Annotated in this window: 44 protein-coding genes and 1 pseudogene (1 of these 45 running past the window's edge); 16 read left to right on the forward strand and 29 right to left on the reverse strand. The window is 59.6% G+C overall.

The genetic code is table 11. The annotated features are described in order from the left end of the window. Window positions 1-1,269 carry the 3' portion of a citrate synthase gene (gltA, locus tag EEQ99_RS31540; protein ID WP_047614976.1) on the forward strand. Its footprint begins 21 nt before the window's first position, so only the last 1,269 of its 1,290 coding nucleotides appear in the window; the start codon falls outside the window, past its left edge; the stop codon is at window positions 1,267-1,269. A gap of 28 nt (window positions 1,270-1,297) precedes the next feature. Here gltA and lpxB read toward each other — a convergent pair whose 3' ends face one another. The 14 genes from lpxB to EEQ99_RS31615 form a co-directional block, all read right to left on the reverse strand. After that, window positions 1,298-2,467, reverse strand: a complete 1,170-nt coding sequence (gene lpxB / locus EEQ99_RS31545; RefSeq protein ID WP_063475509.1) for a lipid-A-disaccharide synthase — start codon at window positions 2,465-2,467, stop codon at window positions 1,298-1,300. Then, complete coding sequence (locus EEQ99_RS31550) at window positions 2,464-3,345, reverse strand: LpxI family protein (protein ID WP_127431753.1); 882 nt, start codon at window positions 3,343-3,345, stop codon at window positions 2,464-2,466. Before EEQ99_RS31550 ends, lpxB begins: the two co-directional genes overlap by 4 nt. A 3-nt stretch (window positions 3,346-3,348) precedes the next feature. Beyond that, window positions 3,349-4,167 (reverse strand): acyl-ACP--UDP-N-acetylglucosamine O-acyltransferase, encoded by an 819-nt coding sequence (gene lpxA, locus EEQ99_RS31555; RefSeq protein ID WP_047614971.1) that lies wholly within the window; start codon window positions 4,165-4,167, stop codon window positions 3,349-3,351. Continuing rightward, complete coding sequence (gene fabZ / locus EEQ99_RS31560; protein WP_047614969.1) at window positions 4,164-4,631, reverse strand: 3-hydroxyacyl-ACP dehydratase FabZ; 468 nt, start codon at window positions 4,629-4,631, stop codon at window positions 4,164-4,166. The genes lpxA and fabZ overlap by 4 nt, the downstream gene beginning before the upstream one ends. After that, window positions 4,624-5,688 (reverse strand): UDP-3-O-(3-hydroxymyristoyl)glucosamine N-acyltransferase, encoded by a 1,065-nt coding sequence (gene lpxD, locus EEQ99_RS31565; protein ID WP_097544384.1) that lies wholly within the window; start codon window positions 5,686-5,688, stop codon window positions 4,624-4,626. The genes fabZ and lpxD overlap by 8 nt, the downstream gene beginning before the upstream one ends. A 50-nt stretch (window positions 5,689-5,738) precedes the next feature. Continuing rightward, window positions 5,739-8,072 (reverse strand): outer membrane protein assembly factor BamA, encoded by a 2,334-nt coding sequence (gene bamA / locus EEQ99_RS31570; RefSeq protein WP_047614966.1) that lies wholly within the window; start codon window positions 8,070-8,072, stop codon window positions 5,739-5,741. 197 nt (window positions 8,073-8,269) lie between these two features. Then, complete coding sequence (rseP, locus tag EEQ99_RS31575) at window positions 8,270-9,403, reverse strand: RIP metalloprotease RseP (protein ID WP_047614964.1); 1,134 nt, start codon at window positions 9,401-9,403, stop codon at window positions 8,270-8,272. A gap of 28 nt (window positions 9,404-9,431) precedes the next feature. Continuing rightward, entirely contained in the window at window positions 9,432-10,262 is an 831-nt protein-coding gene (locus tag EEQ99_RS31580) for a phosphatidate cytidylyltransferase (RefSeq protein WP_097623115.1), read from the reverse strand. After that, complete coding sequence (locus EEQ99_RS31585) at window positions 10,262-11,005, reverse strand: isoprenyl transferase (protein ID WP_028757646.1); 744 nt, start codon at window positions 11,003-11,005, stop codon at window positions 10,262-10,264. The genes EEQ99_RS31580 and EEQ99_RS31585 overlap by 1 nt, the downstream gene beginning before the upstream one ends. A gap of 37 nt (window positions 11,006-11,042) precedes the next feature. Next, window positions 11,043-11,603, reverse strand: coding sequence for a ribosome recycling factor (gene frr / locus EEQ99_RS31590; protein ID WP_028757647.1), 561 nt, complete (start codon window positions 11,601-11,603; stop codon window positions 11,043-11,045). Window positions 11,604-11,871: 268 nt separating this feature from the next. Continuing rightward, window positions 11,872-12,594: a UMP kinase gene (gene pyrH, locus EEQ99_RS31600; protein ID WP_047614960.1), complete on the reverse strand. Its 723-nt coding sequence runs from the start codon at window positions 12,592-12,594 to the stop codon at window positions 11,872-11,874. A 95-nt stretch (window positions 12,595-12,689) separates the two neighbouring features. Continuing rightward, window positions 12,690-13,616, reverse strand: coding sequence for a translation elongation factor Ts (tsf, locus tag EEQ99_RS31605; RefSeq protein ID WP_047614958.1), 927 nt, complete (start codon window positions 13,614-13,616; stop codon window positions 12,690-12,692). 241 nt (window positions 13,617-13,857) lie between these two features. Then, entirely contained in the window at window positions 13,858-14,625 is a 768-nt protein-coding gene (rpsB, locus tag EEQ99_RS31610) for a 30S ribosomal protein S2 (protein ID WP_003573382.1), read from the reverse strand. A gap of 410 nt (window positions 14,626-15,035) precedes the next feature. Then, window positions 15,036-15,872: a cell envelope integrity EipB family protein gene (locus EEQ99_RS31615; protein WP_047614955.1), complete on the reverse strand. Its 837-nt coding sequence runs from the start codon at window positions 15,870-15,872 to the stop codon at window positions 15,036-15,038. Window positions 15,873-16,008: 136 nt separating this feature from the next. Here EEQ99_RS31615 and EEQ99_RS31620 point away from each other — a divergent pair, with 136 nt between their 5' ends. The 4 genes from EEQ99_RS31620 to EEQ99_RS31635 all read left to right on the forward strand — a co-directional run bounded on the left by EEQ99_RS31620 (window position 16,009) and on the right by EEQ99_RS31635 (window position 19,154). Then, entirely contained in the window at window positions 16,009-16,479 is a 471-nt protein-coding gene (locus EEQ99_RS31620; RefSeq protein ID WP_063475507.1) for a RidA family protein, read from the forward strand. Continuing rightward, window positions 16,476-17,198 (forward strand): glycerophosphodiester phosphodiesterase, encoded by a 723-nt coding sequence (locus EEQ99_RS31625; RefSeq protein WP_047614952.1) that lies wholly within the window; start codon window positions 16,476-16,478, stop codon window positions 17,196-17,198. Before EEQ99_RS31620 ends, EEQ99_RS31625 begins: the two co-directional genes overlap by 4 nt. A gap of 180 nt (window positions 17,199-17,378) precedes the next feature. Beyond that, window positions 17,379-18,569, forward strand: coding sequence for a GNAT family N-acetyltransferase (locus EEQ99_RS31630; protein WP_097630860.1), 1,191 nt, complete (start codon window positions 17,379-17,381; stop codon window positions 18,567-18,569). A gap of 153 nt (window positions 18,570-18,722) precedes the next feature. Then, a complete protein-coding gene (locus tag EEQ99_RS31635; protein ID WP_127431754.1) occupies window positions 18,723-19,154 on the forward strand; it encodes an HIT family protein in 432 nt (143 codons plus the stop codon). Window positions 19,155-19,232: 78 nt separating this feature from the next. Here the strand turns inward: EEQ99_RS31635 and clpA are convergent, their stop codons facing one another. From clpA to EEQ99_RS31665, 6 genes are all read right to left on the reverse strand, one after another. Then, window positions 19,233-21,725, reverse strand: a complete 2,493-nt coding sequence (clpA, locus tag EEQ99_RS31640) for an ATP-dependent Clp protease ATP-binding subunit ClpA (RefSeq protein WP_097594576.1) — start codon at window positions 21,723-21,725, stop codon at window positions 19,233-19,235. Between the two features lie 10 nt (window positions 21,726-21,735). Further along, window positions 21,736-22,086, reverse strand: coding sequence for an ATP-dependent Clp protease adapter ClpS (gene clpS / locus EEQ99_RS31645; protein ID WP_063475503.1), 351 nt, complete (start codon window positions 22,084-22,086; stop codon window positions 21,736-21,738). A gap of 379 nt (window positions 22,087-22,465) precedes the next feature. Next, window positions 22,466-22,837, reverse strand: coding sequence for a phasin family protein (locus EEQ99_RS31650; RefSeq protein ID WP_047614944.1), 372 nt, complete (start codon window positions 22,835-22,837; stop codon window positions 22,466-22,468). Between the two features lie 272 nt (window positions 22,838-23,109). Continuing rightward, window positions 23,110-23,313, reverse strand: coding sequence for a DUF3126 family protein (locus EEQ99_RS31655; protein WP_010021897.1), 204 nt, complete (start codon window positions 23,311-23,313; stop codon window positions 23,110-23,112). 139 nt (window positions 23,314-23,452) lie between these two features. Next, window positions 23,453-24,286: a serine O-acetyltransferase gene (gene cysE, locus EEQ99_RS31660; RefSeq protein ID WP_047614921.1), complete on the reverse strand. Its 834-nt coding sequence runs from the start codon at window positions 24,284-24,286 to the stop codon at window positions 23,453-23,455. 128 nt (window positions 24,287-24,414) lie between these two features. After that, window positions 24,415-25,200 (reverse strand): alpha/beta fold hydrolase, encoded by a 786-nt coding sequence (locus tag EEQ99_RS31665; protein ID WP_047614918.1) that lies wholly within the window; start codon window positions 25,198-25,200, stop codon window positions 24,415-24,417. A 170-nt stretch (window positions 25,201-25,370) separates the two neighbouring features. On the opposite strand from EEQ99_RS31665, the gene EEQ99_RS31670 reads away from it, so the two are divergent. After that, on the forward strand, window positions 25,371-25,616 hold the full coding sequence (locus tag EEQ99_RS31670; protein ID WP_003539274.1) for a zinc-finger domain-containing protein: 246 nt from the start codon (window positions 25,371-25,373) through the stop codon (window positions 25,614-25,616). A gap of 27 nt (window positions 25,617-25,643) precedes the next feature. After that, a complete protein-coding gene (locus EEQ99_RS31675; protein WP_063475502.1) occupies window positions 25,644-26,798 on the forward strand; it encodes an FAD-dependent monooxygenase in 1,155 nt (384 codons plus the stop codon). Between the two features lie 36 nt (window positions 26,799-26,834). On the opposite strand, the gene EEQ99_RS31680 is transcribed toward EEQ99_RS31675, so the two are convergent. Further along, entirely contained in the window at window positions 26,835-28,025 is a 1,191-nt protein-coding gene (locus EEQ99_RS31680; RefSeq protein WP_127431755.1) for a cystathionine beta-lyase, read from the reverse strand. 360 nt (window positions 28,026-28,385) lie between these two features. On the opposite strand from EEQ99_RS31680, the gene EEQ99_RS31685 reads away from it, so the two are divergent. From EEQ99_RS31685 to EEQ99_RS31700, 4 genes are all read left to right on the forward strand, one after another. Then, complete coding sequence (locus EEQ99_RS31685; RefSeq protein WP_047614893.1) at window positions 28,386-29,411, forward strand: amino acid ABC transporter substrate-binding protein; 1,026 nt, start codon at window positions 28,386-28,388, stop codon at window positions 29,409-29,411. Window positions 29,412-29,513: 102 nt separating this feature from the next. Then, on the forward strand, window positions 29,514-30,716 hold the full coding sequence (locus EEQ99_RS31690; protein ID WP_047614891.1) for an amino acid ABC transporter permease: 1,203 nt from the start codon (window positions 29,514-29,516) through the stop codon (window positions 30,714-30,716). 1 nt (window position 30,717) lies between these two features. After that, window positions 30,718-31,872, forward strand: a complete 1,155-nt coding sequence (locus EEQ99_RS31695; protein WP_047614889.1) for an amino acid ABC transporter permease — start codon at window positions 30,718-30,720, stop codon at window positions 31,870-31,872. A 35-nt stretch (window positions 31,873-31,907) separates the two neighbouring features. Beyond that, window positions 31,908-32,681: an amino acid ABC transporter ATP-binding protein gene (locus EEQ99_RS31700; RefSeq protein WP_063475500.1), complete on the forward strand. Its 774-nt coding sequence runs from the start codon at window positions 31,908-31,910 to the stop codon at window positions 32,679-32,681. Window positions 32,682-32,745: 64 nt separating this feature from the next. On the opposite strand, the gene EEQ99_RS31705 is transcribed toward EEQ99_RS31700, so the two are convergent. After that, the gene (locus EEQ99_RS31705) at window positions 32,746-33,423 is read right to left on the reverse strand and encodes a hypothetical protein (protein ID WP_174824521.1); all 678 of its coding nucleotides are present in this window, start codon (window positions 33,421-33,423) and stop codon (window positions 32,746-32,748) included. A gap of 293 nt (window positions 33,424-33,716) precedes the next feature. Further along, window positions 33,717-33,956, reverse strand: coding sequence for a hypothetical protein (locus EEQ99_RS31710; protein ID WP_125853751.1), 240 nt, complete (start codon window positions 33,954-33,956; stop codon window positions 33,717-33,719). Between EEQ99_RS31710 and EEQ99_RS31715 the strand changes: the two genes are divergently transcribed. Together EEQ99_RS31715 and EEQ99_RS31720 are read left to right on the forward strand one after the other, a co-directional pair. After that, complete coding sequence (locus EEQ99_RS31715; RefSeq protein ID WP_127431757.1) at window positions 33,930-34,358, forward strand: DUF3597 domain-containing protein; 429 nt, start codon at window positions 33,930-33,932, stop codon at window positions 34,356-34,358. The two genes, EEQ99_RS31710 and EEQ99_RS31715, sit on opposite strands and share 27 nt — an antisense overlap. Window positions 34,359-34,522: 164 nt before the next feature. Then, window positions 34,523-34,834, forward strand: coding sequence for a hypothetical protein (locus EEQ99_RS31720; RefSeq protein ID WP_082849734.1), 312 nt, complete (start codon window positions 34,523-34,525; stop codon window positions 34,832-34,834). 95 nt (window positions 34,835-34,929) lie between these two features. Here EEQ99_RS31720 and EEQ99_RS31725 read toward each other — a convergent pair whose 3' ends face one another. From EEQ99_RS31725 to EEQ99_RS31735, 3 genes are all read right to left on the reverse strand, one after another. Next, window positions 34,930-35,109, reverse strand: coding sequence for a hypothetical protein (locus EEQ99_RS31725; protein WP_063475497.1), 180 nt, complete (start codon window positions 35,107-35,109; stop codon window positions 34,930-34,932). Between the two features lie 75 nt (window positions 35,110-35,184). After that, window positions 35,185-35,394 (reverse strand): cold-shock protein, encoded by a 210-nt coding sequence (locus EEQ99_RS31730; protein ID WP_047614884.1) that lies wholly within the window; start codon window positions 35,392-35,394, stop codon window positions 35,185-35,187. A gap of 245 nt (window positions 35,395-35,639) precedes the next feature. Continuing rightward, a complete protein-coding gene (locus EEQ99_RS31735) occupies window positions 35,640-36,248 on the reverse strand; it encodes a DUF2026 family protein (protein WP_047614883.1) in 609 nt (202 codons plus the stop codon). Window positions 36,249-36,645: 397 nt separating this feature from the next. Here EEQ99_RS31735 and EEQ99_RS31740 point away from each other — a divergent pair, with 397 nt between their 5' ends. Then, a complete protein-coding gene (locus EEQ99_RS31740) occupies window positions 36,646-36,987 on the forward strand; it encodes an NIPSNAP family protein (protein WP_047614882.1) in 342 nt (113 codons plus the stop codon). A gap of 68 nt (window positions 36,988-37,055) precedes the next feature. On the opposite strand, the gene EEQ99_RS31745 is transcribed toward EEQ99_RS31740, so the two are convergent. Next, the gene (locus tag EEQ99_RS31745; protein WP_174824522.1) at window positions 37,056-37,613 is read right to left on the reverse strand and encodes a dihydrofolate reductase family protein; all 558 of its coding nucleotides are present in this window, start codon (window positions 37,611-37,613) and stop codon (window positions 37,056-37,058) included. A gap of 192 nt (window positions 37,614-37,805) precedes the next feature. Next, a pseudogene (locus tag EEQ99_RS35295) lies at window positions 37,806-37,912 on the reverse strand (CopG family transcriptional regulator); the annotation flags it as partial. A gap of 52 nt (window positions 37,913-37,964) precedes the next feature. Between EEQ99_RS35295 and EEQ99_RS31755 the strand changes: the two are divergent. Then, window positions 37,965-38,579 carry a tyrosine-type recombinase/integrase gene (locus EEQ99_RS31755; protein WP_280178106.1) on the forward strand — a complete coding sequence of 205 codons (615 nt, stop codon included), beginning with the start codon at window positions 37,965-37,967 and terminating at the stop codon, window positions 38,577-38,579. 156 nt (window positions 38,580-38,735) lie between these two features. Here the strand turns inward: EEQ99_RS31755 and EEQ99_RS31760 are convergent, their stop codons facing one another. After that, on the reverse strand, window positions 38,736-39,167 hold the full coding sequence (locus EEQ99_RS31760; protein ID WP_244604879.1) for a hypothetical protein: 432 nt from the start codon (window positions 39,165-39,167) through the stop codon (window positions 38,736-38,738). Window positions 39,168-40,146: 979 nt separating this feature from the next. Between EEQ99_RS31760 and EEQ99_RS31765 the strand changes: the two genes are divergently transcribed. Then, on the forward strand, window positions 40,147-40,557 hold the full coding sequence (locus EEQ99_RS31765; protein WP_127431758.1) for a hypothetical protein: 411 nt from the start codon (window positions 40,147-40,149) through the stop codon (window positions 40,555-40,557). Window positions 40,558-40,681: the final 124 nt, after the last annotated feature.

Below are 40,681 nucleotides of genomic sequence, written 5' to 3' on the forward strand. Positions count from 1 at the left end.
ATAAAAATCGGTGACAAATCTGTCGACCTTGCCGTCAAGAGCGGCACGATCGGCCCGAGCGTCATCGATATCGGTGCCCTCTACAAGAACACGGCTTCCTTCACGTACGATCCGGGTTTTACCTCGACCGCATCCTGTGAATCGAAAATCACCTACATCGACGGCGACGAAGGTGTTCTGCTGCATCGCGGCTATCCGATCGAGCAGCTCGCCGAGCATGGCGACTTCCTGGAAGTCTGCTACCTGCTTCTCTACGGCGAACTGCCGACCACCGCGCAGAAGAAGGATTTCGATTATCGCGTCACGCACCACACCATGGTGCATGAGCAGATGAGCCGCTTCTTCACCGGCTTCCGCCGCGATGCGCATCCGATGGCCGTCATGTGCGGCTGCGTCGGCGCGCTGTCAGCCTTCTATCACGACTCCACAGACATCACCGATCCGCACCAGCGCATGGTCGCCAGCCTGCGTATGATCGCCAAGATGCCGACGCTCGCCGCCATGGCCTACAAATACCATATCGGCCAGCCCTTCGTTTATCCGAAGAACGACCTCGACTATGCGTCGAACTTCCTGCGCATGTGCTTTGCCGTGCCTTGCGAGGAATATGTGGTCAATCCGGTGCTTGCTCGCGCCATGGACCGCATTTTCATCCTGCATGCCGATCACGAGCAGAACGCTTCGACCTCGACCGTCCGTCTCGCCGGTTCGTCGGGCGCCAACCCGTTCGCCTGCATCGCGGCCGGCATCGCCTGCCTCTGGGGGCCTGCACATGGCGGCGCCAACGAAGCAGCGCTCAACATGCTGAACGAAATCGGCACAGTCGACCACATCCCGGAATATATCGCCCGCGCCAAGGACAAGAACGACCCGTTCCGCCTGATGGGCTTCGGCCACCGCGTCTACAAGAACTATGATCCGCGCGCCAAGATCATGCAGAAGACGACGCATGAAGTGCTGGGCGAACTCGGCATCAAGGACGATCCGTTGCTCGAAGTGGCGATGGAGCTGGAGCGCATCGCGCTCACCGACGAATATTTCATCGAGAAGAAGCTCTATCCGAATATCGACTTCTATTCCGGCATCACGCTGAAGGCGCTCGGCTTCCCCACGACCATGTTCACCGTGCTCTTCGCGCTCGCCCGCACCGTCGGCTGGATCGCGCAGTGGAACGAGATGATCGAGGATCCGGAACAGCGCATCGGCCGTCCGCGCCAGCTCTATGTCGGCGAACCCAAGCGCGACTATATCCCGGTTTCGAAGCGCTGATCGCTTCAAAGCCTAAAAGAAAACCCGGTCAGAAACGGCCGGGTTTTTTCTTTTTCAGGACATCGAGAAGGATCTTGGCGGCATGCTCGCCGGGCGGCTTTTCGGTCTGCATGCGCTGCCAGATAAGGTCATAGCCTTCCTTCATCGCCTTCAGCTGGTAGGTGTCGGCCGACAGCCTTTCCATCCAGCGGGCGAGACTGGCGCCGCGAACGATATCGTTGAGATATTCCGGCACGACCGCGTAATCGGCGATCAGGTTTGGCAGCGCGCCTGTCCAGGTCTTGATGGTTGATGTCAGCAACCGCATGATCCAGTCGACCTTGTAGGCGGAGACGACGGGCACATCGGCAAGCGCCAGCTCAAGAATGACAGTTCCGGACGCCGCCATGGCTGCATCGGCTTCGGAGAAGGCTTTCCATTTCGCTTCCGCGCCGACGACGATCTCCGGTTTTACCGCCCACCCCGCCGTCATTTCGCGGACAAGCGCCTCCTTGTGCGTCACCGTCGGCAGAATGAAGCGCATCGGCCCATTGCGGGCAACAAGCTCCTTCGCTGCGGCCTCGAAATAGGGCACGAGATTCTTGATCTCGGATGAACGCGAACCGGGAAGAAGAAGGATCGGGCCGTTGCCGGGCTGCCTGCCGGCGCGCAGCCGCCGCGCCTCGAGCAATGCCGGATCGGCAATCAGGCGATGGCCGACATAAGTCGTCTCCGGGCCGCCGAGCGTGCGCATCACTTCCGGCTCGAAGGGCAGGACGGCGAGCACATGATCGACATAGCCGAGCATGCGCGTGGCGCGATATTCCTTCCAGGCCCAAACGCTCGGACAGACATAATTGACAACAGGCAGATCGGGCAGCGCGGTGCGGACGCGCTTTGCAACGCGATGGGTGAAATCCGGGCTGTCGATGATGAGAAGAATGTCCGGCCTTGCGGCGATGATTTCAGCCGTCGTCCGGCGGATCAGGGTATAGAGTTTTGGCAGCCGGCTCAGCACCTGGGTGATGCCCATGATCGACAACTCGGAGAAATCGAACAGCGATCTCAGGCCTTCTGCTTGCAGCGCCTCGCCGCCGACGCCGACCAGTTCCACCGGTCCGCTATGAATCCGTTTCAGGGCGGCGATGAGATCGGCGCCGAGCAGATCCCCCGACACCTCACCGGCAATGACGGCGATCTTCAGCGGCGCCCCGTTCATACAAGCCCCCATGCCGGCAGGCCGCGATCGATGCCGCAGACGAAAAGCCCGGCCTCGTCGGCGGCCTTGATGACGGCGGCGCGATCGAGCACCAGTGAACGGCCGGCCTCAACGGCGACACCGGCAAGGCCGGCTTTCCTCGCGTTCAGCACCGTGGATACGCCGATCGCCGGCAGATCGGCGCGGATATCCTGCTGCGGCTTGCAGAGCTTGACGAGTGCGCCGCGGCGGCGTGGCGAGATGCGTCCGGCGGCTCTGAGACCCGTCACGCGGTCCAGCATCTCATCCGTGCCTTCAAGACCCTCCAGCGCGACGACACGCCCGCCGATGCTGACGGCGCCCTGCCCGACATCGAGCCGGCCGAGCATTTCGGCGGCTTCGCCAGCACGGCTGATATCACGCCGGTCGTCCTCGCCGGGCGCCACAGCACCAAGCGGGCCGACGGAGGCAAGCAGGTCGGGGGCGATTTCATGGGCGCCAACGACGCGGCGGCCGTTTCCCTCGATCAGGCGGATCACCATCTGCAGAACCGTATCGTCGCCGCCGGACAGCAAGGTGCGGATGGCGGCCGGCACTTTCATCAGGATGCGCAGCGTCGGGCGCACCTCGCGCCATTCCGGGCGGCGGCGCACACTGCCCGACATCACGACACGGCTAATGCCATACCGGTTGAGCAACCCATCGAGGGCGGCGAAATCACCAATGCCGATGACGGCGTGATCATAGCCTTCCCAGCGCCGGTCGCTTTCATCCTTCAGCGCGACGATGACCGGATTTTCGCCGGCGGCGCGCGCGGCTTCGGCAACATAGGAAGGCAGAAGACCGCCGCCGGCGATAATCGCCAGCCGGCCCGCAGCGGTTTCGCCGGAAAATGTCACGGGCTAGCCCTTCTGCCCCCGGGTCGGCGAGGACAAGGCGCGGTCGCTATCGGCGGCGATGAAGTCGAGAATGTGGACCACCTGCTCGCAATCGGCATATTCGTCGCGGATGGCGGCAGCGTTTTCGCGGACGGAGCCCGTTCCTTCGAAGATCGCCTTGTAGGCGCGACGCACCCGGTGAATGACGGCGCGGTCGATGCCGGCGCGCGTCATGCCGACGACGTTGAGGCCGCTCAGCAGCCCGGGATTGCCGTTCAGCATGCCGTAGGGAATGACGTCGTAACTGACCGCCGAGAGCCCGCCGACGAAGGCCTGACGGCCGACACGGGTGAACTGGTGAACGGCAGAACCGCCGCCCAGGATGACACGATCCTCGATGACGACGTGGCCGGCGAGCATGACGTTGTTCGACATGATCACGTGATTGCCGACGCGGCAGTCATGCGCAACGTGGGAATTGGCGAGGAAGAGGTTGTTGTCGCCGACGATCGTCTGGCCACCGAAGTCGGAGGTGCCGGTATTCATCGTCACGCCTTCGCGGATCGTGCAGTTGGCGCCGACCGTCAGCGTCGTCTCCTCACCGCCGTGATGCACGCTCTGCGGATCGCCGCCGATGACGGCCATCGGGAAGATGCGCGTGCCCTTGCCGATCACGGTGCGGCCGGTAACGACCGCATGCGACAAAAGCTCGACATTCGCATGCAGGACGACGTGCGACCCGACATGGCAGAAGGGACCGATCTTGACGCCCTCACCGATAACGGCACCGTCTTCGACGGCGGCCATCGGATGAATAAGGGCGCTTTCGGCGATATTGCTCATGCCTGATCCTTACGAACGATCATCGCGCCGATATCGGCCTCGGCGACAAGCGCGCCGTCAACCTTGGCGTCGCAATGGAATTTCCAGATATTGCCGCGCTGCTTGTGTTTCTTGACATGGAATTCAACGCGATCGCCGGGCACGACGGGCTTGCGGAAGCGCGCATTCTCGATGGTCATGAAATAGACGAGGTTGCCCGGCTGGCCTTCCTTCTTGGCACAGATCGCGCCCGCAGTCTGAGCCATGCCTTCGATCAGGAGAACGCCCGGCATGATCGGAGCTTCCGGAAAATGGCCGGTGAAATGCGGTTCATTCGCCGTGACGTTCTTGATGCCAATCGCGCTGTTGTCGCCGTCGATCTCGATGATCTTGTCGACCAAGAGGAAGGGGTAACGATGCGGCAGCAGCTTCATGATCTCGATGATGTCAGCCGAAGAAAGCGTTGTCGTGGCTTCCTCAGTCATTTTGCTTGCCTCCAGGTTTACTCTCGCGCTGCTTGGTCTTGGACATCAGCTGCGCAGCCTCTCTCAGATAGTCTTTTAGCGGGCGCGCGGGTACGCCGCCATATTGCCCGCCGGCGGCAAGGTCGGTCATGATACCGCTTTTGGCGGCGATCTGCACGCCGTCACCGATCGTCACATGCCCCTTGATGCCGACCTGGCCGCCGATCTGCACGCCATTGCCGATCTTTGTGCTGCCGGCGATGCCGACCTGGGCGACGACGGCACAGTGGCGGCCGATCTGAACGTTGTGGCCGATCTGGACCTGGTTGTCGATTTTGGTGCCTTCGCCGATCACCGTATCGTCCATGGCGCCGCGATCGATCGTGGTGTTGGCGCCAATCTCGACATTGTCCTGGATGATCACCCGGCCGATCTGGACGATCTTGATCATACCGCGCGGGCCCGGGGCATAGCCGAAACCATCCTGGCCGATGCGGGCGCCGTTGTGAATGATGACGCCATTGCCGATCAGCGCGCAGAGAATGCTCGCGCCGGCCGCAATCGAACAATCCCGGCCGATCTTGACGCCCGGGCCGATGATGCTGTGCGCACCGATGCGCGTCCCCTCGCCGATCTCGGCATGCGCACCGATGACGGCCATCGGCTCGACGATCACACCTTTTTCGAGCTTGGCGCTCGGATCGATCACAGCACTTGGCGCGATCTCGCTTTCACTGGAAAAGACGACCGGGCGCAAGGCCGCGGGATAAAACAGACCGCCCGCCATCGCAAAGGCTGCGTGCGGATTGGACGACAGAATGACCGGAATGTGCTCGGGGATGAGATCGACGAGCGCCTTGTCGCAGATCACCGCCGAGGCTTCGCATGTCACCAGCTCATCGCGGCTGCGGCGCGACAGGATATAGCAGACATCGCCTGCCCGGGCCCGGTTGAGGGGAGCCACGGATCTGACGATGACATCGGCATGATCGGGATTGGCGAGTTCTGCCCCAAGAAACTCTGCCAGCTCAGCGAGCTTCAGACCTTCATGGGGCAGAAAAAAAACGTTTTGCTCCATCGGCAATGCTCCAGAACGGAATTGAGTCTTACAGTTCCGGACTGCCGATATCAGAATTGGTTGTTGATGCCAAACTTGAAGTTCTGCGTCTTGTCGAAGTCTTCCTTGAGGACCGGGATTGCGTAATCCAGACGCAATGCACCGAAGGGAGACTGCCAGACAACACCGACACCGACGGAAGCGCGCAGCGAAGCACTGGTGCCCTCCGCTTGATCGGAGCCGAGAAGCTCGACATCATTGCCAAACAGCGTGCCGGCATCGGCAAAGACGGCGCCGCGCAGGTTGAAGTCACGCGGGAAGCCAGGCATCGGGAAGGTCGCTTCCGCCGACGCCGTGAAATAGGTCGTGCCGCCGAGCGGGTCATCATTATCCCCGCTGATGCGTGGGCCGATCCCCTTGTTCTCGAAGCCACGAATATCGCCGTTGGTCAGGGTGAACTGATCGAAGACATTCAGGTGGTCGCCGAGGGGGACGACATAACCCGCCGAAGCCGAGACCGAGCCGATGATGTCGGCATCGTCGGCGAGCAGATGGTAGTAACGGGCCTTGCCGTAGATCTTGTAGAACTGCGAGTCGCCGCCGAGGCCGGCAAGTTCCTGCGTCGCCGTCGCATAGATGCCTTCACGCGGCAGGACGGTGTCATCAAGCGTGTTGTAGGTCAGCGTCTGCGAGACGGAAGAGCGCGTCCACGGGCTCTCATCGACCAGATTGGCATAGGTCGCCGAAAGATCGGAGGTATCGCCGTCATACTTCATCTGCTTGTAGTTATAGCGGAAGGTCGTCGCCAGATCTTCGGTGATCGGTGCGGTCACACGCAGAACGACGCTGGTTTCCTCGTAGTCATAGTCGTCGTTGCTCGACGTTTCGCTGCGGTTGACGTCGAAGCCTGCCGCCAGGCGATAGCCGAGGAAATAGGGTTCGGTGAAGCTGACGCCGTAGGCGCGCGAGCCTTCCTGACCGCCGCCGGCCGAAATGCGGATATACTGGCCGCGGCCGAGGAAGTTCTTTTCCTCGATCGATGCTTCGAGCAGCAGACCGTCGCCGCCGGCGGCATAACCCGCGCCGACACCGAACGAACCAGTCGACTGATCCTGCACGTCGACGACCACCACGACACGGTCGGGCGAGCTGCCCGGCTGGGTGGAGATATTGACGGAAGAGAAGTAACCCAGCGCTTCGAGGCGACGCTTGGCCTTGGTGATCATCTGCTGATTGAAGGCGTCGCCTTCGCTCATGTCGAATTCGCGGCGGATCACGTAGTCGCGCGTGCGGCTGTTGCCGCGGATCTCGATACGCTCGACATAGGCGCGTTCGCCTTGGTCGACCAGATATTCGACGCCGATCGTATTGTTGTTGAGGTCGCGGTTGCCGCGCGGCGTGACGCGCGCAAAGGGATAACCGGCAGACGCCACCTGATCGGAGATCGCCTCGATCGACTTCTGCACGTCCTTGGCGCTGTAGACACGACCTTCATGGGTGCGCACGAGCGGCAGCAACTGATCGGAACCGACGCCTTCGACGGTCGACTGGACGGTCACCGGTCCGAAATCGTAGCGCTGGCCTTCCTCGATGTTGAAGGTGAGCGTGTATTTGTTGGTCGCGTCGTCGAAGGTGGCATCGGAAGAGACGATGCGCATGTCGGCGTAGCCGCGATTGTAATAGAACTGGCGCAGCGCTTCTTCGTCGGCGTGGAGCTTGTCTTCGTTATAGACGTCCTTGCGGGTCAGGAACGAAAGGAAGTTCGAACGCTTGGTATTGATGACGGCAGCCAGGCGGCCGGCACTGTAGGCATTGTTGCCGACGAAGTTGATCGAATCGATCTTGGTGCGATCACCTTCGTTGATGACGAAGGCAAGGTTGACGCGGCCTTCGCCGAGCGGCACCACCTGCGTCGTCACTTCGACCTCGCTGCGGCCGGTGGCAGCGTAGGCATCCTTGATCGACTGAATGTCGGACTGGATCTGGGTGTCGCTGTAGGGACCGGCGGCATGGGTCTGGACGATGGTCGCGAGCTTGTCGTCCTTGATCTTGCGGTTGCCGTTGAAGACGACCTGATTGACGAGCTGAGCTTCCTGAACGTTGACGACGAGCGTGCTTCCCGAGACCGAGATCTTCACGTCGGAGAAGTAACCCGTACCGTAAAGCTGCTTGACCGAAGCATCGATATCGCTGTTGGAAAAACTCTTCCCGGGAGAGATGGTGAGGTTCGACCGGACGGCTTCCGCGCCGACGCGGCTTGCGCCGCGCACATCGATACGCTGGATGACGGCGGCCTCAGCAGCCGTAGCGGAAACGAACGTCAAAGCACCTGCGCCCGAAGCAACAACACTAGCAGACAGCGCAACCGCCGATACTGCGTTCAAAAACTTTGAACCAGCCTTCATTTCACCTATTACCTTTGTTTCCCTCGTCCCCGGCTCCGGGAGAACCCGATTCCGGTCACGTGTGTCGTTTTACCCGCTTTTGACATACAAGCAAGCGAGGTCGTTAATTTCTGTTTACTTCATTTGCAAGCGTGACCCATTCGCCACTACAGCCTTGAAACATCGTAAATAAACAGTAATTCCCTCGCCTTGCCCGTTTACCCTCTGATCGAGCCGATGTCGTTCCAGGTCGTGAAAACCATTAATGTCAATATCATTGCCAAGCCGATGCGAAATGCAATTTCCTGAGCCGTGGAGCCCAGCGGCTTCCCCCTCACCGCTTCCACCGCATAGAACATCAGGTGGCCGCCATCAAGTACCGGAACCGGCATCAGGTTAAGCAATCCTATCGAAACCGAAAGCATTGCCGCAAGCTGCAGCACCGCGCCTATGCCAAGCGTAGCCATCTGGCCCGAAGCTTGCGCCACGCGGATCGGCCCACCCAGTTGGTCGGCCCGCATCGTTCCGGCGAAGATGTTGCCGATATATTTGAAAGTGCCGGTGACGATGTCGCGAGTCTGGATCACGCCCTCCTGCAGCGCCTCGAGAGGCGTATAGGTCTTCAGGCGGAAGTTGCCGGCCTGCTGATTGGTGACGATGCCGATCTGGCCCAGCTCGATCTTGTTGCCGAACTGGTCGGTCTGGTCGGTGCGTTGCGGCACCATCGGCAGATCGAGCTTCTCGCCGCCACGCTCGATCGTCACGACGATCTTCTGGCTCGGGCGGATGCTGACATAGCGGCGCACATCGTCGAAGGTCTCGACCTTGTTGCCGTCGATGGCGACCAGCAGGTCGCCGGGAAGGATGCCGGCGGCAGCAGCGGCGCCATCCGGCTTGACCTCGGCAACGACAGGATCGGCGATCATGCGGCCATAGACAGAAAAAAGAACGGTGAAGATGGCGATCGCCAGCAGAAAATTGGCGATCGGGCCGGCTGCGACGGTGGCTGCGCGCTTCCACAGCTTGGCGCCGGCAAAGGAGCGTGCCCTGTCTTCCTCGGACATGGCGGCGAGTTTGTCGGCGTCTGGCTTGCTCGAGGCGTCTTCGTCGCCGAAGAACCGGACATAACCGCCCAGCGGGATCACCGAAATCTTCCAGCGTGTTCCGTGGCGGTCGGTGAAGCCGAAGATCTCCGGACCGAAGCCGACGGAAAAGGCAAGGATGCGAATGCCGCTCCAGCGCCCGACGAGATAGTGGCCCATCTCATGCACGAAGACGAGCAGCGAGAGCACGAGGATGAAGGTGACGATATTCCCCATCAAGAATCCGTATATGCCGGTCACCGTTTCCATGAGTCCCTTCCGTCAAGCTGCCGCGTCATCAGAGGCCGAACAATGCCGCGCCGAGCGAGGTCATCTCAGCCCCCTTTATCAGGGAAAAAAGCCCAGCTAGCAAGAACGCCGAAAAACAGGCAAAAATCAGTCCGTCGACACGGTCCATGACGCCGCCATGGCCCGGAATGAGATGGCTTGAATCCTTGACGCCGAATTTCCGTTTGATGAAAGATTCGAAAAGATCGCCCGACTGGCTGCAAACCGACAGAACCAGCGCTACGCCGGCGGCGATGATTTCAGCGCCCGGAAGGAGAAAATGGACGAGAACGACGCCGGCAGCGACGGCTGAAACGGCGCCGCCGATTGCGCCCGACCACGTCTTTCCAGGCGAGATCGAAGGGGCAAGCTTCGGTCCGCCGAGCGCCCTGCCGACGAAATAGGCGAGGATATCGGTTGCCCAGACGACGGCAAAGACGAAGAGCATGGCATAAAGGCCAGGCCGGTCATCGCTTCTGATCGCGGCGAGCGCCAGGCCGGTGGCGCCGGCATAAAACAGGCCAGCCGGAAACCAGCGGCTCGTGCCGTGCAGGATGATCAGGGCGATGCCGACGGCGGTGACGCCGGCCAGCATCCCGGCGGCGAATTCGAAATTGCCGACAAGCACGAGAAAGGCGACTGCCGCCTCGCCGATCCAGCCGACGGCATTGGCGACCCAATCACGCGCGATGCCTGTTATTTTCGACCATTCATAATAGATCAGCAGGCCGATCGCGGCCGCCAGGATACGGAAGGCAAGACCGCCATACCAGGTGGCGGCAAGAACGATGACCGCAAGAATCAGTCCTGAAACGATGCGGAGCTTCAATTCCCTCTGCATCAGGTGCCGACCGCGGCTGCCTGCGACGACAGGCCGCCGAAGCGCCGGTCACGAGAGGCGAATTTCTCGAGCGCCTGGCGGAAGATCTCGGGGCTGAAATCCGGCCAGTATTCCGGAAGGAAGATGAATTCAGAATAGGCGGCCTGCCAGAGCAGGAAGTTGGAAAGCCGCTCCTCGCCGCTGGTGCGGATGATGAGATCCGGATCGGGGATGCCTGCCGTGTCGAGACGGGCGTTGATGAGCGCGGGGGTGATGTCCTGCGCCCTCAGGCAGCCGGCCTCGACATCCCGGGCCAAACTCACCACGGCGCGGGCGATCTCGTCGCGCGAGCCATAGTTGAAAGCGATGACCAGCGTCAGCGCCGTGTTGTCCTTGGTCGTTTCCTCCGCCTCGAGCAGCAGACCGAGAATGTCGCTGCGCAGGCTGTGGCGGTCGCCGATCACCTTGATGCGCACATTCTGGCGATGAAGCTCGGCGAGGTCGCGCCGAATGAAAGCCTTGAGCAGGCCGAGCAGATCGGAAACCTCGGCCTCGGGCCGGCGCCAGTTCTCCGAGGAGAAGGCAAAGAGGGTCAGATATTTTATACCGACGGCACCGGCGGCGCGCACTGTCTCGCGGACCGCCTCGACGCCCTTGCGATGGCCCATCGTGCGCGGCAGGCCACGCTGCTTGGCCCAACGGCCATTGCCGTCCATGATGATGGCAACATGCTCAGGCACGGTCACAAATACAGATTCCGACATTTCCCGTCCGGTCTTTCCAGGCAAAGGCACAGATCCACTAGACCTGCATGATTTCCTTTTCCTTCTCGCCAAGCAAGCGGTCGATTTCAGAAATCGTCTCGTCCGTCATCTTCTGTACACGTTCCGACTGCGCCCTGCTCTCGTCCTGGCCGATTACACCATCCTTTTCGGCCTTCTTGAGGCCGTCCATGCCGTCGCGGCGGACGTGGCGAATCGCGACCTTGCTCTTTTCAGCATAGTCGTGAGCCACCTTGACGAGCGACTTGCGGCGCTCCTCGTTCAGCTCCGGCAGCGGAATGCGCAGGTTCTGGCCGTCGACGATCGGGTTGAGACCGAGATTGGATTCGCGAATACCGCGCTCGACGGCGCTGACCATCGACTTGTCCCAGACAGAAACCGACAGCATGCGCGGCTCGGGCACGGTGATGTTGGCGACCTGGTTCAGCGGCATGCGCGAACCGTAGGCCTCGATCGTTACCGGATCGAGGATGTTGGCCGAAGCCCGGCCGGTGCGCAGCGATGCGATGTCGCTCTTGAATGCGGAAACCGCGCCATCCATGCGGCGCTTCAGTTCCTTGATGTCGATACCTTCACTCATGTCGATGCTCCCGTATAAAGCGCGTCGCGATCTTTCAGATTCGCTTGCCGCGCTTTAGGTCTTTGGTTTGCGCATGCCGTCATCGCAAAACCGCTGCACACTTTTGCGCGACATGCTCTAGAGCATGATGCCGAAAAGCGTCAGCGGCTTTCGGACGACATCATGCTCTAACTATTTAATGTAGAACATGATTCAGATTTCAGGCCAACCGGCCTAAAATCATCATGTTCTAGCCAGGGCTGCGCCTGATAAAGCGGCGCAGCTTATATCAGTTGTCGGAGACGATGGTCTTGAGGCCACCGCCCGTCAAGATTTCAGCAAAACCGCCCTTCTCGTGGATCGAGAAGACGATAATCGGAATGGAATTCTCCCTGGCGAGCGCCACGGCGGCAACGTCCATCACCGCTAGTCCCCTGTCCAGCACTTCCTGGTGCGTCAGGCGGTCGAGGCGGGTCGCATCGGGATATTTCTTCGGGTCGGCGGTGTAGATCCCGTCCACCTGCGTGCCCTTGAAGATCGCTTGTGCGCCCATTTCGGCGGCGCGGAGAGCTGCGGCAGAATCGGTGGTGAAGAAGGGATTGCCGGTGCCGCCGGCAAAGATCACCACGCGTCCCATCGACAGATGATAAAGGGTTGCACGCTGCGAAAAGCTCTCGCAGATCTCCGGCATGGAGATGGCGGAAAGCACCACCGTATCGATGTTCAGCTTGCGCAGCGAGGTCGCCAGCGCCAGAGCATTGATGATGGTGCCGAGCATGCCCATATGGTCGCCGGTGACCCGGTCGCCGCCCTTGGACGCTACCGCGACACCGCGGAAAATGTTGCCGCCACCGACGACGACGCCGACTTCCACGCCCATATGCCTTGCCTCGGCGATGTCAGATGCAATGCGGTCCGCCACCGCGACATCGATCCCGAAACCCTGGCCACCCATGAGCGCTTCGCCGGAGGCCTTGAGTAGAACGCGTTTATAGACAGGCTCTAAAGACATCTTGGCTCCTCGTAAATTGCCGTGAATGCCCGATACACGAAGGGCATCGCGTTGTCACGCGATGCCCTGGTGTTTTCCCAATTATGGCTGGAAGATCAACCCTTGACGGCAGCCGCAACTTCGGCTGCGAAATCGGTCTCTTCCTTTTCGACGCCTTCGCCGAGCAGAAGACGGGCCATGCCGGCGACTTCGATCGGCGCGCCAACGGCCTTTTCAGCTTCCTTGATGGCGGCTGCGACGGTCAGATCCGGATTGATGACGAAAGCCTGCGAGAGAAGGGCGACTTCCTCGAAGAACTTGCGCATACGGCCTTCGACCATCTTCTCGATGATGTTGTCAGGCTTGCCGGAAGCGCGCGACTGCTCGATGAAGACGTTGCGCTCGCGCTCGGCGACGGCGGCATCGACTTCTTCCGGGCGGATCGCCAGCGGCGCGGTCGCAGCGATGTGCATGGCGACCTGGCGGCCGATTGCGTTCAGGGCTTCCTTGTCGCCGGTCGACTTCAGCGCCACGAGAACGCCGAGCTTGCCGAGGCCGTCGGAAACAGCATTGTGGATATAGGTGGCGACGACGCCGTCCTCGACGGAGAGAGCGGTCGAACGGCGCAGGTTCATGTTCTCGCCGATCGTTGCGATCGCATCCTTGATCGTGTCGGAAACGGACTTGCCCGATGCCGGGTAGGTCGCAGCCGCAACGGCTTCGACGGTACCGTCTGTGGAGACGGCGACCTTGGCGATGCCGCGGACGAGATCCTGGAAGGCGTCGTTACGGGCGACGAAGTCGGTTTCGGAATTGACTTCGACGACGACGGCCTTGGTGCCCTGGCTCGAAACGCCGATGAGGCCTTCAGCGGCGGTGCGGCCGGACTTCTTGTCGGCCTTGGCGATGCCCTTGGCGCGCAGCCAGTCGATCGCCGCTTCCATGTCGCCACCGGTTTCAGCAAGAGCCTTCTTGCAGTCCATCATGCCTGCGCCGGTCTTTTCGCGCAGTTCCTTCACCATTGCAGCCGTAATCTCGCTCATTAGCTTCCTCTTGTCGGTTCATACGGTGGGCCGCAGAGCGCGGCTCGGCACCGGATTGAGGCACGAAATGTACCTGTATGTATGACAGCGTGATGAAGACGCGCCATACCGAAACTTAGTCTGGCGAAGAGCCTGACGCCCTCGCCCTGAAACAGGCAAGGCCGCCGAACTTCGATGAGTCGCGAGCGGCCTTTCCCAGTCTCTGTAAGCTTTGGCGGAGCTTTCGATCCGCCCGCCTTCATCAGCCTTCGGCTGCTTCCTCGAGAGCCGGCTCGACCGGAACCTCGGAGGATGCGCCGAGATCGCGGCCGGAAGAGCTCTGCTGACGCGCAATACCGTCGATGGCGGCGCGGGAGATCAGCTCGCAGTAAAGAGCGATGGCGCGCGATGCGTCGTCGTTACCCGGGATCGGATAGTCGATCAGGTCCGGATCGCAGTTCGAGTCGATGATGGCGACAACCGGGATGCCGAGGCGCTTGGCTTCGTCGATCGCGATCTTTTCCTTGTTGGTGTCGATGATGAACATCAGGTCGGGGGTGCCGCCCATATCGCGGATACCGCCGAGAGCCTTGTCGAGCTTTTCACGCTCGCGCTCGAGGTTCAGGCGTTCCTTCTTGGTGAAGCCCTGGGCTTCGCCGTTCAGGATCTCGTCGAGCTTGCGCAGGCGCTGGATCGAGTTGGAGATCGTCTTCCAGTTCGTCATCATGCCGCCGAGCCAGCGCGAGTTGACGTAATACTGGGCCGAACGCTTGGCGCTGTCGGCGATGATCTCAGACGCCTGGCGCTTGGTGCCGACGAAGAGAACGCGGCCGCCGCGGGCAACGGTGTCGCTGACGACCTGAAGGGCGCGCGACAGCATCGGAACGGTCTGGGCCAGATCGATGATGTGAATGTTGTTGCGATCGCCGAAGATGTACGGCTTCATCTTCGGGTTCCAGCGATGCGTCTGGTGGCCGAAGTGGACGCCTGCCTCGAGAAGCTGGCGCATAGAAAAATCAGGCAATGCCATGCCTTGTTACTCCTTTTCCGGTTGAACCTCCGCAAGGCGAACAGCACCCTCTTCGAGAATGCCACCGGCGGAACAGCCCGGATTTCTCCCGGACGATCCCATGCCTTACGTGTGGAATGCCGGTGCCCATACATTCGATTTGGCGCAAAAGCAAGGCTTATGCCGAAAAAACCGACCCATTAACCCGGCACCGCGTATCGATGCGGGAAAAAATGAAAAGGATAACCGTCGGCTTCTGCGAACGCCGCCGTTCAACTCGCCAGCGCGAGACCTGCGACAGACATCAATTTGGATGCAGGTGCCCTGCCAACAGCCTGCTGCAAGGATCGCATCACCTTGCAGATCAGGGCGGTGCGTGGACGATTTAATCGTCGCCGATCGCCCGACCGTGGTTTTTCAAAAGCCTGCGTCTACTTGCAGACCTCGGCCTTGCGTTCGAGCAACTCCAGCTTGGCAAGCTTGCCGGTCAGGACGAAATCGCCGTAATCCATCGTCAGGTCGCGGGTGATGCCGTTCTCATAGAGCTTGAACGACATGCGGTAGACCGGCAAAGCATCCGATTTCGCATTCTCGTTGAAATAGGCGATCGTCACCGGCCAGAAGGCGGTCTTGGAGAAGGCGCCGGCATTGCCGGCATCGGCCTCCTCGGCAATCGGCGTCTCCTGCTTGCCGACGATCGTCGTCGTCACCAGCGATTTGTCGCCGTCATCGGAACCGTCGAAGACGCGCGCCTCGAAGAAGCGCTTGCCGTCCTTGGCGTTCTGGATGACGTCGAGCATGTGTTCCGTGGGAAAACGGCTTTCGGCAAGCTGCAGTTCGCGGCTCGACGGCTGCTTGAGATCGACCTTGACACCGTCGGGCTGATCCTGCGCGGCACCGTTGACCTCCTTATCGAGCTGGTCGTCGGTGAAGGATTTGGTGTCGAAGGTGAACTTGCCATCCTTCAGGTTCTCGAAGGTCTTCGTCTGCTGGTCGCTGACGCGCACGCTGTCGCCGGTATCGATCTGCGTGACGAAGCGGAAGTTGGTCGTGAAGCCCTGGCAATAGCTGCCGTCGAACTCATAGACCATGCGACCATACATGCCGGCGATGCCGGAGCGGTCCGAAGCGTCCTTCAATTCCAGATCGTAGACCGCGCGATGTGCGACGAGGCCGGTCGCGATCGCAGCGCTTACCGCGGGCGCAGCCGCCCATGCATTGGCGGAAACGCTGGCGAGAAGCAGAGCGACAAGACTCGATCGGAACATTCATTAACTCCTGTTGGACTCGGTCGCGATGTTATAAGAACGCTTTCGGCCAAATCGAGGCTCGAACCTGTCATATTAAAGATTCTAGTCTTGATGCATAATTTTTGAAGAATTGACAACAAAAGCGGAGACGAAAATGTCCGATGAAATTGCTGCACGCCTGACTGAGATGGGGATAACCCTGCCCGAAGCCGCAGCACCTGCTGCAAATTACGTTCCCTATGTCATCAGCGGCAATCTTCTCTACATCTCCGGCCAGCTGCCGCTCGAAGGCGGCAAGGTCGCCGTATCGGGCCATCTCGGCAAGACCGTCGACGTTGCGGGCGGCCAGCGCGGCGCCGAACTCTGCGCCATCAACATCCTCGCCCAGGCGAAGGCGGCACTTGGCGGCGATCTCGGCCGTATCCGGCGCGTCATCAAACTGAATGGCTTCGTCGCCTCGGCGCCCGACTTCGTCGAGCAGCATCTCGTCATCAACGGCGCTTCGAACCTGATTGCCGGCGTACTCGGCGAGGCCGGCAAACATGCGCGCGCCGCCGTCGGCATGGCTGCCCTGCCGCTGAACGCCGCCGTCGAGATAGATGCTATCATGGAAATCGCCGAATGACCACCAATGCTGCCTGGATCAAGGACGTGCCGGTCGCCCATCGCGGCTATCACGACCTCAACAAGCATGTCTGGGAAAACACGCTTTCGGCCTTTTCGCGTGCCGTCGAAGCGGGCTTTGCGATCGAATGCGACCTGCATTACGCCTCCGACGGCGTGCCGGTCATCTTTCACGACGAGGACCTGCAGCGCCTGTGCAATCTCAACGGCGACATCCGTGAGCGCACGTCGCGGGAGCTTGGCCTGATCGCCGTCGGCGGGACCAGCGACAAGGTGCCGACGTTGCGCCAGCTCCTTGACCTCGTCGAGGGCAAGGTGCCGCTGGTGCTGGAGCTCAAGGGTCGCGAGGCCGATGACGAGGGTTTTGCCGAAGCCGTTCTCGAAGTGCTCGAAAACTATGAGGGCAAGGTGGCGCTGATGAGCTTCGACCACTGGCTGCTGCGCGATCTGAAGGCGCTTGGCTCACCCTACCCGCTCGGGCTGACGGCCAACGGCAACACGCCGGAGGAGTTCAAGACGCATGCGAAGGCGATGGAGATCGGTCTCGATTTCATCTCCTATTATTATGACGAGCTGCCGAATGCCTTCATCACAAGTCAACGCGAAAAGGGCATTCCCGTCATTACCTGGACGGTGCGTGACGAAGAGGCGCGCCGGCGTACATTCGCAAACGCAGACCAGATGACTTTCGAAGGCTTCGATCCGCGCGTGGCGGTTTGACGCTCGCTTTTTGGCCAAGATCATGCGCAAACTGCCACATAATTCCTTAGATCGGAATCGATTTAAGGATAAAATTGTGCAGCAACTCAAAGCGTTACAGCGTCCTTTGCGCGTCTGAAAGACGCGTGGCGCTGTAAGGCAGAGCCGAAACCATCCTCCCACAGGCTTCGCATTTGCTCCATGACTGATGAACTGTCCATTCGCGTAGAACGCTCCTTCACCGCGATTTCCCCGGAGAGCTGGTCCAGGCTTTCCGGGGCCTCGAAGACTTGCGCCACGGTTGCCTACAACCCATTCGTTTCGCACGCCTTTTTGTCGTCGCTGGAGGAATCCGGTTCAGCCAGCGCCGAGACCGGCTGGCTCGGCCACCACCTCCTGCTCGAAACCGATCGCGGCGAGCTGATCGGCGCCCTGCCCGGCTATCTCAAGAACCACAGCCAGGGCGAATATGTCTTCGATCATGGCTGGGCCGACGCCTTCGAACGGGCCGGCGGGCGTTATTACCCCAAACTTCAGTGCTCCATTCCGTTCACGCCGGCGACAGGTCCGCGTCTTCTTGTCGCCGAGGGGCTGCAGCGGCTGCCGATCCAGAGCGCCATCGCCGAAAGTCTGAAGGAGGTCGTGCGCCGGCTCGGCATCTCCTCGGCCCATATCACCTTCGTGCCGGACGAGGAGATCGGCGTTTTCGAGATGGACGGCTATCTGCACCGCACCGACCAGCAATTCCATTTCATCAATGACGGCTATGCCAATCACGAGGCGTTTCTCGAAACGCTCGCCTCGCGCAAACGCAAGGCGTTGCGCAAGGAGCGCCGCGCCGCGCTCGAAAACGGCATCAGCATCGACTGGCTGACCGGCCGCGACCTGACGGAGCGCATCTGGGACCAGTTCTTCAAATTCTACATGGATACCGGCGGCCGCAAATGGGGCCGGCCCTACCTCACCCGCAAATTCTACTCGCTGATCGGCGAGCGCATGGCCGATGACATCCTGCTCGTCATGGCCAAGCGCGACGGGCGTTATGTCGCCGGCGCAATCAACTTCATCGGCGGCGATACACTCTATGGTCGTCACTGGGGCTGCATCGAGGATCATCCCTTCCTGCATTTCGAGGTGTGCTATCACCAGGCGATCGACTTCGCCCTTTCGAAAGGGCTGAAGCGCGTCGAAGCCGGAGCGCAAGGCGAACACAAGCTTGCCCGCGGTTACCTCCCTGTGACGACGCATTCGGCCCACTACGTCGCCCATGCCGGCCTTCGCCGGGCAATCGGCGACTATCTCGCGCGCGAGCGCGCCGATGTCGAGCATATGAGCGAGGTCCTGAGTGAGCACAGTCCTTTCCGCAAGGGCGAGCGCCTGCAGGAGGATTGACGCTGCCCTGCCGGGCGCGCTACCCGATCAACCCCTGCGTAACTCCTTAAATCGGAATCGATTTAAGGAGTTATGCAGTAATTTAAAATGCTACAGCGTCCTTTGGGCGTCAGAAAAGACGCGCGGCGCGGTAGGAACCGAGGAGATTTCGCGATGACCGACCCGGCCGACTATGACGACAACAATATCTTCGCCAAAATCCTGCGCGGCGAAATCCCCTCACACCGGATCTACGAGGACGCGCACACGATCGCCTTCATGGATGTGATGCCGCAGGCGCCGGGCCACGTGCTCGTCGTTCCCAAACCGGCGTCGCGCAATATCCTCGATGCCGATCCAGCCACCCTCGCCCACGCGATATCAGTCGTCCAGAAGGTCGCCATTGCGGTCAAGGACGTCTTCGACGCCGACGGCGTCTTCATCGCCCAGTTCAACGAACCGGCCGCCGGGCAAACGGTGTTTCATCTGCATTTCCACGTCATCCCGCGCCATGAGGGTGCTGTGCTCAAGCCGCATTCCGGCAAGATGGAGGATGGCGCCGTGCTTGCCGCCCATGCCGAAAAGATCAAGGCGGCACTGGCGTAACATCGATCCCTGGCGATGCCCAGAAACGAAAAAGGCCGCGTGTAAGACGCGGCCTTTTCCAATTTGGTGGACGAAAGCTCACTTCTTGCGCGGAACCTTCGGAACCGTGCTTCCCTTCTTCGGAGCGTCGCGGACTTCAGGCTCGGCCTGCGGCACGGTCTTGGCGCGAGCCTTGGGAGCCGGCTTCGTCTTCAGCTCGCCATCCCCCTCATCGCCGGCTTCGGGATGCACGACCTCAGCTTCCGGCTTCGGCTTGATCGGCGCCGTATCCGGAATGGCTTCCAGCACGATGCCGGGCTTGCCGTCTTCCTTCGGGCCGACGGTGACGTTGACGACGCCGCCCTTCTTCAGCTTGCCGAAGAGGATCTCGTTGGCAAGCGGCTTCTTGATCGTGTCCTGGATGACGCGGGCAAGCGGGCGGGCGCCCATCTTCTCGTCGTAACCCTTTTCCGAAAGCCAGGCGATCGCGTCCTCATGCAGGTCGAAGGTGACGTTCCTTTCGGAAAGCTGGGCCTCCAGTTGCATGATGAACTTCTGCACGACCTTGTGGATGACGGCCGTCGGCAGCGCCGCGAAGGGAATGATCGCGTCGAGACGGTTGCGGAACTCCGGCGTGAAGAGCCGCGTCAGCGCCTCCTCGTCCTCGCCGGTGCGCTTGGACGAGCCGAAGCCGATCGCCGCCTTGGCCATTTCGGAAGCGCCCGCATTGGTCGTCATGATCAGGATGACGTTGCGGAAGTCGATCTTCTTGCCGTTATGGTCGGTCAGCGTGCCGTGGTCCATGACCTGCAGCAGGATATTGTAGATATCCGGATGCGCCTTCTCGATTTCGTCGAGCAGGACCACGCAATGCGGGTGCTGGTCGACGCCATCGGTGAGAAGACCGCCCTGGTCGAAGCCGACATAGCCGGGAGGTGCGCCGAGCAGACGCGAAACCGTGTGCCGCTCCATATATTCCGACATGTCGAAGCGCAGGAGTTCGACGCCGAGCGACGAGGCCAGCTGCTTTGCCACCTCGGTCTTGCCGACGCCGGTCGGACCGGAGAAGACATAGGCGCCGATCGGCTTGTTCGGTTCGCGAAGACCGGCGCGCGCCAGCTTGATCGACGTCGAAAGAGCTTCGATCGCGATATCCTGGCCATAGACGACCGACCGCAGTTCCTGCTCGAGATTGGCGAGCACGGCTTCGTCGTCCTTGGAGACGGTCTTCGGCGGAATACGCGCCATCGTCGCGACCGTCGCCTCGATCTCCTTTTCAGTGATCAGCTTGCGGCGCTTCGACGGCGGCAGCAGCATCTGGGCCGCACCCGTTTCGTCGATCACGTCGATCGCCTTGTCGGGCAGCTTGCGGTCGGAGATGTAGCGGGCCGACAATTCGACGGCCGACTTGATGGCGTCGTTCGAATAACGCAGATGGTGATACTCTTCGAAATAGGGCTTCAGGCCCTTCATGATTTCGATTGCATCATCGATCGACGGTTCGCTGACGTCGATCTTCTGGAAACGACGCACCAGCGCCCGGTCCTTCTCGAAGAACTGGCGATATTCCTTGTAGGTGGTCGAACCGATGCAGCGGATCGCGCCCGATGACAGGGCCGGCTTCAGGAGGTTCGAGGCATCCATCGCGCCGCCCGAGGTGGCGCCGGCGCCGATCACCGTGTGGATCTCATCGATGAAGAGCACGGCGCCCGGATATTCTTCCAGTTCCTTGACGACCTGCTTCAGGCGTTCTTCGAAATCGCCGCGGTAGCGCGTGCCGGCGAGCAGCGTGCCCATGTCGAGCGAGAAGATCGTCGCATCGGCGAGCGCTTCCGGAACCTTGCCTTCGACGATGCGCTTGGCAAGGCCTTCGGCGATCGCCGTCTTGCCGACGCCGGGATCACCGACGTAGAGCGGATTGTTCTTCGAACGACGGCACAGGATCTGGATGGTGCGGCTCACCTCGGCGTGACGGCCGATCAGCGGATCGATCTTGCCGCCCTTGGCCTTCTCGTTGAGATTGACGCAATAGGCTTTCAGCGCATCCTGCTGCTTCTTGGGGCCGCCCTCTTCTTCGCCGCCGCGCGCCGTCGGCTTGCTGCTTTCGGCTTCGTCCTCGGCGCCGCGCGGCGGGCGAGCCTCCGAAGCGCCAGGCCGCTTGCCGATGCCATGGGAGATGTAGTTGACGGCGTCGTAGCGGGTCATCTCCTGCTCCTGCAGGAAATAGGCAGCATGGCTCTCGCGCTCGGCGAAGATCGCGACGAGCACGTTGGCGCCGGTCACCTCTTCGCGGCCGGAGGATTGCACATGGATGACGGCACGTTGGATGACGCGCTGGAAGCCGGAGGTCGGCTTCGAATCCTCGTCATAACCGGTGATCAGATTGGACAGTTCATTATCGACATATTCGACGAGCGTCTTGCGCAGCGCGTCGAGATCGACATTGCAGGCACCCATGACCGCGGCCGCATCGGCATCGTCGATCAGGGCGAGCAGCAGATGCTCGAGCGTCGCATATTCGTGGTGCCGCTCGTTGGCAAAGGTCAGTGCCTGATGGAGCGCCTTCTCTAAACTAGGCGAAAATGTTGGCACGTTCAGATCCTCACTTCTTTTCCATGACGCATTGCAGCGGATGCTGGTGCTGCCGGGCGAAGTCCATCACCTGGCTGACCTTCGTTTCCGCTACCTCGTATGTGAATATTCCGCATTCGCCGACGCCGTGGTTATGGACATGGAGCATGATGCGGGTGGCACTTTCACGATCCTTCTGAAAAAAACGCTCAAGAATATGGATGACGAATTCCATGGGAGTGTAGTCGTCATTCAAAAGCAGCACACGATAAAGATTGGGCTTCTTGGTCTTCGGCTTAGTGCGTGTGATGACCGAGGTTCGATTTGCGTTGTCCCCGTTCCTTTCGCTGTCGTTCTGCATCCGGATCGGCGTTGCGATCATTGTCATTCATTCCTCAAGCAATCCGGCGGAGCATGGGAGGGTGCTGTTCCCGCCGAATATCTGAAACACTAACTTAGTTCATAATAGGCTGATTTTAAGCCCCCTGTCAGTCACTGCAATCAAGAAATGGGCGGCATGCACGGGAAAGACCAAAAAAGTCCCCAAAGCATGTCGCGCAAACCGTGCAGCGGTTTTGCGGCAACGACATGCCTAAAAACAAAGACCTGAAGCGCGAAGAGCGAATCTAAAAGATTGCGCCGCGCCTTAGCCCATCCCATGGAAGCGCTGCAGCGAAAGTGGAAACAAAAAGACCGGCCACAGATGCGTAGCCGGTCCTCATATTTCAATATGTAGCGCAGGTTGCGCCGGGAGAATCAATTCACGCGGCGGCTGATGTCGCCGCCGGCGCCGACTTGGTGGCCTTGGCGACGGCAGCGGCGATCGGAGCCTCGTAGGGCTTGTAAGCGGACTTGGCGAGATCGGCATACATCTCGCCGAGCTTCGTCGTCTCGGAGACAAGGTTCTCATAGTACGACTTGACATAGCTCGTCTGCAGCTCGAAAGCTGCCTCGAAGCTCTTGGCGCCGGCCAGCGTTTCGAAGTGCGTCACCGCATCCTGGAAGGATTTCTTCGAATATTCAGCGGCTTCGGCGGCGATCGCCTGAAAGCCCTTGGCCGTCTCGGAATAGGTTTTCAACGCCGTGTCGACGGCTTCCTTGCTCTTTTTGTTGGCATCGTCAAAGTTGAACATGAGGCATCCTCCGTTGGGCTGTGGCTGGCGGCAGGGTAGCTGCAATGCACAAATAGTCAAGTAGTCTTGTGCGCCGCAAAACATCCAAAGGTTGCATTACAAAAAGATAACAAAGCATGCGCGCCGGGGCACGTACGTCTTTAGTTGATTTTGCTAATATATATCACAAAGCCACAACCGGAGGCTTTAAAAAAATTTTGACTCGGCAGCAAAAAAACAAAAAAAGACCGGGCGGATCGCGCCGCCCGGTCCCTTGAAGTTTTCGAGAACGATCAGAGATCGACGTCGAGGATCGCCATCGAAAAGTTGTAGGAGCGGTCGCCGTCCTCGTCATCGATATAGACGACGCCCAGAAATTCTTCGCCGAGATAGACTTCCGCAGAATCATTCTTGCGCGGACGCGCCTTGACGATGATCTGCGGGTTGAACATGCGTTTGAAGTAGGCGTCGAGCTTCTTGATTTCTTCTGGCTTCACTCTGTCATCTCCGTAAGCAGTCTTGATTGGCCGCTTCTTGCACAGGAAAAGCAGCGGTGTAAAGGCAAGGGTTGCCGCTTGGCGATTCTGTCCCCGCTCACACTCCGCCGACTGTTCCTATCCTTTATCCAACAGGCGCTCAGATATCAGCGCCGATTACCTGATCCATGTTGCGCGACGGCTCTGAACAACCGGCTTCGCCGACAACCTTGGCCGGCACGCCCGCGACCGTCTTCTTGGGCGGCACCGCCTTCAATACGACGGAACCGGCGGCGACGCGTGAGCAGTAGCCGATCTCGATATTGCCGAGGATCTTCGCGCCGGCGCCGATCATGACGCCGCTGCCGATCTTCGGATGGCGGTCAGCGCCCTCTTTGCCGGTGCCGCCGAGTGTCACGCCATGCAGGATCGAGACGTTGTCGCCGATAACGGCCGTCTCGCCGACGACGAGGCCGGTGGCGTGATCGAGGAAGATGCCCTTGCCGATACGGGCGGCGGGATTGATGTCGGTCTGGAAGACGCTGGAGGAGCGGCTCTGCAGATAGAGCGCGAAATCACGCCGGCCGCGGTTCAGCAGCCAATGGGCCAGACGATGCGTCTGCAGCGCGTGGAAGCCCTTGAAATAGAGCACCGCCTCCATGAAGCGCAGGCAGGCGGGATCGCGGTCGTAGATGGCCTGGATATCGACGCGCAGAATGGAGCTCCACTCCGGCCAGTCGAGGAGCATCTCCTCAAAGGTCTGGCGAAGCAGGTTCGCCTGCATGTCGGGGTGATCGAGACGTTCGCAGATGCGGTGGATGACGCATTCCTCGAGCGAATGGTAGTTGATCACCGTCGAATAGAGGAAGGCGGCGAGAACGGGGTCCCGTTCGGCGGCGAGCCGGGCTTCCTCGCGCAGGCTGTCCCAGATGGGATCCATCACCTTCACGGGATGGCCTGTGTCAAAAGCACGGATGTCAGTCTTTGCGACCATCGCCGCTCTCCTCGTTGCCAGCCGGAATGCCGTTTTCGGAATGCCAATATATAGAGGAAAACGCCAATAACATAAATGGGTGCCGTCGCCATGGTTTTTTAGCATGGTTTTTCGCCATCACGATGATGTCAGCGATGGGCGACCCTTGCATAGAAGGCCAGCACCGCATGCTTGAAAACCCTGTCGCCGACGGCGAGCATATGATCGCGGCCCGGAATATCGAGTGCTTCGGCATTGGGCATCAGCGCCGCCAATTCCTGCGGTGAGCCGGCGATATCGTCCTTGGTGCCGACGCCGATCAGCGTTGGCATGTCGAGCTTGGCCATGTCAGAACGGGCGACGAGATCGCGTGAGCCGCGGATGCAGACGGCAAGGGCAGTGCGGTCACTCTTCGTCTGCTCGGCGAAGGCGCGGAACATGCGACCGCGGCTATGCGTCACCGCCTCCAGCGAGGGCGCCAGCAGCGCATCGGCGATCGGGTCCCAGTCGCCGACACCGTCGGTCATGCCGATGCCGAGGCCGCCGAGCACCAGCGAACGGACGCGATGCGGATTGGCAAGTGCGGCAAAGACGGAAATGCGCGCCCCCATCGAATAGCCCATGACATTGGCTTCGGGGATGCCGAGATGATCGAGCAACGCGATCGCATCGCCGGCCATGACCCAGGGACGGTAGGCTTCGGCATCGTGCGGCTTGTCGCTTGCGCCATGGCCGCGATTGTCGATGGCGATCACCCGGTAGCCGGCATCACCCAGCGTCTTCAGCCAGCCCGGATGCACCCAGTTGACGTTTGCCGTCGAGGCAAAGCCGTGGATCAACAAGACGGGGACACCGGCCGGATCGCCCTCATCGAAGAAGGCGAGCTGCAATCCATCATGAGTGAAGCTTGAAAATGCGGGCGTATTCAGATTCATCAGGTCTTCCTTTTGGCGCGACCATAATCGAGCGGCCTTTCATCGTGAAGCCAAAAACTGTGGCTGAAAACTGCGCCTGAAAACTGTGATTGGCGCGGCGCTTTGGCTCTACACATTTGCGGCGAAGGCTTATAAGGTTCGCGCACATTTCAAAGCATTCGGAGAGCGACATGGCCGGCCACAACATTCCCCACTTCCAGAACGACGGCGGTCACCGCGTTATCGAAGTCGGCGTCAAGGAATTCATGTGCACCGGCGCTTCGGCTCCCTTCGATCATCCGCACATCTTCATCGATATGGGCGACGACAACGAAAAAGTCTGTTCCTACTGCTCGACGCTCTATCGCTTCAATTCGGCGCTCAAGCCCAGCCAGACCAATCCGGCCGGTTGCGTTTTCCACGTGAAGGCGGCGTAGTCGGTCCAGATCCGGATCGGGCGAACCATGCCGGTCGAACATGCCGCCATCATCGGCGCGGGGATCTCAGGGCTGACAGCCGCCCTTGCGCTTTCGCGCCGGGGTATCAGCTCGGAGATTTTCGAGCAGGCGGGCGAACTCGCCGACATCGGCGCCGGATTGCAGATCTCGCCGAACGCCTCGCGCATCCTTGCCGAACTCGGTATTCTTGAAGGCCTGTCGAAGCTCTGGCTCGAGCCGGACGCGATCCGGCTGATATCGGGCAGTTCACTGCGCCAACTCGCGGCGGTGCCGGCGGGCAAATTCGCGCGGCAACGCTGGGGTGCGCCCTATGGCGTCCTGCACCGCACCACATTGCAGAAAGCCCTTCTGGCTGCAGTCGCGGCCGACCCGCTCTGCCGGCTTCATCTGGGTGTGCGGATGGAATCGACGCTGCCGCCTTTCGAGCGGACCGCCGATGTCGTGATCGGTGCGGATGGTGTCTGGTCGAAGCTGCGGCAATCCGTTCCGGGCAGCCCCTCGCCGCACTTTTCCGGCAATATCGCCTACCGCTTCACCATTGCAGAGGATGAAGCGCCGGCTTTCCTCGACCGGGCAAGCGTTTCGGCTTTCCTCGGCGGTTCGGCGCATCTCGTCTGCTATCCGCTGAAGGAGACCGGCAGCTTCAACATGGTGGCGATCACCGCCGGTAACATCGCACCGCAGGCCTGGCAAAGCGAGCCGACGGCCGAACAGCGCACGCAGCTGCGAACGCGGCTTGCCGGCTGGAACGCCGCAATCGTCTCGCTGCTCGAAAAACACCCGAAGCTGACGTTCTGGCCGCTGTTCGAAACCACATCTGGCGCTTGGCAGGACGGCCGAAAGACGATTCTGATCGGGGACGCCGCGCATGCGATGATGCCTTTTGCCGCCCAGGGAGCGGCGATGGCGATCGAAGACGCCTATGAACTCGCGGCCTTTCTCTCGAACCATCCCGTGTCGGAAGCGCTGGCGCTGTTCGAAAGACATCGGGCGCCGCGTATCGCGAAACTTCGCCAGCGTGGCGCCTTCAACCGGTTTGCCTATCATGCGAAAGGGCCGATCCGGATCGGCCGCGATCTCGTGCTCGGCCTCAAGCCGCCGCAAAGCCTGGCGGCGGATCTCGACTGGATCTACGGCTATCGGTCCGTGCAGTTGCCATAGAGCGCTGCAAGCGGCAGCATCGCCCGGCGATGCCGCTCAGACGGCACTTGCAGCAGCAAAACCCCGCTCGATATCGGCCTTGAGGTCGGCCACATCCTCGATGCCAATCTGCAGGCGGATGACAGGGCCATCCGTCGGGGCCTTGGCGACCTTGCGATCGTTGAGATGGGCGTGCAAGGCGAGGCTTTCAAAGCCGCCCCAGGAATAGCCGAGCCCAAAAATCCTCAGCGCATCAAGGAAGGCATGCGCCTTTGCCGTGAATTTCTCGGGGCTGTCGGCCGCAAGCACGAAGGAAAAGATGCCGCTGGCGCCCTTGAAATCGCGCTTCCAAAGATAGTGAGAGGGGAAACTCGGCAGGGCCGGATGCAACACGCGGGCGACGTCCTCCCTGCCCTCCAGCCATTCGGCGATATCAAGCGCGCTTTCATAATGCCGCTCGAGGCGCAGGCCCATGGTGCGCAATCCGCGCAGGATCTGGTAGGCATCATCGGGTGCGCCGCAGATGCCGAGCACGCCGTTCGATTCCTTCAGCCGCTCCCAGTGCTCGGCATTGGCCGAAACCGTTCCGAGCAGAATATCGGAATGGCCGGACGGATATTTCGTCGCCGCATGGATGGAGATGTCGACGCCGTGATCGAGCGGCCTGAAATAGAGCGGCGTCGCCCAGGTATTGTCCATCATGACGATGGCGCCAAGGCGGTGCGCAACGGCCGATATCGCCGGAATGTCCTGCATTTCGAAAGTGTTGGAGCCGGGAGCCTCGGTGTGGACGATCTTGGTATTCGGCCGAAACAACGCCTCGATGCCGGCGCCGATCGTCGGATCGTAATATTCCACCTCGACGCCGAGACGCTTCAGCATCGTATCGCAGAAATGCCGGGTCGGACCGTAGACCGAATCGACGACAAGCGCATGATCTCCGGCGGCGGAAAAGCCCAGGAACGGAATGGTGACGGCCGCGAGACCCGAGGGCACGAGGATCGTGCCGGCTGACCCTTCGAGCGCGTCAATCGCCTCGCAGAGCGCATCGGTCGTCGGCGTGCCGCGCGTCCCGTAAGTGTATTTCTGCGCGTGTGTCTTCATCACCTGCGCATTCGGAAACAACACCGTCGAGGCGTGCACGACCGGGGGATTGACGAAGCCGTGATAGTCGAAGGGGTCGTTGCCGATATGGGTCAGGCGGGTGTTGATGCCGGCATTCTGCAGCAAGCTGTCTTTGTCTTTCATGTCGGAAATAGCCTTTGGCGAAGGGTCGCGAAACCAGACTTTTGGACGCCCCGTAATATCCGGTCAACCCCTTGGAGATGGATCGCCAGCGACGGACCAAAGCGGCGGAACTCACGATTTCGCGTTAATTTTCCGCAACTAGCCGCCTATTTCATAACCAAGTGCCCATCAACGCGGCGCAATCTGCCAAAATGCTGAAATTTGCCGCAATTATTGACCGCGACACTTGACCATGGTGACATTTGCGACTGTGATAGAACAACTCGCGCCGGGAGGGTGTCGAGCAAATGGGGAGGCGGCAGATTTCGCCGGAACTTCCCACAAGAAAATACAAGACAACGGAAAAGGTTGGGAAAAAAAATGAAGAACAAGCTTCTGTCGGCCTCAATCGGCGCAGCAGTTTTCGCTCTTGGCGCTTCGGCTGCTTCGGCCACGACACTCGAAGATGTAAAGGCAAAGGGTTTCGTTCAGTGCGGCGTCAATACCGGCCTTACCGGCTTTGCCGCACCTGACGCTTCCGGCAATTGGGCCGGCTTCGACGTCGACTTCTGCAAGGCGGTCGCCTCGGCTGTCTTCGGCGACCCCACCAAGGTCAAGTACACGCCGACAAACGCGAAGGAGCGCTTTACTGCCCTTCAGTCCGGCGAAATCGATGTTCTCTCGCGCAACACCACGTGGACGATCAACCGCGACACCGCACTCGGCTTCAACTTCCGTCCTGTCACCTATTATGATGGTCAGGGCTTCATGGTTCGCAAAAGCCTGAACGTGAAGTCGGCTCTCGAACTTTCCGGCGCCGCGGTCTGCGTACAGTCGGGCACGACCACGGAACTGAACCTCGCCGATTACTTCAAGACGAACAATCTGCAGTACAATCCGGTCGTCTTCGAGAATCTTCCTGAGGTCAACGCGGCCTATGACGCCGGTCGTTGCGACGTTTACACGACCGACCAATCCGGTCTCTATTCGTTGCGTCTGACGCTCAAGAATCCCGACGAACACGTCATCCTTCCTGAGATCATCTCCAAGGAGCCGCTTGGCCCGGCCGTCCGTCAGGGTGACGATCAGTGGTTCGACATCGTTTCCTGGACGGCTTATGCGCTGATCAATGCCGAAGAGTTCGGCATCACCCAGGCAAATGTCGACGAGATGAAGAACTCGCCGAACCCGGACATCAAGCGCTTCCTCGGCAGCGAGGCCGACACCAAGATTGGCACCGATCTCGGCCTGACCAATGATTGGGCCGCCAATATCATCAAGGGCGTCGGTAACTATGGCGAAATCTTCGAGCGCAATATCGGCCAGGGTAGCCCGCTCAAGATCGCACGCGGCTTGAATGCTCTGTGGAACAAGGGCGGCATCCAGTACGCACCGCCGGTTCGTTAATCGAGCACCAGCATGAAATGCCGGGAAGGCGGCCAGCCGCCTTCCCACTTCCAAAAAGTTAAAAAGAAAGCCCGAAAACGGGCACAAGGGGATTGGCGCGGCATGACGCATGAGGCTGTGGATAGGACACCTTTGCATAACACCGGCTGGAGTTTCCGGTCGGCAATGTACGACCCGAAATACCGGAGCATATTTTTCCAGGTTTTGACAATTGTTGCCCTCGTGGCGTTTGTGTGGTGGGTTGCCCATAACACGGCCGTAAACCTTGCCCGCAGCAATACGGCATCTGGTTTCGGCTTTCTCAGCGGTCGCGCCGGTTTCGAAATCGGCCAGTCGCTGATCGGCTATTCAAGCGACTCGACTTATGCACGCGCACTTCTCGTCGGCATTCTGAATACTTTGCTGGTGGCGGTGACGGGCATCATCACGGCGACCATCATCGGTTTCATTATCGGGATCGGCCGGCTGTCGCGGAACTGGCTGATTTCCAAGCTCTGCACGGTCTATGTCGAAATCTTCCGCAACATTCCGCCGCTGCTCGTCATCTTCTTCTGGTATCTCGGCGTTCTCTCCGTCCTGCCACAGCCGCGCGAATCGGTGGGGCTGCCGTTCAATATGTTCCTCAACAACAGAGGACTAGCCTTCCCGAAGCCGATCTTCGAGACAGGCATGATCGCGGTCGGCATCGCCCTGGTGATTGCGATTGTCGCCACCATCATCATGGCGCGCTGGGCCCATAAACGCCAGGCCGCAACTGGCCAGCCGTTCCATACGGTATGGGCGTCGATCGCGCTGATCGTCGGTTTGCCATTGCTGGTTTTCATTGCTTCCGGCTTTCCGCTCACCTTCGATGTTCCGATCGCCGGTAAATTCAATCTGACGGGCGGCTCGGTCGTCGGCCCGGAATTCATGTCGCTGTTTCTCGCTCTGTCCTTCTATACCGCATCCTTTATCGCCGAGATCGTTCGCGGCGGCATTCGCGGCGTTGCGAAGGGACAATCCGAGGCAGCCGGCGCGCTGGGGCTGCACCCGTCGAGCGTGACGAGACTTGTCGTGGTGCCGCAGGCGCTGCGCATCATCATCCCGCCGCTGACGAGCCAGTACCTGAATCTGACCAAGAACTCCTCCCTCGCCATCGCGATCGGTTTTTCGGATCTCGTTGCCGTCGGCGGCACAATCCTCAATCAGAGCGGTCAAGCGATCGAGATCGTTTGCATCTGGGGTATCGTCTATCTCGGCTTGAGCATTCTCACGTCGCTGTTCATGAATTGGTTCAACGCCAAGATGGCACTGGTGGAGAGATAAGATGTCGGTCGCCGATAAACCCTTCGTCAGAACGTCCATCCTTGCGGCCGAACCGCCGCCCCCCGGGGAGCGCGGAGCCGTCGCCTGGATACGCCGCAATCTTCTTGCAACCCCGAAAGACATAATCCTGACGATCCTGGCTGTTGCGCTGATCGCATGGGCCGTGCCGCAACTGGTCAACTGGCTGTTCATCCAGGCCGTATGGTCCGGCCCGGACCGCACATTCTGCGCGACGACGATCCAGGGCGGCATCCAGCCTGATGGCTGGAGTGGAGCATGCTGGGCCTTCGTCAGCGCCAAATACGATCAGTTTATCTTCGGCCGCTATCCGCTCGACGAGCGTTGGAGGCCGGCGATCGTCGGGATCCTGTTCATTGTGCTGCTGGTTCCGATGCTGATCCCGTCCGCGCCGCGCAAGGGACTGAACGCCATTCTTCTGTTCGCCGTCCTGCCCGTCATCGCCTTCTGGCTTCTTCACGGGGGTTTCGGCCTCGAAGTGGTGGATACTCCGCTCTGGGGCGGGTTGATGGTGACCCTTGTCCTGTCCTTCGTCGGCATTGCCGTTTCCCTGCCCTGCGGTATTCTGCTTGCGCTGGGGCGCCGCTCGAAGATGCCCGTCATCCGGATGCTTTGCGTTACCTTCATCGAGGTCATTCGAGGCGTTCCGCTGATCACCGTCCTGTTCATGGCAAGTGTCATGCTGCCGCTCTTCCTTCCCACCGGCTGGAACGTAGACAAATTACTCCGGGCGCTGATCGGTGTTTCGATCTTCACCTCGGCCTATATGGCTGAAGTGATCCGCGGCGGCCTTCAGGCGATCCCGAAGGGACAGTTCGAGGGCGCCGATTCGCTTGGCCTCGGTTATTGGCAGAAGACACGGCTGATCATCATGCCGCAGGCCATCAAGCTCGTCATCCCGAGCATCGTGAACACCTTCATCGGAACGTTCAAGGACACGTCGCTGGTCACCATTATCGGCATGTTCGACCTGCTCGGTATCGTCAAGCTGAACTTCTCCGATGCCAATTGGGCAAGCGCCGTCACGCCGATCACCGGCCTGATCTTTGCCGGCTTCATCTTCTGGCTGTTCTGCTTCGGCATGTCGCGCTATTCAGGCTTCATGGAACGCCATCTCGATACCGGCCACAAACGATAAGAACGCTAAAACGATAAGAATGAGGGAAAATAGTCATGGCTGAAGCTCCAGCGAAAAAACTCACCGTTTCCGCAACGGAAGTGGCGGTCGAGATCGTCAACATGAACAAGTGGTACGGTGATTTCCACGTGCTGCGCGACATCAACCTGAAGGTCATGCGCGGCGAGCGCATCGTCATCGCCGGGCCGTCGGGCTCGGGCAAGTCGACGATGATCCGCTGCATCAACCGTCTGGAAGAGCATCAGAAGGGCAAGATCATCGTCGACGGCACCGAGCTGACCAACGATCTGAAGAAGATCGACGAGGTCAGGCGCGAAGTCGGCATGGTGTTCCAGCATTTCAACCTCTTCCCGCACCTGACGATCCTCGAAAACTGCACGCTGGCGCCGATCTGGGTGCGCAAGATGCCGAAGAAGCAGGCGGAAGAGATCGCCATGCACTTCCTGAAGCGGGTCAAGATCCCGGAACAGGCCAACAAATATCCGGGCCAGCTCTCCGGCGGCCAGCAGCAGCGCGTGGCGATCGCCCGCTCGCTCTGCATGAATCCGAAGATCATGCTGTTCGATGAGCCGACCTCGGCGCTCGATCCGGAAATGATCAAGGAAGTGCTCGACACCATGGTGGGCCTTGCCGAGGAAGGCATGACCATGCTCTGCGTCACCCATGAAATGGGCTTTGCCCGTCAGGTCGCCAACCGCGTCATCTTCATGGACCAGGGTCAGATCGTCGAGCAGAATTCGCCGGCCGAGTTCTTCGACAATCCGCAGCACGAACGCACCAAGTTGTTCCTCAGCCAGATCCTGCACTAAGCTTGGGAGCCGAAGCTTTTTAAAGGACCCGCCGCGCCTTCCGGTTCGGCGGGTCTTTTTACGTTCAGCGAGAGGCTGTCGCCTGCAACAGACTACAGAGACCGACAAGACCGGAATCGGAACCGCCGGAAGCAGAGCCGCTTGAGGCGGAGATATCGGCGCAACGGACAAGCATCTTGCGCTGCTCGTTGACGGGCCTCGCCCGGAAGGCCTCCAGAGTGCGGACCTGCGACGGGCTGAGACCGCCGCCAGGCACGGATCCGTCACCGCCACTTGCCGCGCCAGCCCCGTCCACCCCGCCTACCCTACCGACGGCGAGATTGGCATCGACGCCACTACCGCCTCCGATCGAGGCCGTGGCGTTGGCATCGGCCCCATCTGAACCGCCGGCACGTGCGTTGAGATCGGCATTGACGCCGCGTCCGCCGCCGATCCTGGCATTGGCGCTTACGTCGAGACCGTTGCCGACGCCGGCGTTGACATCGGCATCGATGCCCTGGCCGCCGCCGGCATTGGCAGTCGCATCGGCATTGACGCCGTTCGAGCCGCCGACGGAAGCATTGGCGTCGGCGCTGACGCCGCGCCCGCCGCCAAGCGAAGTCCCGACATCAGCGCTGACGGCATTGCCTGCATTCACCGACACGCCGACATCGATCGCATGCGCATAACTTGGCGGCATGGCAAGCAATGCGCAGGTGGATGCGAGCACTGCAAAGGACAGTCTATGATGGTTCTCACTCATGGTTTTCCTCCGTTTCCATTCGCCGAACGATCTGTCCGGCAGTCGAAAATCGAGGAACGCGCGTACCTTCGATCGTTGGATGCCTGCAACCTGCAGGGCGTCCATGGCAAAGCAACGTGAAGGGTTGGCGAATGTTTCGCCACACGGCACGGCAAGTCGGTCCGGCGGCCGGCAATGATGTTACATGCTTATCGAAATACGAATTGTCCGACCGACTGTGCCGAAAACGGCCATGTCTGGCGACGATTGGAGAGCCGACGAAGTCATTTCCCTCGCAATCGCGCCAGCAATCTTCAGGCAGTTGCAGAACCTGCAAGCAAAGCGCCGTTCTCGATGCGATTGACGGCGAGATCCATTTGCAGTCGCCGATCGGCTGCCCCTGCCCCGGATTTGGCTTTTCCATCGTCGATTGAGACCGGTAAAAATAACTCCCGTTCCGCCTGGATATATCGGGCGAGAATTCCATGTTTCAGCATGTTCTCATTTAATGGAACTGGAGGTTTAGAATGGGCATTTTCGACAAGATCAAACATGCAATCTTCGGAGAGGCGAAAGCAGCCGAACCCGTCGCTGTCAGCCCGCAACAGACAGAGCCGGCGCAAGCGCCTGCCTCACCGTCGGCGGCGCCCAGTCCGACGCCTGCGGCCGCTCCCGCTCAGAGCAAGCCCGCCACGGCCACAGTCGATATCGTGCCCCTCCTTGACGCAGCGGTGAAGAAAAGCGGCCAGAAACTCGATTGGCGTCGCTCGATCGTGGACCTGATGAAAGCCGTCGGGATGGATGCAAGCCTGACTGAGCGCAAGGAACTCGCCGCTGAACTCGGTTATACCGGCGACACCAACGATTCCGCAAAAATGAATATGTGGCTGCACAAGGCCCTGATGAAGCGGCTTTCGGAAAATGGCGGCAGGGTCCCGGCCGATCTCCTGGATTGAACGCAGCGAATGGCTGCCGCCATGATATGGCGGCGGCTATCCAGCCGCCAGAGAGATCACAGCCGGAGCAGACCGCGAAACAAGGCGTCCCCTTGCCCGCAGGCACTGGAACCAATAACGTTCCGCTCGATACTTCGATAAATCGATCAGGGAGAATAAATCCGATGAGATTGATGGCAGTCGTTGGTCTTGCACTTAGCTTGGGCTGTATTTCGGCCGCAGAATCTCCTTCAAACTATCAATCCTACAGCGGCATTCGGGTCGATACCGACCCGGTTCTTCTGGCTCGATACGAAAAAGCTCTCCAGCGGTGCGTGCCGGAGGCAGGGTCATGGCGACGCGGCTCGCCGGATCCACGAAGCCTAGATTACAACGCGGTGCTCAGAAATTGCCTCTACAGGCGCAGCTTTGTCGACAGAGGCGTCTACGCCTACCCCATCCCTCAGGTCTACTTCGATCATTTCCTGGATCGCTAAGAAGAGCTAATCAGTTCCAATCTGCCGCAGCGTCTCACGCATGAAACACAAACCCCGCCAATTTGGCGGGGCTGTATTAACACGGCTGGCAGATGTCAGCGTTTGGCGCCGCCTGGCGGCCGGCCCTTGCCCGTCTGGCGATTGCCGCTCCCGGACGCGGTCTTGGCATCGTTGCCCTGACCGAAGTTGGTGCCGCCGAGATGACCGCCGCCACTGGTGTTGGCGACCTGGCGCTGCGCTCTGCGCAACAGCGCCTCTGCATTGGTCTTGCTCATGACATTCTCCTCAATGGCCGGAAAACCCAGCCGAAATGCTGTCGCCTGCATCCGCGGTCAAAGACCAGCGGCATGTCAGGCAGCGACGATGTTGCCGGCGGAGCTTTTGCCGGAACGGCTATCCTGGATGACGTCGAAGCCAACCTTCTGCCCCTTATCAAGGGACGCCATGCCAGCCTGCTCGACGGCTGAAATATGGACGAAGATATCGGTCGAGCCGTTGTCCGGCTGAATGAAGCCGAAGCCCCGCGTCGGATCAAAGAATTTAACCGTGCCTGTGTTCATGACGGTCTCCTCTCAAGCGCATAAACAATCGCCCTCCGGCGACTGCCGGACGGCGTAGAAATCGATTTTGAAAGGAAAGATCAGCTGGGCCGCCTGAGGCGCGAACCAAAGCTCGACAAGCAATTTCGATGGAAGAATCGATAGGCCGGCAATGTGTTTAAAACAAGTTTCTGGTGACGGTGTTGGGCGTTACAACCCGGATAACACATATAGCGGCGTTCTCTTGGCCAAGACGTCAGGAGCGATCACCACGCGCCAACGAGCGCGTTGCCCGAAAGCGGAACCTTTTTCAGCTTTCCGTTTTGATCGGCAACCGATATCGACGTCAGCAATTGCTTCGGCGACTTTCGAAACCAGTTCGCGGCGATCGTCGCCATATCACCGATCATCGCGTGTTTGTGCCAGGCTGCGAAACGCCGGGCAGTCGCCTCGGGTTCGGCTTGATAAAAGAAATCACCGGATTGGCCAAGATTGTTGATCGACGAAGCCATTGATGAGAGCGGACGTTGAAACATTTTCGGAGGCACCGAAAGCTCTCGGGCAGTCTCGGAAAATGCCGGAGCCATGAAATCGATAACCCAACCATCCGCCTCCACCCAGCAGTGGAAATTTTCCCCAGCGCCAGTCACATAGCCGTCTTCGCGATAGTCTGCGAACAGTATGAGCGTGCCCCCGAGATTGTAAGCAGCAAGCCCGCCCTTAGGCGTGGCCTTGATTTTGTAGTGTTGTTCGAGGATGAAAGCCCCGAAGGTGCTGAAGTACATACAGGCCGTGGCAGGGTCGGCATTTTCGTTGATGAGCAGGCTATTGATAATGCGGTAAATCCGATGGTAGTCGCTCTGCTTGATCAACATGGCCGTTCACCCACAAACTCTAAGGTTTCGCGCAATCACTAGGCGACGACGCCCGCGATGTAAACGACGCGCACCGATGTCCATGCCGATTGGCCGGGTGGCAAGCGTGATCCGAAATCCGACCGGGCCGGGTTCGAAGCACATGTAAAACCATCAAGTCTCCCGGCAACCCCTGCTTGCCGTGGGCCATTCTGCGAACCGCAAAAACGTTGGGAGATAATGGCGACCCCTGCAGGAATGCCAAAACTCTGAAATTATGCTGTAATTTCAATGAAATTGTTTGATCTGAGGGGCGCCGCGCAAGTATTGATTACCTTATGGAATTTTATAAGCTGCCCCTCATTTCCGAGAGCGGATTGAGGACGCTCCAAAGGACATCCAGCATGAGGAGCATCCGATGATCCACGAATTGCGCATCTATACATGTGTGCCGGAGAGGCTGCCGGCACTGCAACAGCGTTTCGAGACCGCAACGCTGGCGATCTGGGAACGTCTCGGCATCCGCTCACTCGGCTTCTGGACGACGATGATCGGTTCTTCCAGCAACGATCTGACCTACCTGCTCGAATGGCGGTCGCTGGCGGAGCGCGAGCAGAAATGGGCCGAGTTCATCGCCGATCGGGAGTGGCGGGAAGCGAAGGCGAAGAGCGAGGCGGATGGGCCGATCGTGGCCAACATCGTCAGTTCGCTGCTGCAGCCGACACGCTTTTACCGCGGCTTCTCCAAACCGTCGGAATAACGGCCACGTGGTCCCTCCGTGTCCTTGATGCTGACGACCACAAACGAGTGATGGCTGGACCGGCGGGCTCAGCGGCGGACGCGGTAGCGGATGTGCGTGGCCTCGGGTGTATCGATCACCCGAACGATCTCCAACTCGACGCGCGATGTTAAGACTTCGAACATTCGGCGGCCACCTCCGAACAAGACTGGAACCTGGTGTATTTGCAGTTCGTCGAGCACGCCAGCTTCCAGCGCCCGCTGCGCCGTGTACGCGCCAAGCATCAACACGTCCCGGTCCCCGGCGGCGGCCTTCGCCTGCGCCATTGCGCTCGCGATCCCGTCGCTCACGTATTTGACCAAGGGATAATTCGCGACGGATGGCCCGGGCGGCCTGTGACTGGGTACGAAAATCGCGACACCGTGATTGTCACCACCCCAGTGATCGACCTGCTCCACGGTTCGCCGACCCGCCAGAATCGCACCTGGCGCGTTCCATTCGTCCCACAATTGTCCGACCGGTCCGGTCGGTCGGGAAAAATCCCCGTACCACTCGTGCAACCGCATAAAGTCGTCGCCGCCGGGATTGCCCACTTCATCGTTAGGCCCCGCGATATACCCGTCCAGTGACATGGACATGAAGAGCACTGATTTGGACACTGTTATCTCCTGTGGTCTCTTTACAAACTGGGGCCGTGGGAATTCGCTCTGCGGGGTGGGCTATTGATGCAAAAGCTCGTTCAGGCAAGCCGAGTGCGCGCGGACTGTCTTGATGTTCCCAAGGACGCTCGAGCGACACTGACGCCGACATCCCGAATACGGATTTTGGGTTATCGAAATTCATGCCGACCCATCCACGTCGCCGTCTTCATCGAGGTTGTGCACCGGGAGATAGGGGTGTTCTTCTCCATCCACTGGACTATGAATCTGATCGTGTCATTGCGCGTCTACGCTGTGGACGCGGGTATCGTGAAAAACAATCCCGTCCGAGATGTGAAAATGCCAAAGGCGAAGACTGAAGGCTTCAAGCCTTGGGAAGCGGCCGACGTCGAAAAGTTCTATGCCACGCACCCGGAAGGCTCGCAGGAGCGACTCGCCATGGACATGCTGCCTTTCACTGGCCTGCGCCGCTCGGACATCTTCCAGATCGGCCCGCAGCACGTCAAAGATAACATCATCGAGTACCGCGCAGGCAAGAATGACGAGTGGGTTTATATTCCTATTCACCCAGATCTTAGAGCCATTCTCGATGCGGTGAAGAAAGAGCATCTGGCTTATCTGGTGACGCCGGTTCATGGCCGGCCATTTAAGAGCGCGGCCGCGTTCGGGAATTGGTTCGGTCAAATGTGCGCTGAGACGGGCGTGGATGGCCGGGCGCACGACCTAAGGAAAACGCTCGCCCAGCTCCTGGTCGAAAGCGGCAACAGCAACAGCAAACTCAAGGCCCGTTTTGGCTGGAGAAGCGTTTCTATGGTCAACCATTACACGCGGAAGGCCGACAAGCGGAAGCTCGCTATTTCGAGCGCTGCGAAACTGAACGAGAACAGCCTAACCCCTCAAACCAAATCCATTGAGGGGTTAACGCCTGAAAACAAAGCAAAAACAAATACTTGAAAATTGATGGCGACCCCTGCAGGAATCGAACCTGCGACAACCTGCTTGGAAGGCAGACGTTAAACCCAGCATTTGGATCTGCAGATCATGCTTCGCCGTGCCGCGCTGCTGTTACGCGACTCTGGATGGATTGCGATCGGGCGATATCGAGAGCCGCTATTCAAACACTTTTTTAGATGCGGGCTGTTTTTTGATCCCGGCCGCGGCTATTAGCCAGAACAGTCCACCGGCGGCAATTCCGAATACAGCGATTTCTGTGAGCAATTCGATTGCTTCCAGCAATCCCCACCACGTCATCATCCCGTGTTGGTAGGTCATGTGATTATTCACGTAGGCCTCGTCAGGCCCGAAAAATATAGCTAGGCAAAACCACGGGAAGGTCGCAATGGAGGCCCCGACCATCGCACAATTTGCCAGGGATGCCCGTACTCGTCCCTTGAAATAGAGTATCAACGGTATTCCCAATACAACAGTCGGCGGATACGCACCGAAGAGCGCGATGACTGCAGTTGTTTGGACAACGCGCTCCATCATATCCGGCAGGCCCTGATAGGCCGGGCTGTAAACCGCATATGCCAAGGATGCCACCAAAGGCACTACAATTAGTGCAACCGCAATTCTCCACCAGGGTGGAGATGCGAATATTGTTACCGCCATGTGCACTTTGCCTAATCAGCCTACGCGACAGAATTGCACGCAAAGGTGCGTAAGACAACGGTCCGGCTTCCACCTCTTCCTCGGAGTAACGACGGGTACGCTTTTGACGACAGGGCAGTAAGCCAATGTCGTTGCCACTGGTGTGTGGGGCGAGGAAGATGACATCCGGAGCGCGAGGAGCACGCAGACCTCACCCACCTGCAGATGGTCGAAAAGGGCGCGGAGCTGAAGACGAAATACAGCCTTAGTTAAGCGTGGAAGTGTGTGTGTTAAGAGGGTCGTGGAGGAAGGTTATCTTGTCCCATTTCCTAGCGGATGCGGATGCCACACATGAGCAACGTGCAAAACGTCATGAAGACGGTAATTAGGTTTGTGTAAGGAACCCAAGGGAAAATGCGCTTTGGCTCATGGTACTTAGGAATTCGCGATTTCGGCGGTGGCGGACCATATGGCCCTTCGCCTTTCGCCGAGAAGTATAACTTCCCAATGCCCATATGGATGAGAAGCGCGAGCGCTGGGGCGCTGGGGCGCTGGGGCGCTGACCAGCATGAACAGCATGAACAGCCACTGGACGATCGGGGCAAGTCCGAAGGGCCGAGTCAAAACATAGACTGCTGTGTTTGAGAACAACCCGACTATATCGGAAAGTTGAAAGCCAAGCAGGAGCAGCTTTCCGACAGCGACCCCGTATTGGCGCAGCTTCTCGACAATGTTGCTGAGGTTCTAAGCGAGCATGTAGTCGCCTTGAGAGATGAAATAGCCGAGCTGGAATACGAAGAGTAGGCTTGGTCCAGATCCTTGAACAAATTGAGGACGCATATGTTGCGAGGGAGATTGCCTCCTCGGCGAACTTAGAGCAATCACTAAGTGGTACGCCCCCCGTTGATCCTCATGGAAGTTGCCAACTCGTATGCCTCGCAGCCCCTCTTATTCCGTCAAACGCTTACTCGCATGCGCATTGGCGGCCATGGGCGTCGGGCAGACGGTTTTTGATGGTTTCGCCCCTACCGAAGTCCTTGCGTCGGGAACTCTCAAAAAAGTCGATGTCATGATCGTGCGGAACGGCTATGCGGTGTTATCGCAGTCTCAAAACTGCCAGGCTGGCCAATCCTGCAAGTTCGAATTCGGTAACATATCTGCCAATATTCTCTTGGGACAAAACTTCTATGTTTCCGTGCAGGTCTCCGGAAAGCAGGAGTTTTGTTGTTTATTTTCAGATAGAGAAATGACTTTGAAGAAACTGCCAACTGCCGAACCTTTTCGGGCCGATCTCTTCCGATTCGCCCCGTCATCCAAAGAGGTCAAGTTAGACAGGTACTGACCTTGCCCCCAAGTTTTATCCAGTTTTGAGTTCGCTCCGGCGGTTTTGGGTTGCTGTGTTCGGGGCGGTAGCGGCGGGTTGCGGTGCGGAGCCATTTCGGCTGCGCAGCACCGCATCACGTCGC

This window comes from Rhizobium anhuiense, assembly GCF_003985145.1.
Taxonomy (GTDB): domain Bacteria; phylum Pseudomonadota; class Alphaproteobacteria; order Rhizobiales; family Rhizobiaceae; genus Rhizobium; species Rhizobium anhuiense.

Bases quoted from the DNA above. Each gene is read 5' to 3' on its own strand.
- EEQ99_RS31765 (WP_127431758.1), top strand. From the start codon at position 40,147: ATGCCTCGCAGCCCCTCTTATTCCGTCAAACGCTTACTCGCATGCGCA.
- EEQ99_RS31680 (WP_127431755.1), bottom strand. From the start codon at position 28,025: ATGAAAGACAAAGACAGCTTGCTGCAGAATGCCGGCATCAACACCCGC.
- EEQ99_RS31695 (WP_047614889.1), top strand. From the start codon at position 30,718: ATGTCGGTCGCCGATAAACCCTTCGTCAGAACGTCCATCCTTGCGGCC.
- EEQ99_RS31585 (WP_028757646.1), bottom strand. From the start codon at position 11,005: ATGTCGGAATCTGTATTTGTGACCGTGCCTGAGCATGTTGCCATCATC.
- EEQ99_RS31685 (WP_047614893.1), top strand. From the start codon at position 28,386: ATGAAGAACAAGCTTCTGTCGGCCTCAATCGGCGCAGCAGTTTTCGCT.
- rseP (WP_047614964.1), bottom strand. From the start codon at position 9,403: ATGGAAACGGTGACCGGCATATACGGATTCTTGATGGGGAATATCGTC.
- EEQ99_RS31740 (WP_047614882.1), top strand. From the start codon at position 36,646: ATGATCCACGAATTGCGCATCTATACATGTGTGCCGGAGAGGCTGCCG.
- EEQ99_RS31735 (WP_047614883.1), bottom strand. From the start codon at position 36,248: ATGTTGATCAAGCAGAGCGACTACCATCGGATTTACCGCATTATCAAT.
- EEQ99_RS31730 (WP_047614884.1), bottom strand. From the start codon at position 35,394: ATGAACACAGGCACGGTTAAATTCTTTGATCCGACGCGGGGCTTCGGC.
- EEQ99_RS31580 (WP_097623115.1), bottom strand. From the start codon at position 10,262: ATGCAGAGGGAATTGAAGCTCCGCATCGTTTCAGGACTGATTCTTGCG.
- EEQ99_RS31675 (WP_063475502.1), top strand. From the start codon at position 25,644: ATGCCGGTCGAACATGCCGCCATCATCGGCGCGGGGATCTCAGGGCTG.
- EEQ99_RS31650 (WP_047614944.1), bottom strand. From the start codon at position 22,837: ATGTTCAACTTTGACGATGCCAACAAAAAGAGCAAGGAAGCCGTCGAC.
- lpxD (WP_097544384.1), bottom strand. From the start codon at position 5,688: ATGGAGCAAAACGTTTTTTTTCTGCCCCATGAAGGTCTGAAGCTCGCT.
- EEQ99_RS31670 (WP_003539274.1), top strand. From the start codon at position 25,371: ATGGCCGGCCACAACATTCCCCACTTCCAGAACGACGGCGGTCACCGC.
- EEQ99_RS31715 (WP_127431757.1), top strand. From the start codon at position 33,930: ATGGGCATTTTCGACAAGATCAAACATGCAATCTTCGGAGAGGCGAAA.
- EEQ99_RS31620 (WP_063475507.1), top strand. From the start codon at position 16,009: ATGTCCGATGAAATTGCTGCACGCCTGACTGAGATGGGGATAACCCTG.
- EEQ99_RS31630 (WP_097630860.1), top strand. From the start codon at position 17,379: ATGACTGATGAACTGTCCATTCGCGTAGAACGCTCCTTCACCGCGATT.
- EEQ99_RS31635 (WP_127431754.1), top strand. From the start codon at position 18,723: ATGACCGACCCGGCCGACTATGACGACAACAATATCTTCGCCAAAATC.
- frr (WP_028757647.1), bottom strand. From the start codon at position 11,603: ATGAGTGAAGGTATCGACATCAAGGAACTGAAGCGCCGCATGGATGGC.
- EEQ99_RS31725 (WP_063475497.1), bottom strand. From the start codon at position 35,109: ATGAGCAAGACCAATGCAGAGGCGCTGTTGCGCAGAGCGCAGCGCCAG.
- EEQ99_RS31755 (WP_280178106.1), top strand. From the start codon at position 37,965: ATGCCAAAGGCGAAGACTGAAGGCTTCAAGCCTTGGGAAGCGGCCGAC.
- EEQ99_RS31690 (WP_047614891.1), top strand. From the start codon at position 29,514: ATGACGCATGAGGCTGTGGATAGGACACCTTTGCATAACACCGGCTGG.
- lpxA (WP_047614971.1), bottom strand. From the start codon at position 4,167: ATGAGCAATATCGCCGAAAGCGCCCTTATTCATCCGATGGCCGCCGTC.
- EEQ99_RS31615 (WP_047614955.1), bottom strand. From the start codon at position 15,872: ATGTTCCGATCGAGTCTTGTCGCTCTGCTTCTCGCCAGCGTTTCCGCC.
- EEQ99_RS31705 (WP_174824521.1), bottom strand. From the start codon at position 33,423: ATGAGTGAGAACCATCATAGACTGTCCTTTGCAGTGCTCGCATCCACC.
- lpxB (WP_063475509.1), bottom strand. From the start codon at position 2,467: ATGAACGGGGCGCCGCTGAAGATCGCCGTCATTGCCGGTGAGGTGTCG.
- EEQ99_RS31665 (WP_047614918.1), bottom strand. From the start codon at position 25,200: ATGAATCTGAATACGCCCGCATTTTCAAGCTTCACTCATGATGGATTG.
- EEQ99_RS31720 (WP_082849734.1), top strand. From the start codon at position 34,523: ATGAGATTGATGGCAGTCGTTGGTCTTGCACTTAGCTTGGGCTGTATT.
- clpS (WP_063475503.1), bottom strand. From the start codon at position 22,086: ATGATCGCAACGCCGATCCGGATGCAGAACGACAGCGAAAGGAACGGG.
- pyrH (WP_047614960.1), bottom strand. From the start codon at position 12,594: ATGTCTTTAGAGCCTGTCTATAAACGCGTTCTACTCAAGGCCTCCGGC.
- fabZ (WP_047614969.1), bottom strand. From the start codon at position 4,631: ATGACTGAGGAAGCCACGACAACGCTTTCTTCGGCTGACATCATCGAG.
- rpsB (WP_003573382.1), bottom strand. From the start codon at position 14,625: ATGGCATTGCCTGATTTTTCTATGCGCCAGCTTCTCGAGGCAGGCGTC.
- EEQ99_RS31625 (WP_047614952.1), top strand. From the start codon at position 16,476: ATGACCACCAATGCTGCCTGGATCAAGGACGTGCCGGTCGCCCATCGC.
- EEQ99_RS31700 (WP_063475500.1), top strand. From the start codon at position 31,908: ATGGCTGAAGCTCCAGCGAAAAAACTCACCGTTTCCGCAACGGAAGTG.
- bamA (WP_047614966.1), bottom strand. From the start codon at position 8,072: ATGAAGGCTGGTTCAAAGTTTTTGAACGCAGTATCGGCGGTTGCGCTG.
- tsf (WP_047614958.1), bottom strand. From the start codon at position 13,616: ATGAGCGAGATTACGGCTGCAATGGTGAAGGAACTGCGCGAAAAGACC.
- EEQ99_RS31710 (WP_125853751.1), bottom strand. From the start codon at position 33,956: ATGTTTGATCTTGTCGAAAATGCCCATTCTAAACCTCCAGTTCCATTA.
- cysE (WP_047614921.1), bottom strand. From the start codon at position 24,286: ATGGTCGCAAAGACTGACATCCGTGCTTTTGACACAGGCCATCCCGTG.